Annotated in this window: 57 protein-coding genes (2 of these 57 cut by a window edge); 26 read left to right on the forward strand and 31 right to left on the reverse strand. The window is 29.2% G+C overall.

What is annotated here, in order from left to right; all coding sequences use genetic code 11:
• A protein-coding gene (gene amaB, locus F7018_RS00540) for an L-piperidine-6-carboxylate dehydrogenase (RefSeq protein ID WP_150898025.1) crosses the window boundary here: on the reverse strand, positions 1 to 669 show its start. It extends 873 nt beyond the left edge of the window; the window shows 669 of its 1,542 coding nt (coding positions 1-669); its start codon is at positions 667 to 669; its stop codon lies off the left edge, out of view.
• A 113-nt stretch (positions 670 to 782) separates the two neighbouring features.
• On the opposite strand from amaB, the gene F7018_RS00545 reads away from it, so the two are divergent.
• Positions 783 to 1,823, forward strand: coding sequence for an isoaspartyl peptidase/L-asparaginase family protein (locus F7018_RS00545; RefSeq protein WP_150898026.1), 1,041 nt, complete (start codon positions 783 to 785; stop codon positions 1,821 to 1,823).
• A 22-nt stretch (positions 1,824 to 1,845) separates the two neighbouring features.
• On the opposite strand, the gene F7018_RS00550 is transcribed toward F7018_RS00545, so the two are convergent.
• From F7018_RS00550 to F7018_RS00570, 5 genes are read right to left on the reverse strand one after another with little or no spacing between them, the layout of a single operon-like run.
• Positions 1,846 to 2,241 carry a hypothetical protein gene (locus F7018_RS00550; RefSeq protein WP_150898027.1) on the reverse strand — a complete coding sequence of 132 codons (396 nt, stop codon included), beginning with the start codon at positions 2,239 to 2,241 and terminating at the stop codon, positions 1,846 to 1,848.
• A gap of 12 nt (positions 2,242 to 2,253) precedes the next feature.
• Entirely contained in the window at positions 2,254 to 3,582 is a 1,329-nt protein-coding gene (locus tag F7018_RS00555) for a hypothetical protein (protein WP_150898028.1), read from the reverse strand.
• A complete protein-coding gene (locus F7018_RS00560; protein ID WP_317132373.1) occupies positions 3,583 to 4,134 on the reverse strand; it encodes an RNA polymerase sigma factor in 552 nt (183 codons plus the stop codon).
• Between the two features lie 16 nt (positions 4,135 to 4,150).
• Positions 4,151 to 4,846 carry a hypothetical protein gene (locus tag F7018_RS00565; RefSeq protein WP_150898030.1) on the reverse strand — a complete coding sequence of 232 codons (696 nt, stop codon included), beginning with the start codon at positions 4,844 to 4,846 and terminating at the stop codon, positions 4,151 to 4,153.
• A 5-nt stretch (positions 4,847 to 4,851) separates the two neighbouring features.
• Positions 4,852 to 5,202, reverse strand: a complete 351-nt coding sequence (locus tag F7018_RS00570) for a DUF4377 domain-containing protein (protein ID WP_150898031.1) — start codon at positions 5,200 to 5,202, stop codon at positions 4,852 to 4,854.
• 74 nt (positions 5,203 to 5,276) lie between these two features.
• Here F7018_RS00570 and F7018_RS00575 point away from each other — a divergent pair, with 74 nt between their 5' ends.
• The 8 genes from F7018_RS00575 to F7018_RS00610 all read left to right on the forward strand — a co-directional run bounded on the left by F7018_RS00575 (position 5,277) and on the right by F7018_RS00610 (position 12,718).
• Positions 5,277 to 6,251 carry a LuxE/PaaK family acyltransferase gene (locus tag F7018_RS00575; RefSeq protein ID WP_150898032.1) on the forward strand — a complete coding sequence of 325 codons (975 nt, stop codon included), beginning with the start codon at positions 5,277 to 5,279 and terminating at the stop codon, positions 6,249 to 6,251.
• Positions 6,252 to 6,312: 61 nt separating this feature from the next.
• Positions 6,313 to 6,924, forward strand: coding sequence for a TetR/AcrR family transcriptional regulator (locus tag F7018_RS00580; protein ID WP_150898033.1), 612 nt, complete (start codon positions 6,313 to 6,315; stop codon positions 6,922 to 6,924).
• Position 6,925: 1 nt separating this feature from the next.
• Positions 6,926 to 8,212 (forward strand): D-arabinono-1,4-lactone oxidase, encoded by a 1,287-nt coding sequence (locus F7018_RS00585; protein WP_150898034.1) that lies wholly within the window; start codon positions 6,926 to 6,928, stop codon positions 8,210 to 8,212.
• Complete coding sequence (locus F7018_RS00590) at positions 8,213 to 9,409, forward strand: alanine racemase (protein WP_150898035.1); 1,197 nt, start codon at positions 8,213 to 8,215, stop codon at positions 9,407 to 9,409. It abuts the gene before it with no gap.
• A 49-nt stretch (positions 9,410 to 9,458) separates the two neighbouring features.
• Positions 9,459 to 9,911: a YHS domain-containing (seleno)protein gene (locus F7018_RS00595; RefSeq protein WP_150898036.1), complete on the forward strand. Its 453-nt coding sequence runs from the start codon at positions 9,459 to 9,461 to the stop codon at positions 9,909 to 9,911.
• 6 nt (positions 9,912 to 9,917) lie between these two features.
• Positions 9,918 to 10,352, forward strand: a complete 435-nt coding sequence (locus F7018_RS00600; protein ID WP_150898037.1) for a YHS domain-containing (seleno)protein — start codon at positions 9,918 to 9,920, stop codon at positions 10,350 to 10,352.
• A gap of 113 nt (positions 10,353 to 10,465) precedes the next feature.
• A complete protein-coding gene (locus F7018_RS00605) occupies positions 10,466 to 12,112 on the forward strand; it encodes a glycerol-3-phosphate dehydrogenase/oxidase (protein ID WP_150898038.1) in 1,647 nt (548 codons plus the stop codon).
• Positions 12,113 to 12,214: 102 nt separating this feature from the next.
• Positions 12,215 to 12,718 (forward strand): hypothetical protein, encoded by a 504-nt coding sequence (locus F7018_RS00610; RefSeq protein ID WP_150898039.1) that lies wholly within the window; start codon positions 12,215 to 12,217, stop codon positions 12,716 to 12,718.
• A gap of 80 nt (positions 12,719 to 12,798) precedes the next feature.
• Here the strand turns inward: F7018_RS00610 and F7018_RS00615 are convergent, their stop codons facing one another.
• From F7018_RS00615 to F7018_RS00625, 3 genes are all read right to left on the reverse strand, one after another.
• Positions 12,799 to 14,067, reverse strand: a complete 1,269-nt coding sequence (locus tag F7018_RS00615) for an MFS transporter (RefSeq protein WP_150898040.1) — start codon at positions 14,065 to 14,067, stop codon at positions 12,799 to 12,801.
• Between the two features lie 9 nt (positions 14,068 to 14,076).
• The gene (locus F7018_RS00620) at positions 14,077 to 14,736 is read right to left on the reverse strand and encodes a hypothetical protein (RefSeq protein ID WP_150898041.1); all 660 of its coding nucleotides are present in this window, start codon (positions 14,734 to 14,736) and stop codon (positions 14,077 to 14,079) included.
• 226 nt (positions 14,737 to 14,962) lie between these two features.
• On the reverse strand, positions 14,963 to 15,958 hold the full coding sequence (locus F7018_RS00625; RefSeq protein ID WP_150898042.1) for an NAD(P)H-dependent glycerol-3-phosphate dehydrogenase: 996 nt from the start codon (positions 15,956 to 15,958) through the stop codon (positions 14,963 to 14,965).
• 94 nt (positions 15,959 to 16,052) lie between these two features.
• On the opposite strand from F7018_RS00625, the gene F7018_RS00630 reads away from it, so the two are divergent.
• From F7018_RS00630 to dut, 3 genes are read left to right on the forward strand one after another with little or no spacing between them, the layout of a single operon-like run.
• Positions 16,053 to 16,502, forward strand: a complete 450-nt coding sequence (locus F7018_RS00630; protein WP_150898043.1) for a hypothetical protein — start codon at positions 16,053 to 16,055, stop codon at positions 16,500 to 16,502.
• Positions 16,477 to 17,256: a tetratricopeptide repeat protein gene (locus F7018_RS00635; RefSeq protein ID WP_150898044.1), complete on the forward strand. Its 780-nt coding sequence runs from the start codon at positions 16,477 to 16,479 to the stop codon at positions 17,254 to 17,256. Before F7018_RS00630 ends, F7018_RS00635 begins: the two co-directional genes overlap by 26 nt.
• Positions 17,253 to 17,684 (forward strand): dUTP diphosphatase, encoded by a 432-nt coding sequence (gene dut, locus F7018_RS00640; protein WP_150898045.1) that lies wholly within the window; start codon positions 17,253 to 17,255, stop codon positions 17,682 to 17,684. Before F7018_RS00635 ends, dut begins: the two co-directional genes overlap by 4 nt.
• On the opposite strand, the gene F7018_RS00645 is transcribed toward dut, so the two are convergent.
• From F7018_RS00645 to recA, 4 genes are all read right to left on the reverse strand, one after another.
• The gene (locus tag F7018_RS00645; protein ID WP_150898046.1) at positions 17,681 to 18,220 is read right to left on the reverse strand and encodes a GNAT family N-acetyltransferase; all 540 of its coding nucleotides are present in this window, start codon (positions 18,218 to 18,220) and stop codon (positions 17,681 to 17,683) included. The genes dut and F7018_RS00645 overlap by 4 nt on opposite strands.
• Before the next feature lie 2 nt (positions 18,221 to 18,222).
• The gene (locus F7018_RS00650; protein ID WP_217701339.1) at positions 18,223 to 19,905 is read right to left on the reverse strand and encodes an amidohydrolase; all 1,683 of its coding nucleotides are present in this window, start codon (positions 19,903 to 19,905) and stop codon (positions 18,223 to 18,225) included.
• Between the two features lie 29 nt (positions 19,906 to 19,934).
• Positions 19,935 to 20,795, reverse strand: coding sequence for an AraC family transcriptional regulator (locus F7018_RS00655; protein ID WP_150898048.1), 861 nt, complete (start codon positions 20,793 to 20,795; stop codon positions 19,935 to 19,937).
• Positions 20,796 to 20,922: 127 nt separating this feature from the next.
• On the reverse strand, positions 20,923 to 21,930 hold the full coding sequence (gene recA, locus F7018_RS00660) for a recombinase RecA (RefSeq protein ID WP_150898049.1): 1,008 nt from the start codon (positions 21,928 to 21,930) through the stop codon (positions 20,923 to 20,925).
• A 117-nt stretch (positions 21,931 to 22,047) separates the two neighbouring features.
• On the opposite strand from recA, the gene F7018_RS00665 reads away from it, so the two are divergent.
• A complete protein-coding gene (locus tag F7018_RS00665) occupies positions 22,048 to 22,839 on the forward strand; it encodes an aldose epimerase family protein (RefSeq protein ID WP_150898050.1) in 792 nt (263 codons plus the stop codon).
• 7 nt (positions 22,840 to 22,846) lie between these two features.
• Positions 22,847 to 23,422, forward strand: coding sequence for a pseudouridine synthase (locus F7018_RS00670; RefSeq protein ID WP_150898051.1), 576 nt, complete (start codon positions 22,847 to 22,849; stop codon positions 23,420 to 23,422).
• Here F7018_RS00670 and F7018_RS00675 read toward each other — a convergent pair.
• The 5 genes from F7018_RS00675 to F7018_RS00690 all read right to left on the reverse strand — a co-directional run bounded on the left by F7018_RS00675 (position 23,419) and on the right by F7018_RS00690 (position 26,643).
• A complete protein-coding gene (locus F7018_RS00675) occupies positions 23,419 to 23,919 on the reverse strand; it encodes a GNAT family N-acetyltransferase (RefSeq protein WP_150898052.1) in 501 nt (166 codons plus the stop codon). The genes F7018_RS00670 and F7018_RS00675 overlap by 4 nt on opposite strands.
• A gap of 11 nt (positions 23,920 to 23,930) precedes the next feature.
• Positions 23,931 to 24,368 carry a GNAT family N-acetyltransferase gene (locus tag F7018_RS00680; protein WP_150898053.1) on the reverse strand — a complete coding sequence of 146 codons (438 nt, stop codon included), beginning with the start codon at positions 24,366 to 24,368 and terminating at the stop codon, positions 23,931 to 23,933.
• 25 nt (positions 24,369 to 24,393) lie between these two features.
• Positions 24,394 to 24,828: a ribose 5-phosphate isomerase B gene (rpiB, locus tag F7018_RS00685; RefSeq protein WP_150898054.1), complete on the reverse strand. Its 435-nt coding sequence runs from the start codon at positions 24,826 to 24,828 to the stop codon at positions 24,394 to 24,396.
• 661 nt (positions 24,829 to 25,489) lie between these two features.
• Positions 25,490 to 25,657 (reverse strand): hypothetical protein, encoded by a 168-nt coding sequence (locus F7018_RS18225; RefSeq protein WP_175578598.1) that lies wholly within the window; start codon positions 25,655 to 25,657, stop codon positions 25,490 to 25,492.
• A 71-nt stretch (positions 25,658 to 25,728) separates the two neighbouring features.
• Positions 25,729 to 26,643, reverse strand: coding sequence for a diacylglycerol/lipid kinase family protein (locus F7018_RS00690; RefSeq protein WP_150898055.1), 915 nt, complete (start codon positions 26,641 to 26,643; stop codon positions 25,729 to 25,731).
• Between the two features lie 116 nt (positions 26,644 to 26,759).
• On the opposite strand from F7018_RS00690, the gene rnr reads away from it, so the two are divergent.
• From rnr to F7018_RS00705, 3 genes are all read left to right on the forward strand, one after another.
• Positions 26,760 to 28,955, forward strand: coding sequence for a ribonuclease R (gene rnr, locus F7018_RS00695; RefSeq protein ID WP_150898056.1), 2,196 nt, complete (start codon positions 26,760 to 26,762; stop codon positions 28,953 to 28,955).
• Between the two features lie 91 nt (positions 28,956 to 29,046).
• Positions 29,047 to 29,724 carry a head GIN domain-containing protein gene (locus F7018_RS00700; RefSeq protein ID WP_150898057.1) on the forward strand — a complete coding sequence of 226 codons (678 nt, stop codon included), beginning with the start codon at positions 29,047 to 29,049 and terminating at the stop codon, positions 29,722 to 29,724.
• A 34-nt stretch (positions 29,725 to 29,758) separates the two neighbouring features.
• On the forward strand, positions 29,759 to 29,947 hold the full coding sequence (locus F7018_RS00705; protein ID WP_150898058.1) for a Sec-independent protein translocase subunit TatA/TatB: 189 nt from the start codon (positions 29,759 to 29,761) through the stop codon (positions 29,945 to 29,947).
• Between the two features lie 51 nt (positions 29,948 to 29,998).
• Here the strand turns inward: F7018_RS00705 and F7018_RS00710 are convergent, their stop codons facing one another.
• Positions 29,999 to 30,316, reverse strand: a complete 318-nt coding sequence (locus tag F7018_RS00710; RefSeq protein ID WP_150898059.1) for a heavy metal-binding domain-containing protein — start codon at positions 30,314 to 30,316, stop codon at positions 29,999 to 30,001.
• 3 nt (positions 30,317 to 30,319) lie between these two features.
• Positions 30,320 to 31,237 carry an SPFH domain-containing protein gene (locus F7018_RS00715; RefSeq protein WP_150898060.1) on the reverse strand — a complete coding sequence of 306 codons (918 nt, stop codon included), beginning with the start codon at positions 31,235 to 31,237 and terminating at the stop codon, positions 30,320 to 30,322.
• A gap of 127 nt (positions 31,238 to 31,364) precedes the next feature.
• On the opposite strand from F7018_RS00715, the gene F7018_RS00720 reads away from it, so the two are divergent.
• The gene (locus F7018_RS00720; RefSeq protein WP_150898061.1) at positions 31,365 to 31,763 is read left to right on the forward strand and encodes a DoxX family protein; all 399 of its coding nucleotides are present in this window, start codon (positions 31,365 to 31,367) and stop codon (positions 31,761 to 31,763) included.
• A gap of 142 nt (positions 31,764 to 31,905) precedes the next feature.
• Here F7018_RS00720 and F7018_RS00725 read toward each other — a convergent pair whose 3' ends face one another.
• The 4 genes from F7018_RS00725 to F7018_RS00740 form a co-directional block, all read right to left on the reverse strand.
• On the reverse strand, positions 31,906 to 32,763 hold the full coding sequence (locus F7018_RS00725; protein ID WP_246175017.1) for a class I SAM-dependent methyltransferase: 858 nt from the start codon (positions 32,761 to 32,763) through the stop codon (positions 31,906 to 31,908).
• A 110-nt stretch (positions 32,764 to 32,873) separates the two neighbouring features.
• Positions 32,874 to 34,751, reverse strand: coding sequence for a tRNA uridine-5-carboxymethylaminomethyl(34) synthesis enzyme MnmG (gene mnmG, locus F7018_RS00730; RefSeq protein ID WP_150898062.1), 1,878 nt, complete (start codon positions 34,749 to 34,751; stop codon positions 32,874 to 32,876).
• Positions 34,752 to 34,779: 28 nt separating this feature from the next.
• Positions 34,780 to 35,196 carry an rRNA maturation RNase YbeY gene (gene ybeY, locus F7018_RS00735; protein ID WP_150898063.1) on the reverse strand — a complete coding sequence of 139 codons (417 nt, stop codon included), beginning with the start codon at positions 35,194 to 35,196 and terminating at the stop codon, positions 34,780 to 34,782.
• A gap of 91 nt (positions 35,197 to 35,287) precedes the next feature.
• Entirely contained in the window at positions 35,288 to 38,590 is a 3,303-nt protein-coding gene (locus tag F7018_RS00740; RefSeq protein ID WP_150898064.1) for a DUF4175 family protein, read from the reverse strand.
• 122 nt (positions 38,591 to 38,712) lie between these two features.
• Between F7018_RS00740 and F7018_RS00745 the strand changes: the two genes are divergently transcribed.
• Positions 38,713 to 39,537: a hypothetical protein gene (locus F7018_RS00745; protein ID WP_150898065.1), complete on the forward strand. Its 825-nt coding sequence runs from the start codon at positions 38,713 to 38,715 to the stop codon at positions 39,535 to 39,537.
• A gap of 203 nt (positions 39,538 to 39,740) precedes the next feature.
• Positions 39,741 to 41,258 carry a glutamate--tRNA ligase gene (gene gltX / locus F7018_RS00750; protein ID WP_150898066.1) on the forward strand — a complete coding sequence of 506 codons (1,518 nt, stop codon included), beginning with the start codon at positions 39,741 to 39,743 and terminating at the stop codon, positions 41,256 to 41,258.
• A gap of 51 nt (positions 41,259 to 41,309) precedes the next feature.
• Here the strand turns inward: gltX and F7018_RS00755 are convergent, their stop codons facing one another.
• The 3 genes from F7018_RS00755 to F7018_RS00765 all read right to left on the reverse strand — a co-directional run bounded on the left by F7018_RS00755 (position 41,310) and on the right by F7018_RS00765 (position 43,545).
• A complete protein-coding gene (locus F7018_RS00755) occupies positions 41,310 to 41,903 on the reverse strand; it encodes a porin family protein (protein ID WP_150898067.1) in 594 nt (197 codons plus the stop codon).
• Positions 41,904 to 41,958: 55 nt separating this feature from the next.
• Positions 41,959 to 42,393, reverse strand: coding sequence for a tellurite resistance TerB family protein (locus F7018_RS00760; protein WP_150898068.1), 435 nt, complete (start codon positions 42,391 to 42,393; stop codon positions 41,959 to 41,961).
• 417 nt (positions 42,394 to 42,810) lie between these two features.
• Positions 42,811 to 43,545, reverse strand: coding sequence for a DNA/RNA non-specific endonuclease (locus F7018_RS00765; RefSeq protein WP_150898069.1), 735 nt, complete (start codon positions 43,543 to 43,545; stop codon positions 42,811 to 42,813).
• Between the two features lie 239 nt (positions 43,546 to 43,784).
• On the opposite strand from F7018_RS00765, the gene F7018_RS00770 reads away from it, so the two are divergent.
• From F7018_RS00770 to F7018_RS00790, 5 genes are all read left to right on the forward strand, one after another.
• Positions 43,785 to 44,486: a class I SAM-dependent methyltransferase gene (locus F7018_RS00770; RefSeq protein WP_246175018.1), complete on the forward strand. Its 702-nt coding sequence runs from the start codon at positions 43,785 to 43,787 to the stop codon at positions 44,484 to 44,486.
• Between the two features lie 10 nt (positions 44,487 to 44,496).
• On the forward strand, positions 44,497 to 44,943 hold the full coding sequence (locus tag F7018_RS00775; RefSeq protein ID WP_150898070.1) for a hypothetical protein: 447 nt from the start codon (positions 44,497 to 44,499) through the stop codon (positions 44,941 to 44,943).
• Positions 44,944 to 45,016: 73 nt separating this feature from the next.
• On the forward strand, positions 45,017 to 48,349 hold the full coding sequence (gene mfd, locus F7018_RS00780) for a transcription-repair coupling factor (RefSeq protein WP_150898071.1): 3,333 nt from the start codon (positions 45,017 to 45,019) through the stop codon (positions 48,347 to 48,349).
• Between the two features lie 30 nt (positions 48,350 to 48,379).
• On the forward strand, positions 48,380 to 49,705 hold the full coding sequence (locus F7018_RS00785) for a TlpA family protein disulfide reductase (RefSeq protein ID WP_175578599.1): 1,326 nt from the start codon (positions 48,380 to 48,382) through the stop codon (positions 49,703 to 49,705).
• Between the two features lie 85 nt (positions 49,706 to 49,790).
• The gene (locus tag F7018_RS00790; protein ID WP_150898073.1) at positions 49,791 to 50,522 is read left to right on the forward strand and encodes a protein phosphatase 2C domain-containing protein; all 732 of its coding nucleotides are present in this window, start codon (positions 49,791 to 49,793) and stop codon (positions 50,520 to 50,522) included.
• 5 nt (positions 50,523 to 50,527) lie between these two features.
• On the opposite strand, the gene F7018_RS00795 is transcribed toward F7018_RS00790, so the two are convergent.
• Together F7018_RS00795 and F7018_RS00800 are read right to left on the reverse strand one after the other, a co-directional pair.
• Positions 50,528 to 53,278, reverse strand: coding sequence for an AAA domain-containing protein (locus tag F7018_RS00795; RefSeq protein ID WP_150898074.1), 2,751 nt, complete (start codon positions 53,276 to 53,278; stop codon positions 50,528 to 50,530).
• 111 nt (positions 53,279 to 53,389) lie between these two features.
• The gene (locus F7018_RS00800; RefSeq protein ID WP_150898075.1) at positions 53,390 to 53,596 is read right to left on the reverse strand and encodes a hypothetical protein; all 207 of its coding nucleotides are present in this window, start codon (positions 53,594 to 53,596) and stop codon (positions 53,390 to 53,392) included.
• Positions 53,597 to 53,768: 172 nt separating this feature from the next.
• On the opposite strand from F7018_RS00800, the gene F7018_RS00805 reads away from it, so the two are divergent.
• Positions 53,769 to 55,334: a hypothetical protein gene (locus tag F7018_RS00805; protein WP_150898076.1), complete on the forward strand. Its 1,566-nt coding sequence runs from the start codon at positions 53,769 to 53,771 to the stop codon at positions 55,332 to 55,334.
• An 89-nt stretch (positions 55,335 to 55,423) separates the two neighbouring features.
• On the opposite strand, the gene F7018_RS00810 is transcribed toward F7018_RS00805, so the two are convergent.
• Together F7018_RS00810 and F7018_RS00815 are read right to left on the reverse strand one after the other, a co-directional pair.
• Positions 55,424 to 56,227: a response regulator transcription factor gene (locus tag F7018_RS00810; RefSeq protein WP_150898077.1), complete on the reverse strand. Its 804-nt coding sequence runs from the start codon at positions 56,225 to 56,227 to the stop codon at positions 55,424 to 55,426.
• A 3-nt stretch (positions 56,228 to 56,230) separates the two neighbouring features.
• A protein-coding gene (locus F7018_RS00815) for a tetratricopeptide repeat-containing sensor histidine kinase (protein ID WP_150898078.1) crosses the window boundary here: on the reverse strand, positions 56,231 to 57,671 show its 3' portion. Its footprint extends 545 nt past the window's final position; only the last 1,441 of its 1,986 coding nucleotides appear in the window; the start codon falls outside the window, past its right edge — the gene reads right to left on this strand; it ends in the stop codon at positions 56,231 to 56,233.

Below are 57,671 nucleotides of genomic sequence, written 5' to 3' on the forward strand. Positions count from 1 at the left end.
ATCACCATTAACAATACAAGAAATTCCTTCTGGTAAGTCATTATCTTTTAATACTCCTGCAATAATGTTTTGACATGCTACAGAACATAATGGAGCTTTTTCAGAACCTTTCCATACACATACATTACCACAAATCCATGCTAAAGCTGTGTTCCATGACCAAACAGCAACTGGGAAGTTAAATGCAGAAATAATACCAACTACTCCTAATGGGTGCCATTGTTCTCTCATTACGTGTCCTGGTCTTTCTGATGGAATTACTTGTCCATTTAATTGACGTGACAATCCTACAGCAAAATCACAGATATCAATCATTTCTTGAACTTCTCCTAAACCTTCTTGATAAGATTTACCCATCTCATAAGAAACTAATTTACCTAATGGCTCTTTTAACTCTCTTAATTTATTTCCAAATTGACGAACAATCTCTCCTCTTTGTGGAGCTGGCATTGCTCTAAAAGTTTTAAAAGCTGATGTTGCAGCATCCATTACTTTATCGTAATCTTCTCTAGTAGTAGCTTTTACTTTTCCTATTAACTTTCCATCAACTGGTGAGTAACTTTCAATAATTTCTCCATTTGAAAAATTTATCGAACCTGTTGACGTTCCATCATTTATATCTTTTAAGCCTAATTGAGCTAAAGCTTCCTTGATACCAAAATCTGCCATTTTTATTGTAATTTTAGTTGTTTTAAATTTATTTGTCAAAACTACAAATAATTTTACATTTATATAAATCAAACAAAACCTTTAGTTTCTGTTTAATATTAAACAAAAAACACATGAAAAAAACATTTTTTCTATTTACTCTTAGCATCTTAATTCTTAGTTGTAACAAGCAAAAAGAGTCTTCTAATCCTCAAAAAACAAATGAATTTGCAATTATTATTCATGGTGGAGCTGGTACTATTTTAAAAAAGAATATGACCCCTGAAAAAGAAGCTGCTTATAAGGCTAAACTAAAAGAAGCTATTACAGTGGGATATAACATTTTGAAAAGCGGTGGAACAAGTATAGATGCTGTTGAAAAAACAATTCATATAATGGAAAACTCCCCTCTTTTTAATGCTGGTAAAGGAGCTGTTTTTACACATAATGAAACCAATGAAATGGATGCTTCCATTATGAATGGAAAAAACTTAAATGCCGGTGCTGTTGCTGGTGTTACAGATGTAAAAAACCCAATTTCTGCTGCTAGAAAGGTAATGACTAACTCAAATCATGTTTTACTTTCTGGTAAAGGTGCTTCTATTTTTGCTAAAGAACAAGGATTAGAAATTGTAGAGCCTAGTTATTTTTTTACTGAAAAAAGATTTAAATCTCTTCAAAAAATAAAAGAAAAAGAAAAAACAGCATTGGATCATAATAGTAAGTCTGCTTTTTATGACCCAGAGATTAAAGATAGTAAGTTTGGAACCGTAGGCTGTGTTGCTCTTGATAAAAAAGGTAATATTACTGCAGGAACATCTACTGGTGGAATGACTAACAAACGTTGGAATAGAATTGGCGATTCTCCAATTATAGGATCAGGTACTTATGCTAATAATAAAACTTGTGGTGTTTCATCTACAGGTTGGGGAGAATATTTTATTAGAACTCAAGTTGCTTATGATATTTCTGCTCAAATGGAATATCAAAATAAATCTTTAAAAGAAGCTACTAAAGATGTAATTCAAAATAAACTTACTAAACTTGGTGGTACAGGTGGAGTTATTGCTTTAGATAAAAATGGTAATATGTCCTTTGAATTTAATACTGCAGGAATGTATAGAGCTTCTATGGATAATGAAGGAGAATTAATAATTAAAATTTATAAAAACTAAAAAAGAGGTTTAAAACCTCTTTTTAGTTTACTGGAACTAATTTTTCTTCAAATATATCTTCTCCTTTGTTATCTTTCCCCTTCCAAAACTTGAATAAGTAATCTTCTTTTTGTGTTATTTGTACTGGGAATTTCAGTTCTCTTTCAATTGCGGTTTGAGAACAGTCTTCAAGAAATGTTTCAACTGATCTTATAGCTACAACTCTTGTAGTTCCTTGATACTGGTAATATAAGCTATGAAAACTATGGCAAGAATTTGGTAATTCATAAGTTACTTTTATTGTATCAATTTCTCCGAATTTAAAAAACTGTGGTACTGTAGCTTCCTTTATTGTAAGTAATTTAAATTGATAATTTGGTTCATCAACACTACAGGATGCTAATATTATAGTGAAAATAATTAAAGTTAGTTTTTTCATTTTTTTTCGTTTTTAAAATTTATATGATAGTCCACTATATATTCCAATTGTATAAGGTTGAAAACCATTTGCTGTATTTGAAAATGTATTCATTTGAACTTTAAACATTGGTGTAATATTTAGATTTAATTTATTATTTAATGAGTAATTAAAATCTAATCCTAAATTTCCACTAAAATTAATGGAACTTAAATTTGTTGCTGTTCCTACATCTTTAATTTTATCTTTGGTTTCTATATAAATGTTATTATCATTTAAAAACAATGTACTGAAACCTGATACTAATTTAGTATTAAATTTTTGTTTTTCTATTAACGTATATTTCAATTCAATTGGTACCTCAATATATCCAAATGTTTGCTTTAAACTAACATTATTTTCTATTATATTTATTCCATTTAAAACAACAGAATCACTAGACAATTCATTATTACTAATAAGAATAAATGATACTTGAGAATTATAATTTAAATTTTTTAAATTACTTCCAGAAACATTAGATACTACTGAAAGATTGTTTGTAGAAAAATCTAAATTTCTTTTAAAAAAACCTGTTTGTAAAGACCATTTTTTATTCAATTTATAATTAACTCTAACACCATAAGTAATTGAATTTTCTCCATTTGTATTGGATGCAAAACTTTTATCTAAAGGTGATGTCTTTGAAAAAGAATTTGAATTAATAATAGCTACAGTTGGTATTACTGACCATTTTGTTTCGATTACTTTTTCCTTTTTAATATTATCTAATTTAGATACTTCAGCTAAAAAATCTTTTTTCTTTTCTTTATTGAACACACTATCTGTTTTTGCTATTAATTCTTCATTTTCTTTTTCAGAAAAAATCTTTTTCAAAGCAATTTTTTCATCAGACAATAACCCTTTCTTATTATCCTTACTTACTTTTTCTTTAGTCAATAATATAACAGTATCTTCATAAAGAGGTTTAATCTGTTTCTTGTTTCTTTTTATCTTTTTATTTTTTAAAATATCTAAATCATAATTTTCCTTATACACTAATTCTGTTTGGATTGTATCTTTATCTATCTGTGGTATCTCTTTAAATTTGATTTCTCTTTGCTCTTCTTTATTTTCTTCTACAATTACAGGAATATCATCAAAAATTCTAATAGGTTCAGATTTTTCCTCTTTATAAATAAATAACATTCCAATTATCAATACTCCAGCAATACCACCATACCACCATAAAGGTATTATGCGTCTTTTTTTCTTCTTTTGAAGTTTTGATTCAATAGCTTCCCAAATTTCAGGACTTGGAGTAGTCTCAAAATTTTCAAGCTTTTCTTGAAACAATCGATCTATGTCTTTATAATCATCCATCTATGCTTCTTTTTGCTTTTGATAATGTTTTTCTATCTTTTGCTTTAATAATTTCCTTGCTCTAGATAAGTTTGATTTTGATGTTCCCTCTGATATTTCTAATAATTTTGCTATTTCTTTATGTGAAAAATTATCTAAAACATATAAATTAAAAACTAGTCTATACCTATCAGGTAATTGTTGAATTATATTTAATAAAAAATCAACATTTAAAGAACTTTCATTAACCATTATTTCATCTTCAACATCTTCTATAATCTCCTCTTTAACAATTCTTAATGGTGATTTTTTTCTATACTTTTGTACTGCTTCATTTATAACAATTCGTTTCATCCATCCTTCAAAAGATCCATTTCCTTTATATTTCTTTATTTTCTTAAAAATAATTAAGAAACTATCCTGTAAGGTATCTTCTGCATCCTCATAATTCTTAGAATATTTTAAACATACACCAAATAATTTCTTAGCAAAAAGTTGATAAACTTTTGCCTGTGCCTTTATATCATTTTGGCAACACTTTTGTATTAGCTCTTTTAGATTGATGCGTTTAATATTTTATTAAAAATAATTAATATTTAAACACAGGAAATCCATTCACACAATTTATTTCTACCGGTTTCATAGGGATACTGCAATTCGAAAAAATATTCCACTTTTTATTGTACGCATCTTCTTCTTTTGTATATGTTATTACTTTTTCTAAAAAGTCAGATACATTTATTTTATTTGAATATGCTATATATCCTTGAAAACCACCACAAGCTTTTGTTCCATATCCTATAAAATTCCAATCATTACTATTTACACAAGAAACGCTATTAGCTAATGTTTCTATTTCTGAAAATAATACCATTAACTTTTGATAGTCTTTTTCTTGATCTGTTAATGTTCTTCTAATAACCAATTTTTTTTCATCCAATGAAACAATTTCCCAATTAAAACTAAATGGAAATTCTTGAGATGTCACTTTGATTATTTTATTTTCTAATAAAAAGCTTCCTTTTGTGTTATAAAATGTTAATGGAGGTGTTCCACACCATCCTGATGTTCTAGTTATAAAATTTCCATCTCTTTCAAATAAAACACCATACTGTTCATCTGGTAGTTTATAAACACGCTCAAAAGTAGTCGTCTCTGTGTCTTGGTTATACACTGAGTTTGTCCAACTTCCTAATAATAAATTTTCAGGATTTATATCTACTTCATCATTCTTTTGACAAGATGAAATTATTATAAACAGAATTAGTACATACAGTCTTTTCATAATTTTTAGTTTTTTGGTAAATTTTCTGAGTCTTTTTTAATTTTAGAAACAATTTTTACTAGAACAATCTTAACAGTTGAAGCATCAGCTGGTAATGGTGAAACTTCTTTTTCAGAAACTTCAAGTACATATTCAAAACCTTCTTCATAATTAAATCCTTCTATATTATCATAAAAATATTCCCAATTTTTTCCTGTAGTTTCTTTAACTAATAAACATTTTTGAGTTCCTACTCCCGTACAGTTCAATCTTTTAGAAGCAACTAATATTGTTTTATCAATATTATCTTGATTCGACATACAGGACGTTAATAATAAAGTTATTACAATAGTTTTTAACCAATAAATACTCTTCATATGTTCTTCTTTTATTACTAGATGAAGAAAAATTAAAAAGGTTGCGTTAAATACTATTATTTTTGTCAAAGTTTATGAAAGATCAAGTTTTCAACATACAATCCAGAGAAGAATTTAACAATGTAGCTTTAAATGTTTTTAAACATCAGTTTAAAAATAACAAGGTATATCGCTCTTTTTGCGATTTGTTATACATCCATCCCTCAGATGTACAAACAATTGAACAAATTCCTTTTTTACCTATTCAGTTTTTTAAGACCAGAAAAGTACTTTCATCTACAGATGAAATTCAAGAAACTTTTTCTAGTTCTGGTACTACTGGAAGTATTACTAGTAAACATTTAGTAACCGATTTATCTTGGTATGAAAATAGTTATTTAAAAGGTTTTGAATATTTCTATGGTAATATTGAAGAGTATACTGTTTTAGCATTATTACCTAATTATTTAGAACGAAAAGGTTCTTCTTTAATTTATATGGTTGACGATTTAATTAAACGATCAAAACAGCCTGAAAGTGGTTTTTATCTCAATAATTTATCTGAGCTTGCTAAAAAACTTGAAGAACTAGATAAAAAGGGTAAAAAAATACTATTAATTGGAGTTTCTTTTGCTTTATTAGATTTGGTTGAACAATACGATTTTGGACTTAAAAATACCATCATAATGGAAACTGGTGGGATGAAAGGTAGAAGAAAAGAACTTATTAGAAATGAATTGCATCAAATTTTAGGTAAAGGTTTTGGTGTAAACGAAATTCATTCTGAATATGGAATGACAGAACTATTAAGTCAAGGATACTCAAAAGGTAACGGTATATTCAACTGTCCTCCATGGATGCAAATTTTAACTAGAGATACTGAAGATCCACTTACCACTTTACCAAAAGAAACATCTGGAGGTATTAATGTAATTGATTTAGCAAACTACAATTCTTGTTCTTTTATTGCTACTCAAGATTTAGGAAAAGTATATCCTGATTATAGTTTTGAAATTATTGGCCGATTCGATAATTCTGATATACGTGGTTGTAATTTAATGGTTTTATAAAAACAAACCAATTGGTCTGTTTTTGTTTTTTTCTCTATATTTGAGAAAATTACAGTTTATAATGGCCAAACAAGGAAGAGAAAAAATAGTTACAACTGCTTTTACTTTATTTTTAAATAAAGGTTATAAAAAAACCAGTTTAAACGACATTATTGTTGCTACCAATTCTTCTAAAGGAGCCATTTATCATCACTTTAAAAGCAAACATGCTATATATTTAGCAGCTTTAGACGAATACTTTTTTAAGCTGTATGAAGATCTTTTAATTGAAGATTCTCATGAAACTTTGATTAATAGAATAAAAAATAGGTACCTGTTTTTTGTTAATTTAATTGATTTTGTTGAAAAATCTGGTAAAGGTCTTTCCTTCCCTATTCGTCGGTATTTTTTATTTCAGTTAGAAAGTGAAGAAGATGAAACTGTACGAACAAAAATTATAGAAACTTTAAATGCATATCATAAAGAAATAGAGGCTATTATTCATACTTCTATAAGTAAAAAAGAAATAACAATTACACTTTCTACTTCTGTAATAGCACAACAATTAATGAGTATGATTGAAGGTCTTGCAATCCATCATTCAACTTTAGAAAAAAACAGTAAAGAATATTTATTGAAAAAATTCGATGAAGTTATCCAACCTTATATAAATCTATTAACAAACCAAAATTAGTATGAAAAACTGGTCAAGAAACGTAGAATGGAATCCATCAGAAATAATATATCCTTCTTCAGAAGAAGAAATTCAAGATGTGGTTTTAAAAGCAATACAGTACAACAAAAAAATACGTGTTATTGGATCCGGTCATTCATTTACTCCTCTATGTAGTACAAATGAGATTTTAATAAGTTTAGATAAATATCAAGGAAAAGTAGCTATAAATAAAGAAAAGAATCTAGCAACAATTAAGGCTGGAACAAAATTATCGTTACTGGGAGAATTGTTATTTAAAGAAGGACTCGCTATGGAAAATTTGGGCGATATTAATGTCCAATCCATAGCAGGAGCTATAAGCACAGGAACACATGGAACGGGTCTAGGTTTAAAATCAATAAGCAATCAAGTCGTTGCTTTAAAGTTTGTAAATGGAAAAGGAGAAATTATTGAATGCTCTGAAACCAAAAACGTTGAGTTATTTAAAGCTGCTCAAGTTTCTTTGGGTTGTTTAGGTATTCTTACTGAAATAACTATACAGTGTGTTCCTGCTTATAAATTAAGTCTTCAAAATAAAAAAGAAAAATTAAATGATGTTTTAATCAGCTTAGATCAAAGAAATTCACAAAATAGAAATTTCGAATTCTATTGGATTCCTTATACAAATACAGCTTGGACTAAAACATCCAACATTGTAGAAGATTCTGAACCTGATAAAATTAATTTTTTCAATTACTGGACAGAATACGTTTTAGAGAACTATGTTTTTAAAGTTTTTTGTGAATTTGCAAAATTATTTCCTTCACAAAATAAAACTGTAGCAAACATTACAGCAGCCAGCATCAGTAATGTTAAAAAAACATATTATAGTCATAAAGTGTATGCTACTCAAAGGTTGGTTAAATTTCATGAAATGGAATATAACATTCCTTCAGAAGCATATAAAGACGCCTTTAAAGACATTCAAAAAATTGTTAATTCTAAAAAATTCAATATTCATTTTCCCATTGAAAATCGATGGGTAAAAGGAGACGATGTTTATATGAGTCCAGCATATGGTAGAGATTCGGCATATATAGCTTGCCATGTGTATAATAAAAAAGAGTACAAAGCCTATTTTGCTGCTTTAGAAGAGGTTTTTAAAGCATACAATGGAAGGCCTCATTGGGGAAAAATGAACACTTTTATTACTCAAGATGTTATAAATATGTATCCAAAGTTTGATGTTTTTTTACAAAAAAGAAAAGAACATGATCCTGAAAACATATTTGTAAACCCATACATTAAAACTTTATTCGGTATATAGATGGATGCTTATTTCAATAATCTAAACAAAGAATTAAAAAACTACCGAAGAGCAGTTCCTTGCTTATTAGTAGACTTGGATATTTTAGATAAAAATATAACTACTTTACAATCGAATTTAAGGTCTGATGCTGAATTTAGAATTGTTGTAAAATCTTTACCTTCTTTAGATTTAATTAAGTATGTTTTACAAAAAACAAACACTCATAAATTAATGGTTTTTCATCAACCATTTTTAACCCATTTATCATCTGAATTAGACCATCAAAAAGATATATTATTAGGTAAACCAATGCCTATTAAAACAGCTCATTTTTTCTATCAAAACTTACCTCAACATCATCATGGATTTAATCCTTTTACACAAATTCAATGGTTGGTAGATACAAAAAAAAGAATACAAGAATACATTAATCTAGCAAAGCAGCTTCAACAAAAAATTCGTTTAAATATCGAAATTGATGTAGGGCTACATCGAGGTGGTTTTAACTCTATAGACTCATTAAAAGAAGGTCTAGAACTGATAAAAGAGCATCAAGATTATGTTGAATTTTCTGGTTTTATGGGATATGATCCTCATGTAGTAAAACTTCCTAAAATAATTTTATCTGAAAAGAAAGCTTTACAAAAAGCCAATACTTTTTATGAACAATGCAAGCAATTGGTTGAACAAAACTTTTCTTCCTTATGGAAGGAAGATTTAACATTTAACGGCGCTGGAAGTCCTACTTTAAATTTACATAAAACAAATAAATCTCCAATTAATGACATTGCTATTGGTTCTTGTCTTGTAAAACCTTCAACTTTTAATATTCCTTCTTTAAAAGATTTTACTGCTGCTTCTTTTATTGCAACTCCTATTTTAAAAAAGTTCAAAAACACTACTATTCCAGGTATCGAAAAATACAAATGGTTTTTAAATATACTTAATTCAATAAACAAACAATCTTACTTTATTTACGGTGGTTATTGGAAGGCAGATTATTATTACCCTGAAAACATTAAAGAAAATAACTTATTTGGTAAATCAACTAATCAAACTATGATAAACGCTCCCATAAAAACAACTTTAAATGTTGATGATTTTGTGTTTTTAAAACCTCAACAAAGTGAGTTCGTTTTTTTACAATTTGGTGAAATTCTTCCTATTAAAAACGGGAAAATATTAAACCCTTGGTGCTTATTAAAAAATAATTAATTGTAATTATCTATCTTTTTCATCGACTATCTAAAAAATTTTAAAAACGATGAAACAAATTCTTACACTTCTATTACTTACAGTTTCTACTGTTTTAATAGCTCAAAAGACTGATTATAATACAAAAAAAGGTTATGTAGCCGAAGGTTTTGATGTAGTATCATATTTTGAAGATGGAAAACCTTTAGAAGGTAAAAAGAAATTTCAAACTACATATGATGGTACTAAATTCAAATTCTCTTCAGAAAAAAATTTAAATCTTTTCAAAGAAAATCCAGTAAAATATATTCCTCAATACGGTGGTTACTGTGCTTATGCTATAGCTGAGAAAAACAAAAAAATGTATATCGATCCTGAAGTATATGAAATACGTGATGGTAAACTATATCTTTTTTACAGCTCTTGGATAGGTAGTAAACTTGGCGATTGGCAAGAAGGTGATGTAAAAAAGAGACAAATGAGAGGTGATAAAAATTGGGAAACTTTAAAGCATAAAAAATAACAATCGATGAAAAAAATATGGATTTTATTCGTATTTCTATCAACTGCATTAGTTGCTCAGGAGTACAATACTAAAAAAGGAGCTGTAGCCAGCGGTTATGATGTAGTTGCTTATTTTTCTAATAAAGCAGTAAAAGGAAATAAAAAAATTACAACAAAGTATGATGGTGTTTCTTTTCGATTTTCCTCTCAAGAAAATTTAAACTTATTTAAACAAAATCCTAAAAAATATATACCACAATACGGTGGATACTGTGCATATGCTATTGGTAAAACTGGAGAAAAAGTAAGTATTAATCCAAAGACTTTTGAAATAAGAAACGGTAAACTATACTTATTTTATAATTCTTGGGGAACCAATACACTTGAACTTTGGCAAAAAGAAGGTGCCGATGAGTTAAAAAATAGTGCAGATAAAAATTGGAAAAAAATAAATCATTAAATGGTTTATGTGTTGCGGGGGCGACTATAAAGAGTTGAATTAATTTTCAACTCTTTTTTTATTGATATCTACTTCTTTTTATTCTTATTTTTGTTAGGAACAAAAAATATTCTATGAACAAATTTTCATTTTTTAACCGAACAAATACTCAAAAAGAAATACAAGAAACCGAATTTGATATTTTAATTATTGGAGGAGGTATTACAGGAGCAGGAATTGCTTTAGATGCAGCTTCAAGAGGAATGAAAGTTGCACTAGTAGAAAAAAATGATTTTGCTTCGGGTACCTCAAGTAAATCAACAAAACTAATTCATGGTGGTTTACGATATTTAAAACAATTTGATTTTTGGTTGGTAAAAGAAGTGGGAACAGAACGAGCAATTGTTCATAAAATAGCTCCACATTTGGTCATTCCTGAAAAAATGATTTTACCTTTAATTGATGGAGGAACTTATGGTTCTTGGTTAACTTCTATAGGTTTAAAAGTATACGACGTTTTAGCTTCTGTTGAAGGTGATGATAAACGTAAAATGCTTGATAAAAAAGAAGCACTTCAAAAAGAACCATTATTACCTGAAAATATTTTAAATGGCGCTGGTTATTATGCTGAATATCGTACTGATGATGCTCGTTTAACCATTGAAGTATTAAAAACCGCTAGTCAATATAACGCTCAAATACTTAATTATACCAAAGCAAATGAATTTATTTATAAAAATAAACGAGTTGTTGGAGCTAAAGTAACTGATGAGTTTACCAATGAAACATATGAAATTAAAGCTAAATATGTAGTAAATGCAGCAGGTCCTTGGGTTGATGAACTACGTCAAATAAATAATTCAAAAATTGGTAAACGATTGCATTTGACAAAAGGAGTACATTTGGTGGTTGCTCATGAAAAATTACCAGTAAAACAATCTGTTTATTTTGATATTCCTGATGGACGAATGATGTTTGCTATTCCTCGAGGAAAAGTAACTTATTTTGGTACTACTGATACCAACTTTCAGCAAGATAAAAATACTGTAGAAACAAGTATTGTTGATGCCATGTATTTAATAGAAGCTGTAAATAACATGTTTCCTGAAGTCACCTTAACTATTGATGATATTCAATCTTCATGGGCTGGTTTACGTCCTTTAATTCATGAGGAAGGGAAATCTGCTTCAGAATTATCTAGGAAAGATGAAATTTTCGTTTCCGATACTAAATTAATATCTATAGCTGGAGGTAAATTAACCGGATACAGAAAAATGGCTGAACGAATTGTTGATTTGGTTGCTAAAAAAATGGTTCGTCGTTTTGAAATTGAATTTGAACCTATTCAAACTGAAGATATCATTTTAACAGGTGGTCCTTTTCAGAATTACAAATCGGTAAATTTATACATAGAACAAGTTGCTAAAAATTTAAAAAACCATGGTTTTACAAAAACAGATGCTGCTTATTTAGTTCATAATTATGGAAAACAAACCGATGTAATTATTGATAAGTTTAACGAATTAAAAGATGAAGATTATCTACTTCGTTTATTAAAAGCAGAAACTTGGTTTACCATTCAACATGAAATGACTTGTACTCCAACCGATTTTTTTATGCGTAGAACAGGCAGATTATTCTTCGATAAGCCTAGTGTTGATACATATAAATATGAAGTTTTAAAAGAGTTTTCAAATTATTATAATTGGTCAGATACTGAAAATCAGAAGTATTTAAAAGAATTAGAATCAAAAATAGAAATGGCTGTAAACTTTAACTAATCGCTTTACATAATTTAATTGTTAGGAAAAACATTTATTATATCTTTGGCGGGCTAAAAATTTTCTGAAAAAGATTGTTGTACAATTAATAATTAAAGTAAAATGAAACATAGAATATTTGTATTCATATTTTTATTGAGTAGTCTTATTGCAAAAAGTCAAACTAGTAATATTATGACTTCCTCTGAATTTGAAGGAATCAAAATAAATACTACTACTTTGGCTGATTTAAAAAAAACAAAAGGTAAACAATCTGCTGTTGAGAAATTATTAGGGCCTGCTGCTTCATTTAGTATGAACGAAACAGAAACTTATTATTACTTCACATTTAATGGTTTAAAAGTAGATTTTTCTACTATGGGTAGTAAGCCTTTTGTAGAATCTTTTGAAATAAATAGTAATGCATCTTCTATTACAATTAAAGGTGCTACTGTTACAATTGGAGATAACATTAGTAAATTAGGTAAAATTGTATTTAGCTTAGGTAGAAATGGTGCTAAAAGTATTTTATTTACTGAATGTGAAGATTGTGATGCTTTTATTAATATAGAATTTGATCAAGCTGCAAATACCATTACTAAAATTAGTTACATGGATATGTCTTAAAACAGACCTGTTATATAATATAAAACCCCGTAAGAGAATTCTTTTACGGGGTTTATTTTTATAGTGAAATTATAATAGTACTATTCTATTTTCTCATGTGCTTCTAAATCCTTTGTTAGATCTAACTTTCGTAATGTTGGATTTAAAACACCTGTTGTAATTACCGTAATTAAGGTCATAGTTCCACCAAAAACTACTGCAGTAACCGTTCCCATTAATTTTGCAGTTAAACCGCTCTCAAACGCTCCTAACTCATTTGATGACCCAACAAACATAGAATTTACTGAAGCAACTCTACCTCTCATATGATCTGGTGTTTTTAATTGTAAAATAGTTTGTCTTATAACCATTGAAATTCCATCGGTAACACCGCTAAAAAACAAAGCTAATAAGGATACCCAAAAAATTGATGAAAGTCCGAATACAATAATACATACTCCAAAGCCAAAAATGGCTGCTAGTAATTTCATACCAGCATTTTTACTAATTGGTATATATGCTGTAATTAACATCGTTAAAGATGCTCCTACAGCTGGGGCTGCATATAAAATTCCAAAACCTGAAGCTCCAACATCCAATATATCTTTAGCAAATACAGGTAATAATGCAATAGCTCCTCCAAACAATACCGAAATCATATCTAACGTAATAGCTCCTAAAATTACTTTTGTTTTAAACACAAATGAAATTCCTTCTTTTAAACTCTTTTTTATTGGCTCCCCCTTTTTATGATTCATTATTGGCTTTTTCTTTATAAAGAATACAAATAATAAAGATATTACTACCAATAGAAAAACAATATTTAAAGAAAATGGTACTCCACAAAAAGCTATTGTAAGTCCAGCAAAAGCAGGCCCTAAAACCTTAGCTACTTGCCAAGTAGAACTACTCCAAGTAGCTGCATTAGGGTATAATTTTTTAGGTACAATTAGTGATATTAACGAAAAAATAGTAGGACCAAAAAATGAACGCAAGAACCCTCCAAAAAATACCAATGCATAAATGGAGTATAAAACTGTATTAGAACTCCAATTTTCAACAAATTCAGGAGTAGTTAAAAAATACAAACCAAAACTTATTAAAGAAAATAAGGCTATACATAAAGCTAAGAGGTTTCTTTTTTCTTTTTGATCTACTATGTGTCCTGCAAATAACGCCATAGAAAATGCTGGAACAAATTCACAAGCCCCAATAATACCAAGACTTAATTCACTTTCTGTCATGTCATATACCTTCCATTCAATAATAACAAACTGCATTGACCAAGCAAAAACCAATAAAAAACGCACTAAAAGAAAAATATTAAATTCCTTAATTCTTAGTGATGCGTAGGGATCTTTTTTATCCATTCTTTTGTTTTAATTCAGTTTTAAATCCATTAAAATGGCAAAAGTTTCATTAATATCTTGTTCTTTTACAACAATTGTCATTTCATGAGTTGTAGATATTACCTCTTGTACTGCTATGTTTGCCCAAGCAAACTGTTTTAAAATAAAATAGTAAACTCCTGATTGCTCTAAGTTATCTTTTGGTAATTTTATTGTAATTGAAGCTAAATCATTAACATTATTAATTAACGTTTCACGTTTAAAAATTTCTTCAACATAAGGTTGTAAATTTTTACTCGTAACAATATTTGTTTCAAATATTCCTTGAGAAACCGTTAAGAAATAATCGTTACTATCTGCCGATTTACTTAAAATTTTAGCAATCTCTTTTAATAATGAAGTTGTATTTTTAAACGTAAAATCGCATAAGTCAGAACGTACTATTACATCGCCTAAATCAAGAGCTAAACGTTTAATATTTTTACGTACTCTTAATTCGTTAGCAGGTGATAGCCTGTTAATAGCCATCATTACTGCACCAACTTTTACTTCCTTTTTTAAAAGCTTTGATACTTCTGGTAAAATTTCTCTAGCTAAAGAGGATACATTGATAAGCTTCTCATTTAAAGCTTCTTCAATAAACGGTGTCTTTCTAATTGTAATTTCTACAGCTTCTTGTATCGTTTTCATTATTGTTTGATTTTAAACGAATCTATAAAATTTTAAACTAACTGTAAAATTATTTCTCTAATTTAAATAAGAATATATTTTTACAAAAAAGTTTGTCAATCAGAATTTTAAATTAAATTTGTCGTTATTGTAATTCGTTACAAAACCTACACACAACTCAATCTAGAAGCGATTGGTGAGTAGACTTCTTTTTATTAAGAAGGATTATTTGTACAAATGCAGACAACTAATCTAATCTATTTGTTAACTTTAAAAACTCATCTTTCGCTTCTTTTTTGTCGTATAAGACATTATAAACAGCGTCGATAATAGGAGTTTTTGCACCGTTTTTCTGATTAATTTTATAAGCACTCTTTGTAGCATAGTACCCTTCTGCAACCATACTCATTTCAAACATAGCCGATTTTACAGTGTAACCTTTACCAATCATATTTCCAAACATTCTGTTTCTACTAAAAACTGAATATCCTGTAACTAATAAATCTCCTAAATAGGCCGAATTATTAATGTTACGTTTCATTTTATGAACCTTTTTAATAAATCGTTTCATTTCACGAATCGCATTACTCATCAATACCGATTGGAAATTATCTCCATAACCTAAACCATGCGCTATACCTGCAGCTATTGCATAGATGTTTTTTAACATGGCAGCATATTCTGTACCAATAATATCGTCAGATATTTTAGTTTTTATATAACGTCCAGCAATAAACTTACTTAAATCTTTTGCTTTTTGTTCGTCCTGACAAGCTAAGGTTAAGTACGATAATCGTTCCATAGCAACTTCTTCTGCATGGCAAGGACCAGTAATAACTCCTATGTTTTCAAAAGGCACATTATGAATATCATGGAAATGCTCACCTACTATTAATCCCGACTCGGGAACGATTCCTTTTATTGCCGAAAAAATAATTTTATTTTCAAGTGAAACAGACAATTTTTCTAGTTCAGTTTTTAGAAATGCTGATGGAATTGCAAAAATTAAAACATCATAATTTTCTACAATGTAATTCATATCATCAGACAAATCTAATTGCTCTGGATGTAGTTCTGCAGAACTTAAATAACTAGGATTATGTTTATTACGTTTTATATGTTCAATAGCATATACACTTCGCATATACCAACCAATAGTATCTAGGTTTTCTGATAACATTTTTACAATAGCCGTAGCCCAACTTCCTCCACCTAAAACTGCTATCTTTTGATGTGTACTCATAGTAGTATTTTATTTCTAAGACAAAATTAATAAAACTATAAACTACTATCTATAACTTAAAGGTATTATATTTGAAGGTTGAAAAAAATGAAAAATGAAAACCTTCAAAATTGCGCTTATTTTCTTAATATTTCTTTCATCTTGTATTAAAAAAAAAGAACCCTGTGAAGAATATTCTGAACCTTATTATTCATCTAAACTTATAAACTTTTCTTACCAATATCATAACACTAAAATTAAAGGAGAAAATATTACCATAAGAAATTCTTTTGAAAAATTAATTTCTCAAGAACATAATATTATTCCCGAAAACGGTATGATTATTTTGAAAATACATATCGATAAATTTGGCGTTTTTTGCAATCAGGAAAACTTTCAAATTGATGAAAATTATCAGCCAGTATCTTTTAATAATGGAGAACTTATAAAGAAAATTGAAACAGTTTCAAGTAACTTATCTGGCTGGCAAAATGATACCGAGACCAAAACATTTTATTTAATTCGTTTAAAAATTAAAGATGGAATTATTAAAGAAATTTTTTAAAGCAATAGGTGCTTTATTATTCATTTTTGTAATAGGTATCTTAGGTTATTTATATTTTTGTAATAAAATTTACCAAAAAGAATATGCTGAAAAAGCTAAAAAAATTGAAGCTTTTGAAAGTACAGATAGTAACGATTATTATAAATATTCTATAGATTTTAATAAAGCTGGAGATTTTACTACTGGTTTTAAATATTTAAATAAAGCTGTAGAACTAGAACCTGAAAAACATCTTGGGTACAGAGGGTGGATAAATTTAAGAAAACTCAGAAATTATGATAAAGCCTTATCAGATTTTAATAAACTTGATAGTTTAACGCCAAATTTTGTTGATGCGCCTTGGAATGAAGATATTGACTTTTTAAGAGGTGAATGTTATTTTGGTAAAAAAGATTATAATACATCTATAATTTACTTTAATCAAAGTATAATAAACCAAAATGGAGATGAATGGGTAGATATACAAACTTTTGTTTATTTAGGCATCTCTCAATTTAAATTAAATAATTATGAAAAAGCTATTAATGAATTAAAAAGAGCTTTAAAACAATCAGAATATACTTGTGAAGCTCATTATTGGTTAGCTAAAACCTATTTAAAATTGAAAAAAATTAAAAAAGCTAATTATCATATTTTAAAAGCTGAGGAATATATAGATTATAAGAGAGAAGATTTTTATAATGAATTTTTAAATGAAATATATTTATCCGAAATTATAGATCTAAAACTACAAATGAATAAAATAAAAATATGAACGTACAAATAATTAACAAATCAAAACACCAAACTCCTGCTTATGAGACTGAAGGTTCGGCTGGTATGGACTTACGTGCCAATATTGATGCTGCTATAACTTTAAAGCCATTAGAAAGAGCTATTATTAAAACTGGTTTATTTATAGCTTTGCCGCAGGGTTATGAAGCACAGGTACGTCCGCGAAGCGGACTCGCTGCCAAAAAAGGAATTACTGTTTTAAATGCTCCAGGTACTGTTGATGCTGATTATAGAGGCGAAATTGGAGTAATTTTAGTAAACTTATCTAACGAAGATTTTATAGTTAACGATGGAGAACGTATTGCACAACTTGTTATTGCTAAACACGAACGTGTAAACTGGCAAGAAGTTACGGTTTTAGACGAAACTGAACGTGGTGCTGGTGGTTTTGGTAGTACTGGAGTTTAATTCAACTTTTTGTAAAGTTGGCTCATTTTTCTGACATTATCATACAACAAGTCAAAATCTAAAAAACAATGTGAATGATATTGGTATCCTTGTTTTTTATAAAACTTAAACGCTTGTGGTTTTTCATCCATAGCATCTAGCCAAATAAGTTCATATTGTTTTTTTATTGCTTCTTTTTCTAACCAAGTTAATAAGGATTTTCCTATACCATTCCCTTGTACTTTTGAATGTAAATATATTCTATGCAATTTTACACTTCTTTGATCTTCAAAACCAGCTAACTTCTTATCCCAAAGAATTCTAAAATTACCTATTATTTCATTTTTAAATAGCACAAAATAATACGCAGCGTTTTCTTCTAAAAGTTCTTTTTTTATATTCTCTTTTGAATACTGACTATCCAAATACCAACTTCCATCATCTTTCCAGAAATGATTATAAGCAGCTGGATAAACTTCTTTCATTAATGTAAAAAGAGACTCCGAATCTGTAATCGAAATCTCTTTTAATTGTATGTTTTCTGATATGTTTATCAAGGCTATTTTTTATAAATTTCTTTCCCGTTAAAAATAGTCAAAATAACTTTTGTTTGTTTAATTTGAGAGGTAGAAATTGTAAAAATATCTCGATCTAAAACTACAAAGTCTGCCAACTTCCCTACTTCCAATGAACCTACTTTATTTTCTTGTCTCATTACATAGGCTCCATTAATTGTATACGCTTTAATTGCTTCTTCTAAACTTATATTTTGTGGAGATCTTGTAACTGCATTTTGAAGTCCAATGAATGGATTTAATGAACTCACATTCCAATCGCTACTTAAAGTTAACCTAGCTCCCGCTTCTTTTAATGATTTTATTGGAACTTGATTATCAGCCAACGTACTTCCTAACAAATGATTATTATGATGCCAATTTTGTGGTTGCGTAAAATCTCCAGCTACTTGCGCATCTGCTGTTACGTTTAATTGTTTAAATCTGTTCATATCTGATAAAGAAACCATTTCAACATGTGTTAAACGATGCCTTCCCTTATCTGATCCACTTTTTTGAATAGCGTTTAAAGCTTCTGTAACTCCCCTGTCGCCAATAGCATGTATATGAAAATCAAAACCAACCGATTCTAGTTCCTGAACATACTTTGCTATTCTGTTTTCAGTAAAATAATTCAATCCATTATTGGTAGGTTGATTAAAATAGTCTTCTTTATAGTTACTGTGTAAAGCTGCTGTTGTATTATGTGTTATACCATCTGAATACAATTTAATTTGATTAATTTTTAATAAACTGTTTTCATTATTTTCAAATAATGTTTTTAGTGATGCTATTTGACTTGCATCATCAGCTGTAGGATATGCCCATAAACCTAAATTAAAACGAGCTGTTAGTTTACCATTATCTGCTAAATTTTTCCATGTTTTATGCTGATCTCTTTTCCAATAAGTTCTCGCGTCAGAAACTGATGTTATTCCATGTTTTGCTAGCTCTGGTAAAACATAAGAAACCATCCCATCATATTCTCCATTCGCATCTTTTAAAGCAGTTAATGCTTGCTGATAAACTAGGTCTCCAGCATTGTCTATTAGAACTCCATTTAAAGCGCCGTTGTCTTTCATTATAATTCCGCCTTGCGGATTTTTGCTCGCCCCCGTAATTCCTGCCATTTCTAAACCTTTTGAATTGATCCACATAGAGTGCGATGTTTGTTCCATAATAATTACTGGCCTATCTGAAACTGCTTCATCTATAATTTCTAACGGACTTCTTTGAGCGTCAAATAATGCTCCTATTGAATGTCCAAAACCTATTAACCACTTTACATTTGGATTATCTTGAGCTGCCTTTTTTATTATTGATATATAATTTTCTGCATCACTTTCGTTTTCATTTAATGTAAAAACAGTAGTTGTCGATCCTACTTCCATTGGATGCATATGAACATCATGAAAACCTGGTAATACTAACTTTCCTTTTAAATTAATTTTTTCAGCTCCTTTTTCTATCTTTTGCTCTGCTTCAGAATTAGAACCTACAAAAACTATTTTATTTTTTTCAATAATTAAGGCTTCAGCCCATGGTTGAGCTTCATTTACTGTAAATATTTTTCCGTTATAATACATTTTTTGTGTACTAGAATTGTCTTTTATTACAGCTATATCTTCTTTTTTACTACAAGAGTTTGAAGTTAGTATTAAGCTAAAAAATATGATTAATAATTTCATTTTCTTCATTTTAATGTCGATTTTAAAAATCAACCTTTTAAGGGTACATAAATTTCTGTTTCGTATTCTTTTGGATTCTCTGTATGAGATTCGTGTTTTGTATAAAATTCTAAAAAAGGATCTTCTGATATTTCTTTGTCAGTTGCAAATAACCAACTACTAAATATTTTATCGTAGGTTTTACTTATTGATTTATAATCTCCTACATGTGTAAAGACAGCATATTTCTTACTTGGTATGTTCTTTACTTTAAATTTTTTATCTGGTATTTTTAAAGTATCATCAATTACTAAACAAGCATCGTAATTATAGTTTATACTTTCTGAAATAATAGGTTCGTCCCAAATTATTCCAAAAGATTCTAGCTCTTCTATTTCAACTTTATAGCTTTCAACTTCTTCTAATAACTGATCCCAAATTTCATCAACCTTAGTACTATAATAATCTCCTTTATACGTTTTATACACTACTTTTTTGGTTTCTAAAACAGTAATTCTGTCTTCATAAAAAGGCATAATTGTATTTGTTTTATTACTATTTTTTTTAAGAATTTCTTCTTTTCTATTTCTATAAATAGCTGGTGTAATTCCAAAATGTTTTTTAAATGATTTACTAAAAGATTGTACGTCCGAATAGCCAACATTTTCTGCTATTTGCTTGATTTCATCTTTTGTAAACAACAACATTTTAGCGCCATTTTCTATTTTTAATCTTGTTACATAAGCTCCTATAGTTTCATTATAATATGCTTTGAAAATACGTTGAAGATTTCTGTACGAGAAATTAGATAGCTCTTCCAATTCTTCTATTAAAATCTTTTTATTGTATTGGGTTCTTACATAGGAAACTACCTGTTGCAATCGGCTTTTATAGAATTCTTTTGTTTCCATACTGCAAATGTAAAAGGAAGGTTTAGTTTAGGTTTTGTCTTAAATTGACAACTTAAAATATACAAAAAAAAGCTGTTGAAATATTTCAACAGCTTCTTAGTAGTAGTTTGAACTTTTAATTTAAAACTTATTCTTGATTTTCAATAGCATCTTTAATTTTTCCTTCAAGTTCTTCAGCTAATTCTGGGTTGTCTTTAATTAAATTTTTAACTGCATCTCTACCCTGACCTAGCTTAGTATCTCCATAACTAAACCACGAACCACTTTTCTTTATAATACCGTATTCTACACCAATATCTAATACTTCTCCTACTTTTGATATTCCTTCTCCATACATAATATCAAACTCTGTCATTTGGAAAGGTGGTGCTACTTTATTTTTAACAATTTTTACTTTAGTACTGTTACCAATTACTCTATCGCCATCTTTTATTTGTGTTCTACGACGAATATCTAAACGAACTGAAGCATAGAATTTTAAAGCGTTACCTCCAGTTGTTGTTTCTGGATTTCCAAACATTACTCCAATTTTTTCACGTAATTGGTTAATGAATATAACTGTACATTTTGTTTTACTAATTGTACCTGTTAATTTACGTAACGCTTGAGACATTAAACGGGCATGTAATCCCATTTTAGAATCTCCCATTTCACCTTCAATTTCCGATTTCGGTGTTAAAGCTGCAACCGAGTCAACTACAACAATATCAATTGCTCCAGAACGAATTAAGTTATCGGCAATTTCTAATGCTTGTTCACCATGATCTGGTTGTGAAATAATTAAATTATCAACATCTACTCCTAAACTTTCTGCATAAAAACGATCAAAAGCGTGCTCTGCATCAATAAATGCTGCAATACCTCCAGCTTTTTGCGCTTCTGCAATTGCATGGATTGTTAAAGTCGTTTTACCAGATGATTCTGGTCCGTAAATTTCTATAATTCTACCACGAGGATATCCTCCTACTCCTAAAGCTAAATCTAAACCTAAAGATCCTGATGATATTGCATCTACATCTTCTACCTGGCTGTCACCTAACTTCATTACCGTTCCCTTACCGTAAGTCTTATCTAACTTATCTAAAGTAAGTTGAAGCGCTTTTAATTTTGCTTCTTTTTCTTTATCTGCTGCCATAAATCGTGCTAATTATATTATAAAATAAGAGTCGCTAAGTTATAAAAAACTCCTCTTATTTTCCTATCTTTTTTATGCTACATTTTGTAATATTGTTTTCCTTAATCATTTTAAAAAATGAGTTCTAATATTTTTTTAAATAGTATACATAGTTCTGCTACCATTACAAATGGTGAACTTGTTAGTTTTATTGTTCATAACGAAGAGCTTATTCACTCTAAAGATGCTCCTGGATGGAATGCTTCTGACATTGAAATGTTTCCTGTTATTGGTCCCACAAAACTTAATAATTATACTATTGAAACAATACAAGGTTTTGGTAAACAAGACCAACACGGACTGTTAAGAGAACTTGAATATGAATTAGTTTCTAATGATGATACTAAAGCTATTTTTGAAAAAAAATATGAGAAAAACACTCAAATAAAAAATTCAAAATTTCCTAAAAAATCTACTCAAGAATATTTGTTTTGGCCTTATGATTTTGTGTTTAGAAAAATAATTTCACTATCAAATTCTTCTTTACATATTGATTTTGAAATTATAAGCGATAAAGGAATGCCTTTTATGATTGGCTATCATCCTAGTTTTAAACTTTCTGGTTCTGGAAATGAAATTATAAAAACTAAAGAAGAAGAAATTAGTTTAAAAACTATTTTAGATGTTGGTTCTGCTGCTTATAAAGTTTTAAATACCAACGAAATTTTTTTAGTTAAAGACAATACTTCTAATGTAAAAATTGCCACTGAAAACTTTAACAATTTTATGTTATGGACCGAGGTTAACAATATGGTTTGTATTGAACCTATAAGCCATTATCCATTGTTAACAACTCAAAAATATTCAGAAAAAAATATGAGAATAAGCACTGGTAAAGATCTATTTTCTGTAACCATTAGTGCTTTATAAAATACTTATGAAACACCGTCATTTTATTATTTATAAACCTTATGGTTTTCTATCTCAGTTTATTACAAATCAAAAGAAAGGTGGTAAACATAAGTTATTGGGGGAACTTTTTGATTTCCCTGAAAAGACCATGGCAGTTGGTAGACTCGATGTAAAATCGGAGGGTTTATTATTGTTAACAACTGATGGAAAAGTAAGTGATTTTATTACTACTAGAGGAAAAGTTGAAAAGGAATATTATGTACAAGTTAACGGACAAATAACAACTACCGAAATTGAGCAATTAGAAAACGGTGTTCAAATTGGTTTTGACGGAAAAAAATACATGACTAAACCTTGCAAAGTTAGTATGATAGATACTCCTGAATTTCCTGAACGTTCGAAAAAAATAAGAGACGACCGTCATGGACCAACTTCCTGGATTTCTGTTACTTTAACAGAAGGTAAGTTTAGACAAGTTCGAAAAATGACTTCTGCCGTTGGTTTTCCTACACTTCGTTTAGTTAGAGTTCGTGTAGGTGATATTGAATTAGGTAAAATGGAATCTGGAGAAGTTATTGAAGTTGAAAAACTAATTGATTAAACCTCTCTTTGATAAAGGTTATTAACAGTATCTTTTAATTCTTTTGTTCCAACCTTATTAAAACCTTGTTTTTCATAATATTTACAAAGTTTTGTATTTGTTGAAACTGCATCCAGTCTTAAATATTTATATTGTTTTTGTTGAGCTAAACTTTCTACTTTATTTAAAATAATTTTTCCAACTCCTTTTTTATTGAATTGCTCTCTTACTACTAATGAATGGATATACAACGACTTATCTTCTTGTTTTCCCCAATATAATAGATCTTCTTCTAAAATCCTTACCATTCCTATGGTCTCATTATCAGTATTTTTAATAAAATAAAACTCTTTATTTTCAATACCTTCTTCAACCCATTTAATTTTTTCTAAAGGTGGATTTTTCCAGTATTGCCAATGATCTACATTCATCTTGGCAATTTTTATAGCAGCTTCCTTGAATAAAGATAAAACAACATCCTTATTGTTAATTTCTATTTGACAAAATTCAATAAACATGTAACAATGTTTTATTTAATCATTTTTATATGCGGAATACCATCTTCTAAATACTCAACTCCCTCTTTTTCAAAGCCATGAGATTCATAAAATTTTTGAAGATAACTTTGTGCAGAAATGGTAATTTTAGTTTCGTTATAGTTATCAACAATTGCTTGAACAGAAGCTTTAATTAAATCGTGACCATAGCCATATTTTCGTTCTGTTTCCTTTATAATAACTCTACCAAAGCTTGGTGTATCAAAATATTCACCACTATTAAACAAACGTGCATAAGCTATAATAGTACCATCTTTGATACCAATAACATGTAATGCTTTTTGATCTTTTCCGTCAATATCCTGATATACACAGTTTTGCTCAACAACAAAAACTTCAGAACGTAATTGAAGAATCGCATACAGTTCTGAAGTTGTTAAGTCTTGAAATTTTTTAACTTGAAAATTCACTTAAATATTTCTTATGCTATACTAATTAACAATTAGTAGGTATTTTGTTTACTCTGTTCGCATGACGTCCACCTTCAAACTCAGTAGATAAAAAAATCTTAACAAAACCTAAAGCTTGTTGTAAAGAAACAAAACGAGCTGGAATTGTTAAAATATTTGCATTGTTATGCTGACGTGTTAATTCAACCAATTCATTATTCCAACATAGTGCTGCTCTTACTCCTTGGTGCTTATTTGCAGTCATTTGAGCGCCGTTTCCACTTCCACAAAGTATAATTCCCATTTCTGCTTGTTCTGCCTCTACAGCTTCTGCTGTGGGGTGAATAGCATCAGGATAATCCATACTATCATTTGTATTCGTTCCAAAATTAATAACCTTGTGTCCTAATTCTTCTAAAAGTTTAATGATTTCAAACTTATATTCAGTACCTGCATGGTCATTTCCTATGGCAATTGTCATAATTTGTTGATTTTAATTTAGTTGTGAACTACAAAAATACAGTTATTCACGGTTATCAACAGTAATTAACAATGCTTTTTTTGGTGTTCTTAATAACCTCCTTAAAAACAAGTACTTAAACCATATTAAGTAATTGTTAAGAACTGGTAGTATATTTTTAAAAAAATATTTGATTATTTACATTTTTTTTACAATACAAGAACCAACTTTAATTATGCAACTTTTTTTTTGAGTTTTTAACTAACATTTATCAACATAAAATTAACGCTTTATTTACACTGAAATTAAAATTAACTATTCATAATTTTTAGTGAACTACTGTTTATAAGTTTTGTTAATAACTCTAAATTATAATTGATTTCTAAGAAATTATAATCTTAATAACCTGTTTATTTTATTTAATAAGTGATAACTCCAAATATTAAAACAGAAATTTATTCCACATATTAACACACTATAATAACAATCATTTCTTTTTTTAAATTTTAAAATATCTTTTATTAATATATAGTATATGTTAATAACAACTCTTTTTGAAAATTTGTGATGAAACTAATTTTAGATGAAGTTATGTTTCTTTTGAGAATAAAAAAAGAGTTATACGGTTAGTTATAACTCTAGTTTTGTTTATAAGTGAGAACAATAGGGCAAGAAAAAGCTCTTAAGCTGTTTTCTGTAACTTTTTGATAAGGTATACACTGTCTTTAGCCTTGACTAATTCAGTAGGAGTCTTTTTATTCAACGTTGAGTTGATGCTTATTACAGTAACGATGATTCCTGTAATAAAGATGAATAAAAATAAAGCGATAATTTTTCTTAATTTTTTCATTATTAACGACTTTCTATTATAAAGACGTTAAATTTTAAGAAATGTTACATTTTTCTTAAGATTTATTTAACTTATTTAGGTACAATGAATTGCAATGCCTTATGAATGAGTGTTACTTTTATGGCTCCCTGCCCTATTAATTCTCCGTCTGCTTGGATAAATGGTTTGTCCTTTTTTGATTTTGGAGTTATTAACAATGTGTTTGATAAATGTGTTTCTACCTTAGTATGTTTGACTATCAGACCATTATATAACTTCTTAATGTTTAATATTAAGTCGCTTAAATTCAGGTTTTTAGCTATAGTTATATCAAATAAACCGTTTGTAGAATCTTTATAGTCAGTTAGTTGCATCCCTCCTGCTGAGTACTTACAAATACCAAATAAAGTCATTAAACACTTCGTTTCAACAAGCTTATTGTTAACTTCTATAGCAAAAGTTGTCTTTTTATAAAATAATAAACCAGCAATTCCGCTTAATAAATATGCTATAGCACCAAAACGTTTTAATTTATTCAACTTGTTAACAACATAACCGTCATAGCCTATTCCTGCTACGTTGTTAAAGTATGAGAGCTCATTATTTAACTCTATACAACCAATATCTTGATATATCTTATTCTCAGCTTTTATCAAACCTATTGCTTCTTTTATATTTTTTGAAATTCCATAGGTTTTAATCCAATCATTTCCAGTACCTAAAGGTATTACAGCTACTGTAACTTCTTTAGGATCAGTAATTTTCTGTTTCATTATACCGTTTACAACATGATGTAAGGTGCCATCACCACCTACAGAAATTATGTTTCTAAAACCTTGATTAATAGCGTTTTCAACTAATTCTAATTCATGTTTAGAATGTGTTGTTTTAGCATGTTGATAAGTGATTTGATAATAATTTAATTGTTTTTGAATTTCATTCCATAGTTCATTAAAATTACCATTTCCTGCAATAGGATTAACAATTACAAACCAAGATTTTTGCATAAAAGAATAAATTAAGGAGCGACAAAGTACAAAATAGAATTGATAACTCTTATTTAATTAACAAGGTCTAATTTTATTCGTACTTTGGTGGAAAATTTATTTAAGACGAAAGATTAATGACTAGAAAGAAAAAAATCTACAAGAAAAAAGGGAAAATTATAAAAGATCTTACCCGAAACATTTTTAGAATTCTTAACGAAGACAGCTCTAAATTTTATAATTATAAACAAATTGCTAGTAAAATGGGAATTTCCGATACTGATGGAAAAACTCAAATTTTAAAAAAATTAGCAGAACTAACAGCCAGTCAAAAAATTAAGGAAATTGATAGAGGTAAATATCAAATCAATGAAGATAGAAAGTATCATATTGGTACACTGGATGTTACTTCTAACGGTAATGCTTATTTTATTTCTGATGATTTTGAAAACGACATATTTGTTCCTTCAGTTAACTTAGGAAAAGCTTTGCATGATGATACTGTAAGAGTATATGTTTATAAAAAAAGAAGAAGCAATAAGTTAGAAGCTGATGTTGTTGAAATTATAGATAGAGCTAAAACAGAGTTTGTTGGAGTTTTACAAATGAATAAAAACTTCGGTTTTGTAGTACCTGATAGTACTAAGATGTATGCTGATATTTTTATATCGCAAAACAAATTAAACAATGCACAAGATGGCGATAAAGTTGTTGCTAGAATAACAGATTGGCCTGAAAATTCTAAAAATCCATTTGGTAAAATAACTGAGGTTTTAGGTAAACCAGGAGACCATAATACAGAAATTCATTCAATTCTATTAGAATATGGTTTACCATATGAATTTCCAAAAGAAGTTGAAGAAGATGCTAAAAAGCTTTCTCTAGAAATAACAGAAGATGAGATTGCTAAACGACGTGATATGCGAAGCGATTTGACATTCACTATTGATCCTAAAGATGCTAAGGATTTTGATGATGCACTATCATTTACAAAATTAGAAAATGGTAATTATGAAATTGGAATTCATATTGCAGATGTTTCACATTATGTACAACCAAAAACCATTTTAGATGATGAAGCTTATGACAGAGCAACATCTGTTTATTTAGTTGATAGAGTGGTTCCTATGTTACCTGAAATGTTAAGTAATGGTGCTTGTTCGTTAAGGCCTAACGAAGAAAAATTGACATTTTCAGCAGTTTTTGAAATGAACGATAAAGCTCAAATTATTAACAAATGGTTTGGAAGAACAGTAACTTATTCTGACAAACGTTTTGCTTATGAAGAAGCACAGGCAATTATTGAAAATAAAAATAATATAGTTCCAGCTGATGTATCGCTTACCGGAGAAGAATATATTGTTGATGACGCTATAGTTGAAGCTACTTTAAAATTAGATGAACTTGCTAAGAAAATGCGTAAAAAACGTATGAAATCTGGAGCAATTTCATTTGATAGAGTCGAAGTAAAATTCAATTTAGATGAAGAAGCAAATCCAACTGGAGTTTTCTTTAAAGAATCTAAAGATGCTAATAAACTTATTGAAGAGTTTATGTTGTTAGCAAACAAAAAGGTAGCTGAGTTTATAGGATTTTCTAAAGGAAAAGCAACTAAGAATACTTTTGTATATCGTGTGCATGATGAGCCCAATATTGAAAAATTAGCTTCATTGCAAAACATTATTGGTAAGTTTGGATATAAGATCAATACTGAAAGTAAAGAAACTACTTCTCAGTCTTTAAACCAGTTACTAGCTGATGTTCATGGAAAAGGTGAAGCCAATATGGTTGAAACTTTAGCCATTAGATCAATGAGTAAGGCTGAATATACTACTCAAAATATTGGACATTATGGTTTAGCTTTTGATTACTATAGCCACTTTACTTCACCAATACGTAGGTATCCTGACGTAATGACACATCGTTTACTACAGCATTATTTAGATGGCGGAAAATCACCAAAAGCAGAAGTTTACGAAGAAAGATGTAAACATTCTTCAAAAATGGAAGAATTAGCTTCTAAAGCTGAGAGAGATTCTATTAAGTATATGCAAGTTAAGTATATGCAGGATCATAAAGACCAAGAATTTGAAGGTGTTGTTTCTGGAGTTACTGAATGGGGAATTTATGTAGAAATTTCTTCTAACAAATGTGAAGGAATGGTTCGTATTAGAGATATTAAAGACGATTATTATATCTATGATGAACAGCAGTATGCTATTGTAGGTCAGTCAACTAAAAATTTGATTCAACTTGGAGATAATGTTGTAGTTAAAGTTAAAAAGACAGATTTAGAGCGCAAGCACTTAGATTTTGATCTAATTTCACATTAATTTTATACACTTTGTAACAATAAAATTTAATATTTGTCTTTATAGTAATGGTATAATTCTTGGTTATACTAACTAACTAATGACGATTAAAATGAAAAAATTAGCATTTTTGAGTTTGTTTTTGATGACCGTTTTAGCATCAGCACAAACAACGATTGATAAAAAATTAGGAGATTTCACTACCGTAAAAGTGTATAATGGTATTGATGTTAAGCTTGTTAAAAGTGATGAATCAAAAATTGTTATCACTGGCGAAAAAGCTGAAAAAGTAAAAATTAAAACATCAGGAAATACATTAAAAATATCATTAAGATTTCCTGAAACTACAGCAGATGGTAAAGTAAAAGCTACACTTTATTATGCATCAACATTAAAAACAATCGATGCAAATGAAGGGGCAATAATTACTAGTAATGGCATAGAACAATCACAAGTTGAAATAAAGGCTCAAGAAGGAGCTTTTATTAACATGGTAGTTAAGGTTAAGCATTTAAAGGTAAAAAGCTCTTCAGGGGCTGTTATAAGGCTTTCAGGTACATCTAAAAACCAAACTGTTGATGCTGACTTAGGAGGAATGTATCACGGATATAAATTAGAAGTAACTGATATGACCATGGTAAGAGCAGGTTCTGGTTCTAAAGTAGAAGTACAATCAGGAGAAACATTAGATGCTAAAGTATCTTTTGGAGGATCAATTTTTTATAAAGGAACACCTGAAGTATTTAAAGATAAAAAAGTAATTGGTGGTGTTATAGAACAGAGAAGTTAATTTTGTATCTTTGTACTGTAAAATTTAATATAAAATGATTTCACAGACTATATTTTTAGGAATGATCGGGCCTTGGCAAATTGCCATTGTAGTAGCACTAGTTTTATTAATGTTTGGAGGTAAGAAGATTCCAGAACTAATGAAAGGTTTAGGTACTGGTATTAAAGAGTTTAAAGATGCTACTAAAACTGAAGGAGAAGAGAAAATAGAAGAAAAGAAATAATTATTTTCTATATATAAAAAAAGCCGATACAATTAAGTATCGGCTTTTTGTTTATACCTTTATGGCTGTTCCAGAGGCGGTTACCATTAGCATTCCACCATTGGGTCCTACAGTTTCATAGTCTAAATCTACACCAACTATAGCATTAGCTCCAAGAGCTTGAGCACGCTCTTGCATTTCTCTTAATGATGTGTCTTTTGCTTCTCGTAAGACTTTTTCATACGAACCAGAACGTCCACCAACTATATCTCTAATTCCTGCAAAGAAATCTTTTAAAATATTGGCTCCAATAATTGTTTCACCCGTAACAATTCCTAAATATTCTTTAGCTGGCTTATTTTCAATAGTATGTGTTGTTGATATAATCATAATTTATTCTGATTTTTTATTTTTTTTCATGGCTTCACCAATTTGATTACTAGCTGTAAAACTAGCTACCATGTCATTTAACATTTGACTTCCTGCTTGTGGTGAATTTGGTAATAATATTAAGTTACTGTTAGTTTCCCCACCAATAGACTGTAATGTATCATAATGTTGCGTTACAACGATTAAAGCAGATGCTTCCTGACTATTGATACCAACTTTGTTTAAAACTTCTACAGACTCTTCTAATCCACGCGCAATTTCACGTCTTTGATCTGCAATACCTTGTCCTTGTAAACGCTTACTTTCAGCTTCAGCTTTTGCCTTTTCTACAATTAAAATACGTTGCGCATCTCCTTCGTATTGTGCAGCTACCTTTTCACGTTCAGCAGCATTAATTCGGTTCATAGCTTCTTTTACTTGAGCATCTGGATCAATATCTGTTACTAAAGTTTTGATAATATCGTAACCATATTCCATCATTGCATCATTTAATTCAGCTTTTACAGCAATTGCAATATCATCTTTCTTTACAAATACGTCATCTAAGCGCATTTTAGGAACTTCTGCACGTACCACATCAAAAACATAAGAAGTAATCTGATCGTGAGGATAATCTAGCTTATAGAATGCTTCATACACCTTATCTCTAATAACTTTATATTGAACAGATACTTTTAATTTTACGAATACATCATCTAGAGTTTTTGTTTCTACAATAACATCTAATTGTTGAATTTTTAAACTCAATTTTCCAGCAATTCTATCAACTAAAGGAATCTTTAAATGTAAACCTGAGTGTCTGATACTGTGAAATTTACCGAATCTTTCGATAATACCAGCGGTTTGCTGTTTTATAATAAAGAAAGAAGAAAGAAAGATTATAATTCCGAAGAATATAACCGGATACATGAAAATAGGCATGATTTTAATTTTTAATAGTTAGTAATTTTTCTTTAAATATATAGCTTATATATGTTATAAGACGCATTTTTAAGAAAATGTTACAACTAGATACAGAGATGAATTATATTTGCTAAAAATCAATTATATGGAACTAATACAAACACACGCCACCGAAATTTTAATATTACTTTTTTTAACAGTTACTTTTTTACAATCTGGAATAGATAAAGTAAACGATTGGAATGGTAATCTTTCTTTTATCAAAGACCATTTTAAAAATTCACCTTTAAAAAATTCTGTACCTCTTCTGTTAGCTATAATTTTAGTGATGGAAATTTTAGCAGGTGCTTTTATGCTTGTTGGTATTTTTAATTTAGCAACAACAGGTGCAAAAGATTTAGCTTTATTAGGAATTGAATTAGCAGCATTGTCTTTAATATTTTTATTAATAGGCCAACGTTTAGCAAAAGATTATGCAGGTGCGATGACTTTAGCAGTTTACTTCATAATTGCAATTTTTGGTGTTTATATTTTAAATAGTTAAAATTTATGATTATATTTTAATAATAAAAATAATTTATTAAAAAACCTCTTAAAACGTAAGTTTTAAGAGGTTTTTATTTTTAATCAAGGTGTTTTATTGTTATTTATATTTACTATCCTTAAATAGTCTTTAAAATAGTTTTTTACTTGTTTTTTATGATATATATCAAAGATGAGTACTCTCCATTCTTTTTTGCTTTCAAATTTGATTTTAAACCAACAAAAAATGCTTTAACAGTTTTACTTTTTTTGTTTTTGTATTTTTCTGATAATAATGAAACATAAAAAGAATCAAACTTCATAGGAAGTATTTTTTCAACATTCATGTTTATGTTAGAAAATATTTTTTGAATAGAGTTTTTAGAAAAATGCCACAAGTGTCTTGGAACATCATAAGCTGCCCAAAATTCTTTATAATAATCAGCATCGTAACTTTTGTAATTAGGAACAGCTATTATTAATACACCATTAGGTTTTAATAATTTTTTTAATTGATTCGTGTATTCTACTAAATTTGGAATATGTTCTAAAACATGCCACAAAGTAATTACATCAAAACTAGTATTTTTTATCTCTGTGATTTCTTTATGTAGTTTAATTGATTTTTCTTCTGCAATTTTACGAGCCTTATCTGAAGGTTCTACTCCTTTTATCTCCCAATTATTTTCTTTACATACTTTTAAAAAATCTCCAGTACCTGCTCCAACATCTAAAATTGTTTTTGATTCGGTATTGAATGAATTAATTAATTTTAATTTTTTCTTTAGTGTATAGTTTTTTACTAACTGATATATTTTATCTATAAATCCTTTTTTGCTATCGGTATGTGAAATGTACTCTTCGCTTAAATAGTATGTTTCTAAATTTGATGGAACAGGAGAGGTTACTAACATGTCATATTCTTCATTAAGCATTACCTCGTAACTTTCTTTTGAAACTGTGTAATCAATACAATTTAAAAAAGGTTTTAAATCTTTATACAACTCTTTTTTGTTATTCAAGTTTTATATTTTTTTGATATTGTTCCATGTGGAACGTAAGTTTAATTATTTGCAATATTACGTAAAAAGAAAAAACGTTCCACATGGAACGTTTTATTTTTAGTTATATTTTATCTACCCATATAAACTAATAGAACTGATATGTCGCTTGGAGATACTCCACTTATTCTACTAGCTTGAGAAATTGATGTTGGTTGGATTTTAGATAATTTTTCTCTTGCTTCAAATGATAAAGATTTTACTTTGCTGTAATCAAAACTAGAAGGTATTGGAACATTTTCTAATCTGTTTAATTTGTCAGCATTATTTTTTTCTTTCTCTATATATCCAGAATATTTTAAATGTATTTCTACTTGCTCTATAATTTCAGAATCGATATTGTTTTCTGTAAAATAATTTTCAAGCTTTGCAATCGATTTAAAATCGTTAATACTTAATTGAGGTCTAGCAGCAATTTTAAAAAGCTTCATTGATTGGTTGATTAAAGTTAAACCTTTGCTTTCTAAAATTGGATTGATTTCTTCTTTCTTTACACTTAAGTTTTCTAAGAAATTAATAACATCTTTAGTTTTTCTTCTCTTCTCTTCTACTCTATCCATTCTCTCTTGAGAAGCTAAACCTAATTGAAATGATTTTTCTGTTAAACGTAAATCAGCGTTATCTTGTCTTAAAAGAGTTCTGTATTCTGCTCTTGAAGTAAACATACGATAAGGCTCTTCTGTTCCTTTAGTAATTAAATCGTCAATTAAAACTCCAATATAAGCTTCACTTCTTTTTAAAATAAATGGCTCTTTGTTTTGAATTTTAAGAGCGGCATTTACTCCTGCCATTAATCCTTGAGCAGCTGCTTCTTCGTACCCTGTAGTTCCGTTTATTTGCCCAGCAAAAAATAAGTTCTCAATTAACTTAGTTTCTAAGTTGTGTTTTAATTGTGTTGGAGGAAAGTAATCGTATTCTATAGCGTAACCATAACGTAAGAATTTTACATTCTCAAAACCTTCGATAGATCGTATAGCTTTATCTTGAATATCTTCAGGTAAAGAAGTTGAAAAACCATTTACATATATTTCAACTGTGTTCCATCCTTCTGGTTCAACAAATATTTGGTGACGTTCTTTTTCTGCAAAACGATTAATCTTATCTTCTACAGATGGACAATAACGAGGTCCTGTAGATTTAATTCTTCCGTTAAACATTGGAGACCGATCAAAACCTTCTCTAAGTAAATCGTGTACTTTAGGGTTAGTATAAGTTAAATAACAAGAACGTTGTTTAGTTAATGTTTTTGTTATTGGTAAATAAGAGAATTTCTCAGGATTATCATCTCCTGGTTGCTCTGTCATTTTAGTATAATCTAAAGATCGTCCATCAACTCTTGGAGGTGTTCCAGTTTTCATTCTTCCAGATTCAAATCCTTTAGAAACTAAATCTTCTGTTATTCCTGTAGAAGAACCTTCTCCAGCTCTTCCTCCACCAAATGTTTTATCCCCTATATGAATTAAACCATTTAAAAAAGTTCCTGCTGTTACAATGACTGTTTTAGCTTTTATGTGTAATCCTAATACGGTTTTTACTCCTACAATTTTATCTCCTTCAAAGATTAAACCGTTTACAGAATCTTGATAGAAATCTAAATTATCAGTTTGCTCAAGCATGGTTCTCCAACACTCTGCAAATTGCATTCTATCAGATTGAGCTCTTGGACTCCACATAGCAGGTCCTTTCGATTTATTTAGCATTTTAAATTGTATAGCTGTCTTGTCGGTTACAATAGCGCTATAACCTCCTAATGCATCAATTTCACGAACTATTTGTCCTTTAGCAATTCCACCCATAGCAGGGTTACAACTCATTTGAGCTATGTTTTGCAAGTTCATTGTAATTAGAAGTGTGTGTGCACCCATGTTTGCACTTGCGGCTGCAGCTTCACTTCCAGCATGTCCTCCTCCTACTACAATTACATCGTATGTTGTATTAAATAAACTCATTTTATATTCAGTTCCACGTGGAACGGTTTTAATTATTTTCTAATTTCTTTAAACAGTCGTTTTCTTTATTTCGCATAATTTCTTTCTCTTCTTTTGTTTTATCCTTGTATTTCATGTAGTGCAAAATACCATGAATAATTACTCGGTGTAATTCGTTTTCAAAAGAAGTTTTAAATAAGTCAGCGTTTTCTTTTACGCGTTCTACTGAGATAAAAATATCTCCACCAACTAATTTACCAAGTGTGTAGTCGAAACTAATTATATCAGTAAAAGTATCGTGTTGTAAAAACTCAACGTTTATTTTGTGTAAATAAGAATCGTCACAAAATATATAGTTTACTTCGCCTAATTCAAAGCCTTCTTCTTCTATGCAGCTCTGAATCCATTTAGAAGTTTTTTCTTCGCTTTCTAACTGAAAATTGGTTTCGTAATTAAAGTCAATCATTCTTTATTTATCAGGATAATTAATTTATTAATTAAGTAATAAATCAATTTAATAAATAAAAAGTATTGTTTTAAATACTAAATTGACTCTATTACTTTTCGTTTTTAGGAAGGCTAAAATACTCTTGAACCTTCTTTTTATAATTTTGGCGCAAAGGTAGTGATTGTCTGTTTAATATCTCTGTTTGGTTATAAAACAGCTTTTTGAATTTTAATTCTTTACTGGAACTATTATTGAATTCTTGTAAGTTGGTGTTTGATTTTCGTTTCTTATCACGATTCTGTTCAAAGGTAGCTTTATCTAATTTTAGTAATTCATAGTTTAATCGTTGCATTCTGTTAATGCTTTGTTGCGTAAAACCTTTTTCTAAAATTTCATTTTCTAACTGCTCCATTTCTTTTAAAGCTTGCTTAGCTTTTCCATTTGAATCTTTACCTTCTTTAATTGCGTTTTCTAATTGTTGTCTTAGTTCAGATTGTTCTTTATAAATTTGAAATAATTCACCATCTAAACCTTCGCCTTGTTCTCCGTTTTTACCTTCTTTTTTGCCTTTATCTCCACCCTTCTTTCCGTCTTTTCCATCTTTAGGTTTTCCTTGATTTTTCTTTTTCATACCATTCTTCATCTTTTCCATTAATTCATTTTGTTTTTGAATAATGTCTGGTAAGCTAAAAGATTTACCTTTCCCCTTTCCTTTTCCGCTACCAGGTAATGGATTTTGCATAGCGTCTAAAGCATTACTTAACATGTCTGCTAATGTGTTTGCAGAAGTCATTACATAGCGTTGATTTGAAATACCATTTCTAAATTTGTTGTCAGCAAAGTTTTCTAATGATTGGTCTAAGTTGTAATGAGCTAATGCAAGTTGATCTTGAACCTTAGAAGATATCTTTGGAGATTTCATTGATAATACAAATAAGCTATCATCTATGTGCTCAAAATAAGTTTTAAGTAGATGCTGTTTTTGTAAGTTCTTACCAAAGTTTGGGTGTGATGAATTAGTGCTTGAAAAAATATTCATTAGTCTTTCTTGGTTAAAAGAAAATGTAATTAAGTTTTCTAATACCTGACGTAAACCTTCCATGTTTTCTTGTTCCATATCGGCGCTCATTTGTTGCATTGAGTCTTGCATTTTTTGACTCATTTCTTTCATCTTTTTAGCAGCCTTTTTTTGATTTTCTTTTGCCTCTTGTTGTTTTCCGTTATCTAATTTTTTATCTGCGTTATTTAATTCTTTTTGTATTTCTTCAGAAGGCTTTTCTAAAGATGGAAGTTTCATAGGAGCTTTTAATTTATTGTTATCTTTTTTTAATTCATCAAGATCTTTTTTAATCTTTTGAAACTCCTTATTGATTTTGTTTTGCTCTTCTTTTGTAGCTTCTTTCTTATTAAGCTCTTCTTGCTTTTTAGCTAAATCGTTTATGTCGTCAGCAATTTTTTGCATCTTTTGTTCAACATAATAACGTTTGGTCATTTCCAAAATACGTTCTAAACTTTTTTCTTGTTGCTTATTTTGTTCTGCTAATTCTTTTGTTTTTTTAATTAGCTCTTCCTTGTTAAGCTTCTCTGCAAGCTTCTTTAATTCATCTAATAGCTTTTGTTGTTTCTCTAATTTCTTTAGCTCTTCTATTCTCTTTTTTAAGTCTTCTTTTTTCTCTTGAAGTGTTTCGTTTTTCTCTTTTTTCTCAGAGAAATTCTCTTGTAATTTTTGAGCTTGACGTTGCATCATTTCTTTATACTGGTCTTGACGCTTAATTAAATTTTTAATTTTTTTCTGATCGTTCCAGTTAATATTCTTTTTGTTTTGTAGATCGAATTGAATCTTCTCTAATTCTTTTTTACTCTTTTCTTGCTTGCTTAAAGAATTTTCTAAATTCTGAATATAATTACGTTGTTCTTGTAATAATTCGTTTTCAATTTCATTAGATGTTTTCTGTCTATATGAAAACTTTCTACTAACAGCTTTTTTGCTTCCATTAATAATATCATTGTCAAAAACCTGAAAATACATTTCATAATTAACTCCTTCTTTTAAGTCTAATTTGTTTGGAAACTCAAAAAAGAAAGTCTGAATATTATTCTTGTTTATGTTTATTAAAGTGTTTTTAGAATCGCTAATATTGTTTTTATCATAATACACCAACTCTAATTTTTTAAAGCCGTAGTCGTCTGAAATCTGTCCTACAAATTGAGCATTACCTCTACTAATACTATCTATGTTTGAATTCACATTTATAGTTGGAAATTCATCTTTAGTAACATCAATAGAAAACTGTAATTGTTCGTAATCTTTTAAATTTTTATTAGTAGTTGTTATCTGATAATTGATTGATTCTTTTAATTGTTTATTCAATTGAAAAAGATCAGAGTTTTCTTTAGAAAAATTAAAACGTTTTTGATTTAGTAGTAAACTAACTGTATCGGTTTCAGTTGTTTTTACCTTCCATTGAACAATTGTTCCTTGTGGAACATTTATGTTTCCCGTGTTTTCAATCGTCTCATTTTTCTTTTTAGTATAAGCTGGATATTTTAAGTTTAAAGAGATGTTTTGAATAGATGGAGTGTTTATAACAGATAAATTAAATGTATTCGATTCAATACCGTTTGCGCTTGTATAAAAACTAATAGCCTCTTGAATTTCTACAAATGTGTAAGAAAAAAGACCGTTACCTTCATTCTCTAAATAATATTGTTGATTGTTGAAATGGATTTTAGCTTCTTGAGGAATCACCTCTCCTGTTGTTTGAATATATATAGTAATATCTTTTCCTTTAATTACATTTAAATCTTTAGAAGTTAAATTAAAATAAAAAGGAGCTGGAGGTGTATAAGCAACAGAATGATTTACCATACGATTAAAACTCTGTGAAAGTTTACTTGTTGTTCCAGTCAAAAAAGTAAAGCCCCAAATTAAAAGAGGAATTAAAGCGTACTTTAAATACTTTTTATTCTTTTTAAAGTCTATTGCTTTATTAAAAGAAATAGGTTGTAATACACTTGATTTTTGTTCTATACTAGCTAATAATAAATCTGAATTATCGCTATTTTCTTTTAATTGAAGTACGTTTAAAAGTTTGTCTTTAACTTCAGGAAAATGATTTCCGATAATTTTTGAAGCATCTTCAAAAGAAATTCCTTTTTGTAAACCAGTAATTTTAAAAATAGGAAAGCAAATAAAACGGAAAAATAGAAATAGTTCTACAGCAATAAATAGCCAAAATAAAATGGTTCTTGCATTAGGTTTAAGCCATAAAAAGTATTCAATGAATAGGGTAAAGAAAAGATATATTAACCCTAAAGAAACAAATAGTATGCTTCCTCTTATTAATTCATTTGTGTAGTATTTTTTACTAAATTGTAGTAACTTCTGTTCTATTATATTAAATTTCTCCATATCAACTATAAAAGTACTATTTTTAAAAGTAAATTATTGTTAAAGATATGTGTAAGAAAATACCATTAATAGCTACTAAAGCCTTGAAATAATTATTTTTTAAAAAATTAAATACGTTAAACATGAAAAAACTATCTATTTTACTCTTATTATTTTCAGTAAATCTTATAGCTCAAAGTCCATGGACGAAAAAGAAAAACGAGGGATATGTACAATTATCTTTTACTACAATTTCTAATTATGATGCATTGTACGGTAACCCAGATTATAGCACAAATCGTAAAATAAATGATAATACTTTACAATTATATGGAGAGTATGGTCTTTCAGATAAAACAACTTTAATAGCTTCTGTACCTTTAAAAATGGTTAAATCTGGAGCTTTAGTACAACCAATTTCATTTACTACTGAGGAATCAAAAACATCATTAGGAAATATTCAAATTGGAGTTAAGCATAATTTCTACAACAAAAAATGGTTATTAACAGGGCAATTAACAGTTGAAGCTAACACAAGTAGTTTTTCAATTGCTTCTGGTTTAAGAACTGGTTACGATGCTTGGACAGTTACACCATTATTTATTGCAGGAAGAGGATTTGATAGATGGTATATTCAAGCCTCAACAGGATTTGATATTAGAACTAACGATTATAGTAGTACATATAAGTTAGGTGGAGAAATAGGATATAAAGCTATAGATTGGTTATGGGTTGCTGGATTTTTAGATGGCGTAGCTTCTCTTAAAAACGGAGATGTTGCTTTACCACTTCAAAATGTTGCTACAGGATTATACGTAAATGATCAAAGTTTTGCCGCATTTGGATTAAAACTAATAGGAGAAGTTAGCGATAAAACAGGAATCAATTTTGGTTTTGGAGGAGCATTTGCTGGAAGAAATGTACCTAAAAAAGCAGCATTAACTTTCGGATTATATCATAAATTTTAAAAAGTAAGGAAATCCCCTACTTTTTTTATGGCAAAAATAAAAGATGAAACATAAAATTAATGTAGTTTGCGTTATCAACTAACCAAACTTAAGCTTTGATTAGCTTAAATGGTTTTTGCCAATTCAAATAATACAAAGCGAGCTTAGGCTCGCTTTTTTTATGATTATATTAAAACTATCTTTGCGCTTTCAAATTAAAAACAATGACTGATAACGTAAGAGTACGCTTTGCTCCTAGTCCAACAGGACCATTACACATGGGTGGTGTTAGAACCGCATTATTCAATTATTTATTTGCAAAAAAATATAACGGAACTTTTGTTTTACGTATTGAAGATACAGATCAAACTCGTTATGTAGCAAATGCAGAACAATACATCATAGATTCTTTAGAATGGTGTAATATACCATTTGATGAAGGACCAGGAAAAAATGAAAAATTCGGACCATACCGTCAGTCAGAACGAAAAGAATTATATAAGCAGTATGCCGATTTATTAATTGAAAAAGGATGGGCATATTACGCTTTTGATACAGCTGAAGAGTTAGATGCACACCGTAAAAACCATGAAGAAAATGGTAAAACATTTATCTACAATTGGCATAATCGCGAAAAATTACAAAACTCTTTAGCGCTTTCTGAAGAAGAAGTAGCTACTAAAATAGCTGCTGGTGATAAATATGTAGTTCGTTTTAAAACACCACAAGACGAAACATTAATCATGCAAGATGAAATACGTGGGACTATTAAAATAGACACAAATACCTTAGACGATAAAGTATTATTTAAGTCAGACGGAATGCCAACGTATCATTTAGCAAACATTGTTGATGATCATTTAATGGAAATATCACATGTAATTCGTGGTGAAGAATGGTTGCCTTCTCTCCCACTTCACATGTTATTGTATAAAGCTTTTGGTTGGGATGCACCAAAATTTGCACACTTACCATTAATTTTAAAGCCAGTAGGAAAAGGAAAATTAAGCAAACGTGATGGAGATAAATTAGGTTTTCCAGTATTTCCATTAGAATATACCAACGAAGAATCAGGAGATGTTTCTAGAGGATATAAAGAAGACGGATATTTTAACGATGCATTTATTAATATGCTTGCTTTCTTAGGATGGAATCCTGGTACAGAGCAAGAAATATTCTCTTTAGAAGAATTAGTAAAAACATTCGATTTAGCAAGAGTTAGTAAATCTGGTGCCAAGTTTAGTCCAGATAAAACAAAATGGTTTAATCAACAGTATTTACAGCTTAAAACAGATAAAGAGTTGACTGATTTATACTTGCCAATTCTTGAAGAAAAAGGAATCAATAGTGATGTAGATTATACAGAGAAAGTGGTTTCTTTAATAAAAGAGAGAGCAGTTTTTGTAGCTGATTTCTGGGATTTATCAAGTTTCTTCTTTGAAAATCCTACAGAATATGATGCAAAAGCAGCAAAAAAACAATGGAAAGAAACAACAGGAGCTTTAATGACTGAATTAACAGAAGTTATTTCTAACATTGAAGATTTTTCTATTGAAAACTCACAAACTGAAATTAAAGGATGGATTACCTCAAAAGAAATAGGGTTTGGAAAAGTAATGCAACCACTTCGTTTGAGTTTAGTTGGTAAGTTAGCAGGACCAGATTTGTTTGAAATTATGACAATGATAGGAAAAGAAACTACTTTACAACGCATAAAAAATGCAATTGAGAAGTTATCATAAATAAAAAAATCCGGTTTAAAACCGGATTTTTTTATGTGTTTAGTTTTCTATTTAAAACTGATTGTAGTAGCATGAAGCACTTGATTTATTAGGTGAATTGCCACCAGACATATTATTCCAATTCAACCTAAATACAACACTCAAAGTCCCTTGGATATGAGAACGCATGCTTTCAAAGCTCTCTAATGAATGCTTGTAATATACTTGAGGATTTATACCTATAGTATCGGTTAACCAGTAAATACCACCCGCACCAATATTAAACGTTGGTGTCATCTTTCTTTCAGAATCAACCACACTTCCACCAGCGAAAACATAAGGACTAAAATTCTCAAAAAGAGGATTTAAGTTATAACGAAAAGATGCGTCTAATGAAAAATATTTAGCTGAATTTTTGATTAATCCAATATCATCAATTGTATTAAATGACATGGCTCCGTCTAAAGAAAATCGCTCACCAATTGGCATTGTTAAACTGATAACAGGTACTTGAAATAAAGCCCCATCGCCAATAAAAGCAGCATCACTTGAACTAAATTTTGTAACTCCCATTCCAATACCAATTTGCCAAGAATCGTTCAAATTTTGGGAAAATAAATTTATAGAACTGCAAAGTAAGGCTATAAGTAAAATTTTATTCTTCATTAAATAGTAGATTTATTATAATAACTTGGTTAGCGCGAATTTAGTATAAATCTGTTTAAATAGCGTTTACTTTTTTTATTGCATTAGTAAAATCATCCAAGTCATTATCGTTCAATACTAAGTGCAAAGCTTCATCACATACTTTTTCAACATTATCTGTTGGAAAATGTAAAGCAACAGCTATTTTTTGCATTAAAATCACCTGATCCTTGTCAACATGTTCATCGGCAAAAATCATTTTAGTTAAACGATATAAACGTTCAATACGCTCATCGTAGCTCACAGGAGGATTGACAGGAAATTTTTCAGGATTTTTTAAAATTTCATCATACTCACTTTTATTAATGTGTAATTTTTTAGCAGCTCTATCTAAAAGTTTCTGCTCCCCTTCTGAAATAATTCCATCAGTCTTTGCAATTTTTACAACACTAGCAAAATGACCTTTTTCTTGTTTGTGTTTTCCGCTTGAATATAAATCTGAAATAGCCATATCTAAATTTTTTAAGATTAATAAGTTTTTAATATTTAGAAGCAGGGATTCAAAAAAAGTCACGAGTAACTTTTCTATTAAATTTAAGAAATTTGTCAAAAAAACAAGAATTGATTTTTTTTATGTTGTTGTTTTTAAGTATAAATTTTAGTAATTAAAACAACTCTCTCAAGGTTTTTTTAAGCGTATTTTAAAAATGGCCTTATAGAATTGTTGTTATTTATTTAAAAGAGCCTAAAAACTACCTAAAATTAAGTTTTTACATTTTTTTGACTCAAAAATTCACTTTTGAGTGTTTTTTGAAAATTTAAATAAAATTTTATGATCAAATTAAAAATTATATAAGGAAATTCTATTTTAAAAAAATAAATCCTAAACAATGTTTTACATGAAAAAATTTCATGTGGAACATTTCAATTAATAATCCCAAATAGGATTTGGAAATTTTTTTTGTTGATGAAGATCACCTCCATCGATACGATCCCAAAATCTTCCACCAACTTTTTGTTCGGCGTCATAAGTAACAACTAAATAGTCTTCTAATTCACCACTCAGTTGTCTATTCTCCATTTCAAAAGTCCATAAAGACAAACGACCTTTATCATCTTCGGCTAAAACACTTTTAACAAAAGCATGAGGAATAGGAACATCGATACCATATTCGTTAGAAGAATCGCCAATAGTTTTAATTTTTTGATCAAAATAGAAAACAGGAGCGGTAAGCACATAAGTTTCTAAAATTTCAGGTTTATCGTTGAGTTTTCTGATAGCTTCTTCTAATTTTCTCCAAATTCTACGATTAAAATATGGTTTTTGAGGAGACATATTCGATAGTAAAAAGGTTTCACTATTTTGAATTTCCAGAATATCACTATTTGCACTGGCCACAAGGTGTCCACGGTCGTAACCACTATTTTTATAAGCCCCTAAACCAGCACGAAAACGTTTTGGAATTCTAGTATCAGCACGAAAATTATTCATACGATCGGCTTTGGTTAGTAAATACTTATTTCTGTTAATAATTTCTAGTGTCCATTTGGCTTGTCTGAAATACCAAGAGTAACCAATAGTAAAATAACGGCCTACTAAAATTTCATCGCATACAGGAGCACCATAACGAAGTTCAGGTTGGATTTGAAATGGATTATTCATTTTTCTTTTTTATAAAATTTAGTTGTTAAATTACTGAAAATAAGTTAATTGAATATTTGTAAAACGTTAATTTTAAGAGGTTTATAAAATATATGGCTGAAGAAAAATTGTATTTACAAAATGAAAAGTTCCACGTGTAGTAAGTTTAAAAACAAACAAACTTCTATATTTTAAACGTTTTTCTACATGTAAAATTGGAAGAACTACTTTGCTCCTCTCCTATTAAATAACTAAGTTTAATGACAGAAAAGAAAAGGTTTTTAACAATGGAAAACGTAGAAATATTCGAAGATAAAAGAGCTACCAATTACAATGAATTTGTTGAGGCTTGGATACCAAACTACCATTATTTTTTAAGCAAATTACCACAGATTTTAAGTCAAACAACCAACAAAAAATTACTGGTAGCAGGTTGTGGAACAGGTAACGAAATAGCCTATTTTATAGAGAATTCTAAGCAATGGGAAATTTTAGGAGTAGATCCGTCGCCAGAAATGATAGCACAAGCTAGAAAAAAGCTACAAGAATATAAAAATGTAACTTTAATCGAAGGATTGGTAAGTGACTTAAGTTCATCACAAAAATTTGGAGCTGCTACCCTACTATTGGTACTGCATTTTATGGAAGATGATGGTACGAAGCTAAACTTATTAAAAAGTATAGCAGAGAGGTTGGAAAACAACGCTCCATTGGTATTATTAGACATTACAGGAACTAAAAAACAACTCAAAGAAAACTTACAAATATTAAGACAGCTTTTACCAAAAACAATTACGGAAGAAGAGATAAACAATCGCTTGTATCGTATAGAAAATAAGTTAAAATCAGTATCGGAAGAACGATTAAGAGAATTGCTTATAAAAGCTGGATTTGAAGCACCTTTACGCTTTTTTCAAACATCTATTTATATGGGTTGGATAACTACAAAAAGAACGAATTAAATTATATAAAATGCTAAAGAAAATAGACAAAGTTTTAGCTGCTTTTGGAAACATTAGAGCTATGAAAAGAACACATGTTGATACTTATACAGAAGGAAGGATAAATGAAATAAAAGGTGATCAAATTGCAGGAAATAATCTATTAGGTATTTGGATTACATTCAACGAATTGGCTGGTTATAAGTTCTTGGAATTAGCTATGCTTAGCAGAACAGAAATAAAAACATTTAAAGGTGTAGAGTTATCTTTTTTGGGAGGGGAAGTAGAAATGTATATAGATTCTGATACTAAAGAAATAAGTTCTGATTTTTCTAATATTTCCAATAGATGGTTAACACATATAAGTTTTGAAGTAAGTGATGAAGATATAGATTTTATAACAAAAAAAGAGTATGAAATTATTCAAATAGAGAGTAAAAAGAAGCAAATTAGATTTAAAACAACTAACAATAGTTAAAAGCAACTAATTTTAGAAAAATTTAAAATTAGAAAAAAAATAATACTCGTATTTTAGCTCAAAATTTTTTAGGTTGAGTAAGCAAACTATTGTAAATTATTACCAACAATCGGATAATGTAAACCAGATTGTTAGTGCATTTCAACAAGAACAACACCATTTTCAAATAACGAATTTGGTTGGTTCTTCGTTGTCTTTTGTTATTTCAGAATCATTTAAAAAAGCCGATAAACCTTACTTGTTAGTACTAAACGATAAGGAAGAAGCCGCTTATTATTTAAACGATTTAGAGCAATTATTAGGCGATAAAAACGTACTGTTTTACCCAGGTTCATATCGAAGACCTTATCAGATAGAAGAAACGGATAATGCGAATGTATTACTGCGTTCAGAGGTATTAAACCGAATTAATTCTCGAAAGAAACCAGCCATTATAGTTACTTATCCAACTGCTCTATTTGAAAAAGTAGTAACTAAGAAAGAACTAGAAAAAAACACACTAAAAATTACGGTTAGTGAAAATGTTTCGCCAGATTTTGTCAACGAAGTATTGTTTGAATATAATTTCAATCGAGTAGATTTTGTTACAGAACCAGGAGAATTCTCGGTACGTGGAGGAATTATTGATGTGTTTTCATTTTCCAATGACGAACCGTATCGTATAGAGTTTTTTGGCGACGAAGTTGATAGTATTCGAACCTTTGATGTAGAAACTCAACTATCAAAAGAAAAGCTGAAGAAAGTAAGTATAATGCCAAATGTAGAAAACAAGGCATTACAAGAAAAAAGAGAGAGTTTTTTAAAGTACATCTCTTCAAAAACAGCCATTTTTGTCAAGAATGTTGATATTCTTACAGGAAATTTAGATAAGTTTTATAGAAAAGCAGAGCTATCATTTGCCGAATTATCAACAGAAATAAAACATTCGGAGCCTAAAGAGTTATTTTGTAATGGAGAACTCATAAAAAATCAATTACAAGAGTTTACAACCGTAAAAATTGGAACAACAGTAGATGAAAAACTAACAAAAGTTAGTTTTGATACCCATCCACAACCTTCATTCAATAAAAAATTCGATTTATTAATTCAGAATTTTAACGAGTTTTCGGCTAAAGGATTTACCAATTATATTTTTTGTGCTAATGAAAAACAAGCACAAAGGTTCCACGATATTTTTGACGATGGTGAACAAGATGTTTCATATGAAACAATTGTATTCCCTTTGTATCAGGGGTTTGTTGATTTAGAAAACAAAATAGTTTGTTATACAGATCATCAAATATTTGAACGTTATTACAAATTCCGTTTAAAGAATGGATATGCTAAAAAGCAGTCAATAACCCTAAAAGAACTAACAAAATTAGATATTGGCGACTATGTAACTCATATAGACCACGGAATAGGAAAGTTTGGAGGATTACAAAAAATAGACGTAGAAGGAAAAAAGCAAGAAGCTATTAAACTAGTTTATGGCGATCGCGATATTTTGTATGTAAGCATCCACTCGTTGCATAAAATCTCGAAGTTTAATGGAAAGGATGGTAAGCCACCTAAAGTATATAAACTAGGCTCAGGTGCTTGGAAAAAGGTAAAACAGAAAACCAAGGCAAGAGTAAAGCATATAGCATTTAACTTAATTCAGTTATATGCAAAGAGAAAGTTACAAAAGGGATTTGCTTTTGGTCCAGATACTCACATGCAGCATGAGCTAGAAGCAAGTTTCTTGTATGAAGATACACCAGATCAGTACACATCTACACAAGATGTAAAGGCAGATATGGAAAAAGAACAACCTATGGATCGTTTGGTTTGTGGTGATGTTGGTTTTGGAAAAACAGAAGTAGCCGTGCGTGCAGCATTTAAGGCAGTAGATAACGGAAAACAAGTAGCTGTTTTAGTACCAACAACAGTTTTAGCGTTTCAGCACTTTAAAACCTTCTCTGAGCGATTAAAAGACTTTCCGGTTAGTATTGACTATTTAAACCGATTTAGGACCGCAAAACAGCGAAAAGGCGTTTTAGAAGGTGTTACCGATGGTAGTGTAGATATTGTAATAGGAACACATCAATTAACCAACAAGAGCATAAAATTTAAAGATTTAGGACTGTTAATTATTGATGAAGAACAAAAGTTTGGAGTAGCCGTAAAAGACAAGTTAAAAACTATTAAAGAAAACGTAGATACGCTAACCTTAACTGCAACACCAATTCCAAGAACATTGCAGTTTAGTTTAATGGCCGCACGTGATTTATCGGTAATAAAAACCCCACCACCTAACCGTCATCCAATAGAAACCAATGTAATTCGCTTTAGCGAAGAGAGCATTCGAGATGCAATTTCTTACGAGGTTTCACGTGGAGGACAGGTGTTTTTTATTCACAATAGAATAGAAAATATAAAGGAAGTAGCTGGTTTGTTACAACGATTGGTACCAAGTGCTAAAATTGGTATAGGCCACGGTCAAATGGAAGGAAAAAAGCTAGAAGAATTGATGCTTGGTTTTATGAACAATGAATTTGATGTATTAGTATCAACTACCATTATTGAAAGTGGATTGGATGTACCTAATGCAAATACCATTTTTATAAACAATGCTAATAATTTTGGACTGTCTGACCTTCATCAAATGCGTGGACGTGTAGGACGTTCAAACAAAAAAGCTTTTTGTTACTTTATTACACCTCCATATCATATGATGACAGACGATGCTCGTAAGCGTATACAAGCCTTAGAGCTGTTTTCTGAATTAGGTAGTGGATTGAATATAGCCATGAAAGATTTAGAAATTCGTGGAGCTGGAGACTTATTAGGAGGTGAACAAAGCGGATTTATTAATGATATTGGTTTTGATGCTTATCAGAAGATATTACAAGAAGCTATAGAAGAGCTAAAAGAAAACGAGTTTAAAGAATTATATCCGGTAGATGAAAATGCACCAAAAGAATACGTAAAAGAGGTGCAAATTGATACCGATTTTGAGATTCTTTTCCCTGACGATTATGTGAATTCTGTTACAGAACGTTTAAGCTTATATAACAAGTTATCTACCCTAACCACAGAAGAAGAATTACTAGAATTTGAGAGTCAAATTACCGATCGTTTTGGAGAATATCCAACACAAGTTCAAGATTTATTTGACAGTGTTCGTATTAAATGGTTAGCAAAAGAATTAGGGATTGAAAAGATAATCTTAAAGCAAAAACGAATGATTGGATACTTTGTATCGGATCAGCAAAGTGCTTTTTATCAAACAGAAGCATTTACTAAGATGCTACAGTATGTACAACGTAATTCTAAAAGCTGTGTAATGAAGGAAAAACAAACCAAAAATGGCTTGCGTTTACTTATTACATTTATAAAAATAGATTCGGTTCATAAAGCCTTAGAAACCTTAAAAAGAGTATAAATTAAATAATTAAAAAAAGCTATGAAAAAAATGAGTATGCTACTAATACTGTTTGCATCAGCAGTAGTATTAGGTCAAGAATTAAAAGGAAAAATAGAGAATTATGAAAAAGGAACTTTTTTTTCGTTACGAAACCTTGGAGAAAGAGTAGTTAAAAACATTGAAGTAGATACAACAGGTACGTTTAATACAGGAAAAATTGATTTATCTGATGGATATTATATTCTAAGAAAGAATAATGAAATGATTTATTTGTATCTAAAAAACGATGATGATTTAACCATTTCATTTGATGCAAAAGATCTTATAAATACGGTTGCTTTTTCAGGGAAAGGAGCAAAAATAAACCAGTATTTAATAGATAAAAGAAAATTATTTATAGAGAGAAAAAAAGATACTGAGAAGTTTTATAAAGTAGGTGAGAATAAATATTCAGAGCAAATAAAAATCTTAAATGAAGAGGTTAAAAATATGCTAATGAGTAAAAAATTAGACGATTCTTTTGTTGGGAAAGAATTAGAAAATTTAAAATACGACTACTTATTGGATTTATATAGTTATGAAAATTTGCAAAAATTTTATTTTGGAAAAATAGTTACTCCTTCAGAAAGCTATTTAAAGCCTTTAAAAGATATAAATTATGATGATGAGTATTTGTTTAATACAATACCAGCATATAAGAGTTTAGCGGGTTTAAAATGGAAAAAAGCTATAGAAAAAGCAGAAGATATAGAAGAAATGGACTTGCTGTTTAGAAGTATTAAAACAGGAGCGTTAAAGCTAGATGTATTATTGAGTTTTTATTATGGTATTTCTAAAACCCCAAAGAAATCAGAAGAATATTATAAGCTGATAAAAGCATATGTTACCCACAAAGAGTTTTTAAAAGAAGCCAAGAAGTTATATGAAAATGTTAAAAAAACTAAAGAAGGGAAAACATCTCCTAATTTTGAATTTAATGATATAAACGGAAAAATAGTTAAGCTAACCGATTTTAAAGGTAAATATGTTTTTATAGACGTTTGGGCTACTTGGTGCTTACCTTGTTTACAGCAAATACCTTACATAAAAAAGTTAGAAGAAAAATACCATGGCAAAAACATAGTTTTTATTGGGATTTCAGTTGATAAGAAAGATAAATATGCTTTATGGAAAGAAACATTAGAATCTAAAAAAATGAAAGGAATACAGTTATTTGCAGATAATTCTTTTCAATCTAAATTTATAGAATCATACAGTATAACTTCGATTCCAAGATTTATATTAATATCACCAGAAGGAAAAATTGTGAATCCAAATATGCATAAACCTTCAGATGAAAGAACTGAAGAAGTTTTAGATGAACTACTCAAATAATTAAAAACTCCTCTATTCAAAGAGGAGTTTTTTAGTTTTTGAAGTATTTAGAATTTTAATAAAAAAGTGTTTACTTTTGTGGTGAATGAAGATATACTCAACGCTCCAGAGAGGAGAATTCCACACCCATTACTGCGAAGATTTTTTAATAAACGAAGAACTATCCAATAATCAGAGATTAATAGCTGTTATGGATGGATGTTCCACGGGGAAAGAAGCTGTTTTTTCATCTATATTGTTTGGCAAAATCTTAAGAAATATAGCTAAAAAGATAGGATATAAGTTTTTTGTAGAGAAAGAAGTTACAGGACCTAAACTAACACTTGAAAACGTTTTAAAAGAGCTTTTTGATGAATTAAAAATCATTAGAAATAAGTTAGATTTAGAATTTAACGAGTTGTTATCTACTTTAATTTTAGGAATAGTGAATTCTAATAATGCTAAGGCAGAAATTATAGTTGTAGGTGATGGATTGGTTTGTGTTGATGGAAAAGAATATCATTTTGAACAAGAAGACAAACCTGATTATCTGGGCTATCATTTGAATGAAGATTTTAATTTCTGGTTTGAGCAACAAAAACAACGAATTTCAATAGAAATGTTCCACGATTTATCTATCAGTACAGATGGAATTTATTCTTTTAAAAATCTTAAAAACAAAGAAAATCAAAAGGAAGAATCAGAAATAATTCAAATATTATTAAAAGATATCCCAGAAGCGTCTGCTACCAATTTTTTAGATAGAAAATTGATAGAGTTATCCAAAGAAAACCAGATTCCAACAGACGATATAGCTATTTTAAGATTAGTGATTTAATAATTCTAGTTACTTACCAAGTCTTTTTGCTGAGGTAATTTATCTTTAATAATTTTTATTAAAAATCTTAGTACTTCATCTCTTCTATATTTCCATGAGACATAAGAAATAGGGATTATTTGTATTCCTACTCTGTGCAAAATACGATATCTTTCAATATCAAAAGCATGAATAAAACTACCAGGATACCCTATTAAATCAATACCAAGGTACTTTTTATCCTTTTCTAGCAATAAATCTATACTTAAACCTGCAATGACGTATCCAACATGAATAGTTGCGTTAAACGGCTTTAAAAAGGCTTGTATTTCTTTACTGAAGATATCTTCTTCAATTTTTAAAGTGGTAGTCTGTTCAGAAATTTGTTTCTCAAAAGAGCTTAAATAATGCTTCAATAGTGATTTTTCTGGTAAGGCTTGAGAAGTCACTGAATAAAATACGTGTTGTTCATGTCGAGCACGGGTAATAGCTACATTAAATACATCTTCTTTGTTTAAATAATTTAAACTAGCAAAATGTGATTGTTCGCTAACCACCATGGATAAAAGCATAACATCGCATTCTTCTCCTTGAAAATGATAAGGAGTTCCGAGTTTAATCTTATGTTTTTTAATCTGTCGTAATGTAAATGCTTCTTTAATAGCCTTAGTTAAATAGTCCGTTTGTTGTCTAAAAGGTGATAAAATACCAATACTGGTAGCCTTACTTTTGTGTGTTTCTTTTTCTTTAACAACAATACCTTTTACATGGTTAATGATGAGGTTTATTTCTTCATTATTAACACCATTTTCTTCTTGTTTTCCTGAAGTTTTATGTAAAAAAACGGCTTGTTTATGAGTATTTGAAGGTGTTTGAGTCATGATACGAAGGGCTTCTCCGTAAAATGTAGCATTACTAAAACGTATAATGTCAGGTAAAGAACGATAATGCTCGTCTAATAATACTATTTGATTTCCTTTTTCAGTGCTTTCTAAGGTGAAATCTAACAAACTTTTTTTACGATAATTAAAACGCAAAGCATCGGTAATGTTATGTTGCTTTTGATAACGATGCATTTGAGTTTTTGATAAGAAACTAATATGACGTAATTGATTTGTATCTCCAGCAACCACAACTTTTTTAGCTCTTTGCATAATAGGTAAGCAAGAAGCAATGTCGCATTGGGTAGCCTCATCAACAATAGCAATGTCAAAAAGATCTTTTTGCATTGGTAAACAAGAAGAAACTTCGTCTATTTTTACCAACCAAATAGGTAAGAAATGTGTAAGAGATGTAGCATCTAAATTTTGTATATGTTGGTTTTTTAAAGATTTTTCTTCTGTTTCTAATATATTTGTTAGGGTGATTAACTTCCTTATTTCGCTGTTTGAATAAATGTTAATTTTACTTATTAAGTTTTTAAATAATGCTTCATCAGCCTTTTTTTCAAATGAACTTAATGTATCAAAGTATTTTAATATAATATCCCACTCTTCGGCTTCAAAAGATCGAATAAAATTGATATCAATTTTTGAAAGAGTTCTTTGTAGAAAACTATCTGAAAATAACTTTTCAACACGATCTATTTCTTTTGTAGCTTTTTCGGTAAAGTTAGTTTCCAAAGATTTTAAAGAATTGTACAAAGTATTCTTCTTTAAATTAGCATTGGTTGCTTGTTCTAGATGATTATGGCGATAATAACGCCCACTACTTATTCTTTTTAGTTTAGCTAAAACAGTTCTTTTATAGTAGTTACCTCCTACTTTAATAGCAAATTCACCTATTTTAGAACTCATTAATTTGTCTGAAACTACTTGTAAAGCTTGTGGAGTTTTAGTAACAATCAATACACTTTTTCCTTTACTTACATAGTCTTGAGCAATGGCATTGATAGTATATGTTTTCCCTGTTCCTGGAGGTCCAAAAATGACCGATTTATGATATTTAGATGCATTGTAAACAATACGTTCTTGTGCTGTGTTTAACAGTAAAGGAATTTGTATGTTTCTATCTACATTCGATTGTTCTTGAGGTACATGTGAGAAAAAAGCTTGAATAGCTTGTGAATAATCGGAACTATTTTTTAATAATTCTAATTCGTTAACTACAGCATTAACATTGTTAATTCTACTAGATATAAAAACTCCAGAACTAGCTACTAGAGTATATTTTTCTGCTTCCTCGGTATTTTGAAGTTTTTTCTTTAAAAATGTTTGATTTTTCAACTTAGGAAAAAGTAAAAAGTCATTGTCAATATCTAAGTTTTTAATGTGCTTTTCAAGAATTCTTTTAAACTGACTTAACGCTTCAAAAGTTAAATGTGAATTGTATTCTAAAAACTGTTCTACTTCCGTTAAAAAATCTTCAAAAGAAGTTTGATATAATAAGTTTCTACAAAAAGCAATATTCAATTGCCTAGTTTGTTGATCAATTTTTATAAAATAATCCTCCTCTTTTTCTATAATTTCAGCCTTATATAAAAATAATGGAGCAGCTATAGAATTAACTCTCTTTCTAAAATTATTTTTCTTTCCTAAACAAAATAAACTCCCATACCATAGTTCTTTATCGTTTTTAAATAAGGTAAGTGTTTGTAGGCATTGTTCAGCTTGTTTTTTAGCTATAAACTGAATTGGATAAAGATTATTAACAAGCTCCTCTTTAGGTTTTATAATAAACTGATTTTCATATTTGGATGAAAAAAAATTAAGTATGCCAGTTTCATTATTGTCAGCTTTATAACAAGAATGGAAATAAGAAATATAGTTCGTTATCATAGTTTTTTTAAGAACAGCTAACTTAAGAAATCTATAAATAATAAAAAGAGTAGCATTTATTAAAACACTACTCTTATTTTCTTCCCCTTAATACATAATTAAATTTCCCCTCTATCCAAAAAAGTACTTATAAAAATTAACCAAAGAAGCATAAAGCATAAATAAGGCCATTGCTTTTGCTGTATACATATAGCCTTTAATACCAAATACTTTTTTAAAAAACCATATAAATCTTGTACTTGATTTTTCTGAAGTATCTTTTGCTATCTGAAACCAAAATAAGGCTGCAAAGCCCAATAAAAAAAATCCTGAAAACATAAGATTAATAAATTAAAATTTCTGAGTTAAAAGTATTTTAAAATCTCTAAAAAGAGGATTAGATTTTCACCAGTAACAATTAGATTTTCACCAGTATAATCCACATTTCCACTAGGTCATTTTTTTGACGCAATTTCTACGCTACTTTCGTGAAAAACAATGAAATAAAATCATGAAAACAACTCAGTATCTATTCACATTATTATTCGTTTTTTTACTTCAAACGAACCATGTAAATGCCCAGTTTGGAAAGCTCAGTAAGCGATTTAAAAAAACATCTAAAGCTATTTCTAAAAACACTCAAAAAGTAACAAACACAAAACAGCTTTTGGCGTCTTTTTTTGATGCCGATTTTAGTACCTATCCTAATCTAATAAAATCAAAACCTTATAAAGAACAAGTACGTAATTCTGGTGCTGTAAGTAGAATTAATAAAGTAGATCAGCTAATCTCATTATATCTAAGAGATAAATCGAAATGGGAAGCCAAAGGTTTTTCTAAATATCAAGGGTTTTTAAAAGCTCGTATATCTCGATTAGAACCTGGAGTACAAGGCATACAGGAAGTAGCTCCTGCATGGTTTATGCTGCCATTTTACCATAAAACAATCAATAATATTAAAGAAGAATTAGAAGGTAAAACAGCCGAAAATGAAGCATTGAAACAAAAACAATATGAAGATGAACTTCAAGCAAAAAAAGAACAAGGAGTTGCTGATTCTTTAGCCTATGTACAAAAGGCTTACGATGAATTTAAGATGTTAACTAAGGAAAGACCTTATAAAGAAGAGGAAAAAATAGTTTCAGATTTTCATAAAAAGAATATTGGAAAAATAGTTTTTTCAAAATCTAATATTGTTAAGGATGCTCCAAGTACTACCAAAACAACTAATTATTTTACTTCTAATGATGAGATTTATATGGCAGCATATTTAGGAAAGGCTATTCGAAATATGTACTTTAAACCTAAAAATGTTGAAAAAGAGTTATATAAAGATTTACTATTATCTGCCGATAATTACAATGTATCTATTTACATAGATGGGAAAAAACACTATACTCCAGAGCTTCGTTTAAACTTTGAAGGAATGAACGAAAAATACGTGGAACCTTTATCGTATTACGCTTCTTGGCATACTAAAAAAAGAGACGGAGGTTATACTTCAGAGGATTTTATTGAAATAATGAGAAAATTACCAAGAGGTAAACATAAAATTAAAATTGTAGCTACGGTAAATACATCAATAAATTTCCAAGATCCAGAGTTACAAGTTCAGGCTTATTTTGAAAAGAATCGCTATAAAAACGAAGAGTTATGGGAAGCTTCAAAAAAGAGCATTGATTATAAGCCAGAGGCACCAGTTTTTGAGGGAGAATTTACAATTAATATCCTTGGTCCAATGAAGTCTGGGTATAAGTGGACAACTGTTAAAACAGGAGGCCTAAATAAGAGTGCTAGTATTAAAGCTGGGATTAAAAAAGTAGAACAAAAAGACGGTTCAAAGGTTATTGGAGTAAAGGTAGAATCTGATAGTTATGGAATAGCTCGTAACAGTCTTACAGGCGTAATACTATATCGTTATGTAGTTGCTACAGTAGCTTTTAAAAGTAAAAGAAATGGGTTGCCTTATAAATTCCGCAAAACATATAAACAACGATATAATGGAAGTAAATATCAAACTACTTGGTATGCTAATACAGCAGCTATAGGAGGCGTATATAGACTTTTAGACTTGTAAAATACTTAAAACATAAGTAAGGGAAGACTGCTCTTAAAGTATTATAAAACTACTAGTTAGAAATTATAGACTTTAAAGCAGTCTTTATATTATTCTACTAAATAAAATCGATTGATTTGGTTTCTCAAGTTGTTTTTATAGGTAGCCCCAATAACAAAAGTAGTTTTGCCTATTACTATTTTATCACCTAAAATGTTTCCATTGTAAAAATTAGGTGATAGATTTACTATAGTTCCCTCATTAATTCTACAAAAATTAGAGGGTAATTGAGATTGTAATGAACGCAAGGAAGTTTTTAGAAAGTAATATTCTTTTTGATGAGTTTGAAACCATATATAATTTTCACGAACAGCCTCAGGTTCATCGTTTTCATTTAAAAAAGCTTTTTTAGAAAAGAAAGCTATATCTGAATATGCAACAGGAACTTTGGTAATTTGAGAATCGGTGTATTGTTTCAATTCTTCTAAATAATCTACTAACCCCATAACCCCTTTTTTAGGGGTTGTTTGTCTGATGTTTTTTTTAGCAAGTACGGTTTGAATAGTTCTTATAATTTCTCTAGAATCTAATCGAGGCTTTGTTTTTAGCATAAATGCATCATGATGCGTTGCTAATCCTTGATAAAAAGTTTGATTATCCTGTAAACTAGTTAAATAAATAAAAGGAATTGAATAATGGTCAGATAAGTATTTTCCTAAATCTATGCCTGTTTCTGTTCCTTGCAAATCAATATCTAATAAAACCAAGTCAGGCAATTGTTTAGTAAGTGCTTTTTTAGCATCTTCAACACTTGGTAAATAATCACTTACTGCATACCCTTCTTTTAATAATAATCTACGTAAACGCTCGTATAATATAGCTTCATCTTCTACAATAAAAATAGTTGCTTTCATAAATTATAAAGGGAATTTAATTTGCATACGAACACCTTGATGTTCCATAATTTGGAAGTTACCATTTAATTGACGACTTAACAGTTGAATGGTTCGTAAACCAAAAGAAGTTGTAGTATCTATATTAAAATCAGAACTAAATCCAATTCCATTGTCTTTTAATTCTAATATACCTTCATTTTTGTTTTGTGTAAGTTGAACCCAAACGGCTCCTTTGTGTTGATTTGGAAAGGCGTGTTTAATTGCATTTGTTAAAAATTCGTTGACAATTAAACCTAAACAAAAAGAGGTTTCAGCTTTTAACTGTAAGTTTTCACTCACTTCATTTTCAATAGTTACTGTTTCATCTGGAAAAGTATCTTGCAACTTGTCAATCAATTGATTTACATAACGACGAGCTGGAATTTTTAATCCATTTTCTGTTTGATATAAGTGATTGTGAACTTCGTATATACCATTTATTTTTTGTTGAATTTCTGATAGTTTAGATTCAAAATGAGTTTCATCAAATTCTTCTTTAGCTACCTCTAAAAATGCATCAATAATTCCTAAGTTATTTTTAATGCGATGATGCATTTCTTTTTGTAAAGCAATGATTAGTTTTTGCTGACGGTTACTTTTAATCAACAACCAAAAAATTATTGTTAATACAATTAAAATAGTACTGATTATCCAGATTAATAATCGATTTTTTTTGCTCTGATTTACTAATAAAATTTCTTGTTTTTCCTTTTGAAGTTCTAGCTCTAAATTCTCTTTTTCCTTTTGAGCAAGTCCTATTTTTTGTGAAGTATAAGCTGTTTTACGTTTTACAGTTTCATTAGCTACTGAGTCTTTTAAATGAATGCGAAGGCTTTGCAAATTATAAGCTTGTTCCCAGTTTTTATTAGCTACATATAACTTTTCTAAAGCTTTGTAATTGGCAATTTTTAAATCGGCCATTCCCTTTTCTTTTTTAAGAGTTTCAAACTGTTTTATAGCGCTATTCGTTTTGCCCTTAATTTTATCCATGTGTGCATGGATACTAGCAATATTATAATCGTAAGTTTTCTTAACGGGGCTTTCAATGGCCAAAAAATCATTGTAAACTTTTAAGGCTTCCTTTTTCTTGTTATTTTTTAACAATACCCTAATATATCCAGGCTGTATAAGTTTCCATTCCCAATCTGAATAAAAACCTGAGTTTTTAAAGAGTTCTAAACCTTTTTTATAAGCATCTAAAGCCTCCTTGTTTTTTTCTATATGACCTAAGTTTATGGATCTATTTATAGTGCTAACAAATTGATAATAAACATTATCCAAATCACCATAACGATCAAAAGCTTCTTGATATCTTTTATCAGCTAACTCATAATTACCAACAGAAGTATCAATCATTGCTTGGAACATAGCAGCACTTGCAGCATAAAAGGGACTTTGCTCTATTTTATTAGCTTTTAATAAT

Origin of the sequence: Tenacibaculum aiptasiae, from assembly GCF_008806755.1 — a bacterium.
Taxonomy (GTDB): Bacteria; Bacteroidota; Bacteroidia; order Flavobacteriales; family Flavobacteriaceae; genus Polaribacter; species Polaribacter aiptasiae.

Coding starts and splice junctions, on each gene's coding strand:
- F7018_RS00760 (WP_150898068.1), bottom strand. CDS start 42,393: ATGGCTATTTCAGATTTATATTCAAGCGGAAAACACAAACAAGAAAAA.
- dut (WP_150898045.1), top strand. CDS start 17,253: ATGAACGTACAAATAATTAACAAATCAAAACACCAAACTCCTGCTTAT.
- F7018_RS00710 (WP_150898059.1), bottom strand. CDS start 30,316: ATGATTATATCAACAACACATACTATTGAAAATAAGCCAGCTAAAGAA.
- F7018_RS00770 (WP_246175018.1), top strand. CDS start 43,785: ATGACAGAAAAGAAAAGGTTTTTAACAATGGAAAACGTAGAAATATTC.
- F7018_RS00600 (WP_150898037.1), top strand. CDS start 9,918: ATGAAAAAAATATGGATTTTATTCGTATTTCTATCAACTGCATTAGTT.
- F7018_RS00715 (WP_150898060.1), bottom strand. CDS start 31,237: ATGCCTATTTTCATGTATCCGGTTATATTCTTCGGAATTATAATCTTT.
- F7018_RS00810 (WP_150898077.1), bottom strand. CDS start 56,227: ATGAAAGCAACTATTTTTATTGTAGAAGATGAAGCTATATTATACGAG.
- F7018_RS00720 (WP_150898061.1), top strand. CDS start 31,365: ATGGAACTAATACAAACACACGCCACCGAAATTTTAATATTACTTTTT.
- F7018_RS00590 (WP_150898035.1), top strand. CDS start 8,213: ATGGATGCTTATTTCAATAATCTAAACAAAGAATTAAAAAACTACCGA.
- F7018_RS00765 (WP_150898069.1), bottom strand. CDS start 43,545: ATGAATAATCCATTTCAAATCCAACCTGAACTTCGTTATGGTGCTCCT.
- F7018_RS00585 (WP_150898034.1), top strand. CDS start 6,926: ATGAAAAACTGGTCAAGAAACGTAGAATGGAATCCATCAGAAATAATA.
- F7018_RS00595 (WP_150898036.1), top strand. CDS start 9,459: ATGAAACAAATTCTTACACTTCTATTACTTACAGTTTCTACTGTTTTA.
- F7018_RS00675 (WP_150898052.1), bottom strand. CDS start 23,919: ATGTTTATTGAATTTTGTCAAATAGAAATTAACAATAAGGATGTTGTT.
- F7018_RS00625 (WP_150898042.1), bottom strand. CDS start 15,958: ATGAGTACACATCAAAAGATAGCAGTTTTAGGTGGAGGAAGTTGGGCT.
- mnmG (WP_150898062.1), bottom strand. CDS start 34,751: ATGAGTTTATTTAATACAACATACGATGTAATTGTAGTAGGAGGAGGA.
- F7018_RS00805 (WP_150898076.1), top strand. CDS start 53,769: ATGAAAACAACTCAGTATCTATTCACATTATTATTCGTTTTTTTACTT.
- F7018_RS00555 (WP_150898028.1), bottom strand. CDS start 3,582: ATGGATGATTATAAAGACATAGATCGATTGTTTCAAGAAAAGCTTGAA.
- recA (WP_150898049.1), bottom strand. CDS start 21,930: ATGGCAGCAGATAAAGAAAAAGAAGCAAAATTAAAAGCGCTTCAACTT.
- F7018_RS00615 (WP_150898040.1), bottom strand. CDS start 14,067: ATGGATAAAAAAGATCCCTACGCATCACTAAGAATTAAGGAATTTAAT.
- F7018_RS00785 (WP_175578599.1), top strand. CDS start 48,380: ATGAGTATGCTACTAATACTGTTTGCATCAGCAGTAGTATTAGGTCAA.
- F7018_RS00550 (WP_150898027.1), bottom strand. CDS start 2,241: ATGAAAAAACTAACTTTAATTATTTTCACTATAATATTAGCATCCTGT.
- F7018_RS00745 (WP_150898065.1), top strand. CDS start 38,713: ATGAAAAAACTATCTATTTTACTCTTATTATTTTCAGTAAATCTTATA.
- F7018_RS00545 (WP_150898026.1), top strand. CDS start 783: ATGAAAAAAACATTTTTTCTATTTACTCTTAGCATCTTAATTCTTAGT.
- F7018_RS00740 (WP_150898064.1), bottom strand. CDS start 38,590: ATGGAGAAATTTAATATAATAGAACAGAAGTTACTACAATTTAGTAAA.
- ybeY (WP_150898063.1), bottom strand. CDS start 35,196: ATGATTGACTTTAATTACGAAACCAATTTTCAGTTAGAAAGCGAAGAA.
- F7018_RS00565 (WP_150898030.1), bottom strand. CDS start 4,846: ATGAAAAGACTGTATGTACTAATTCTGTTTATAATAATTTCATCTTGT.
- F7018_RS00575 (WP_150898032.1), top strand. CDS start 5,277: ATGAAAGATCAAGTTTTCAACATACAATCCAGAGAAGAATTTAACAAT.
- F7018_RS00650 (WP_217701339.1), bottom strand. CDS start 19,905: ATGAAATTATTAATCATATTTTTTAGCTTAATACTAACTTCAAACTCT.
- F7018_RS00755 (WP_150898067.1), bottom strand. CDS start 41,903: ATGAAGAATAAAATTTTACTTATAGCCTTACTTTGCAGTTCTATAAAT.
- F7018_RS00620 (WP_150898041.1), bottom strand. CDS start 14,736: ATGAAAACGATACAAGAAGCTGTAGAAATTACAATTAGAAAGACACCG.
- F7018_RS00670 (WP_150898051.1), top strand. CDS start 22,847: ATGAAACACCGTCATTTTATTATTTATAAACCTTATGGTTTTCTATCT.
- F7018_RS00700 (WP_150898057.1), top strand. CDS start 29,047: ATGAAAAAATTAGCATTTTTGAGTTTGTTTTTGATGACCGTTTTAGCA.
- F7018_RS00665 (WP_150898050.1), top strand. CDS start 22,048: ATGAGTTCTAATATTTTTTTAAATAGTATACATAGTTCTGCTACCATT.
- rnr (WP_150898056.1), top strand. CDS start 26,760: ATGACTAGAAAGAAAAAAATCTACAAGAAAAAAGGGAAAATTATAAAA.
- F7018_RS00605 (WP_150898038.1), top strand. CDS start 10,466: ATGAACAAATTTTCATTTTTTAACCGAACAAATACTCAAAAAGAAATA.
- F7018_RS00610 (WP_150898039.1), top strand. CDS start 12,215: ATGAAACATAGAATATTTGTATTCATATTTTTATTGAGTAGTCTTATT.
- F7018_RS00690 (WP_150898055.1), bottom strand. CDS start 26,643: ATGCAAAAATCTTGGTTTGTAATTGTTAATCCTATTGCAGGAAATGGT.
- F7018_RS18225 (WP_175578598.1), bottom strand. CDS start 25,657: ATGAAAAAATTAAGAAAAATTATCGCTTTATTTTTATTCATCTTTATT.
- rpiB (WP_150898054.1), bottom strand. CDS start 24,828: ATGACAATTGCCATAGGAAATGACCATGCAGGTACTGAATATAAGTTT.
- F7018_RS00790 (WP_150898073.1), top strand. CDS start 49,791: ATGAAGATATACTCAACGCTCCAGAGAGGAGAATTCCACACCCATTAC.
- gltX (WP_150898066.1), top strand. CDS start 39,741: ATGACTGATAACGTAAGAGTACGCTTTGCTCCTAGTCCAACAGGACCA.
- F7018_RS00635 (WP_150898044.1), top strand. CDS start 16,477: ATGGAATTATTAAAGAAATTTTTTAAAGCAATAGGTGCTTTATTATTC.
- F7018_RS00705 (WP_150898058.1), top strand. CDS start 29,759: ATGATTTCACAGACTATATTTTTAGGAATGATCGGGCCTTGGCAAATT.
- F7018_RS00630 (WP_150898043.1), top strand. CDS start 16,053: ATGAAAACCTTCAAAATTGCGCTTATTTTCTTAATATTTCTTTCATCT.
- F7018_RS00775 (WP_150898070.1), top strand. CDS start 44,497: ATGCTAAAGAAAATAGACAAAGTTTTAGCTGCTTTTGGAAACATTAGA.
- F7018_RS00795 (WP_150898074.1), bottom strand. CDS start 53,278: ATGATAACGAACTATATTTCTTATTTCCATTCTTGTTATAAAGCTGAC.
- F7018_RS00800 (WP_150898075.1), bottom strand. CDS start 53,596: ATGTTTTCAGGATTTTTTTTATTGGGCTTTGCAGCCTTATTTTGGTTT.
- F7018_RS00655 (WP_150898048.1), bottom strand. CDS start 20,795: ATGGAAACAAAAGAATTCTATAAAAGCCGATTGCAACAGGTAGTTTCC.
- F7018_RS00570 (WP_150898031.1), bottom strand. CDS start 5,202: ATGAAGAGTATTTATTGGTTAAAAACTATTGTAATAACTTTATTATTA.
- F7018_RS00580 (WP_150898033.1), top strand. CDS start 6,313: ATGGCCAAACAAGGAAGAGAAAAAATAGTTACAACTGCTTTTACTTTA.